Raw genomic sequence first — 55,574 nt, 5'->3', positions numbered from 1 at the left:
GGGTCGCGGCGCGTAGTCGGCGTGGTCGGTGGTCGTCATGAACGCAGGTCCCGTCCGGTCAGGTCGAGGAAGACGTCTTCGAGGCTGCGGCGCTGTACCGCGAGCCGTTCGGGCATGACCCCGCCGGCCGCGCACCAGGCGGTGACGGTGGCCAGCAGCTGCGGGTCGACCGGCGCCTCGACGCGGTAACCGCCGGGGGAGGTCTCGGCGGCGGTGGCGCCCTCGGGCAGCTCCTTGAGCAGGGTGGCGAGGTCCAGTCCGGGCGGGCCGTCGAAGCGGACCGTCGACTCGGCGCCGTCGCGGCAGAGCTCGTCCGGGGTGCCCTCGGCGATCACCCGGCCGCGGTCCACGACGGCGACCCGGTCGGCGAGCTGCTCGGCCTCCTCCATGTGGTGGGTGGTGACCACCACGGTGACGCCGTCCCGGCGCAGGTCGCGGACCAGCTCCCAGGTGGCGCGCCGGGCCTGCGGGTCGAGGCCGGCGGTGGGCTCGTCCAGGAAGACCAGCTCGGGGCGGCCGACCACGGCCATCGCGAGGGCGAGCCGCTGCTGCTGGCCGCCGGAGAGCCGGCGGTAGGCGGTGCGGCCGCAGGAGCCGAGGCCGAGCCGCTCGACCAGCGCGTCGACGTCCAGCGGGTGGGCGTGCAGCCTTGCGGTGTGCCGGAGCATCTCCACGGCGCGGGCGCCCGCGTAGACGCCGCCGGACTGCAGCATCACGCCGATCCGGGGGCGCAGCCCGGCACCCTGGGCGACCGGGTCGAGGCCGAGCACCCGGACGGTGCCGGCGTCGGGGCGGCGGTAGCCCTCGCAGGTCTCGATGGTGGTGGTCTTGCCGGCGCCGTTGGGGCCGAGAACGGCGGTGACGGCGCCGCGCGCGATGCTGAGGTCGAGACCGTCCACCGCGGTCTTCTCGCCGTAGCGCTTGACCAGCCCGGTGATCTGGACCGCGGGTTCGGGTTGCATACGGGTGAGTCTAAGAGGCCCCAACAGGCCGTTTGCACACTGGGCTTGATCATTTAATCCGCAGGTCAGGTAAGGCTTACCTGCGTGACAGATGCCACGAGTGAGTCCTGCATCACGGCTTGTCCTGTCGGAAGGAATTACGCAACACTGGTGTTGTGAAAAACATGCGCGAGCACCCAGCGGAGCAGGAGGCCGAGTCGGCCCCCGGCTGCGCCGTGCCCGCGACGGCGGCCGAGGTGCTGCTGGACGGCCACCGCGCCACCCGCGACCGGGTCGCCCGCTCCATCCTGGACCACGGCCCGTCCTCCGCCGCCGACCTGGCGAGCCGCCTCGGCCTCACCGCCGCGGCCGTCCGCCGTCACCTGGACGGACTGGCCGCCGCCGGCCTGGTCGAGTCCCGCGAGCAGCGGGTGTACGGCAGCCGCGGCCGGGGCCGCCCGGCCAAGGTCTTCGCCCTCACCGACGGCGGCCGTGACGCCTTCTACCAGGAGTACGACCAGCTCGCGGCCGACGCCCTGCGCTGGATCTCCGAGTCGGTCGGCGGCGGCAAGGCCGGCGAGGAGGCGGTCGCCGCCTTCGCCCGGGCGCGCTTCGGCCGCCAGGCGGAGAGGTACCTGGAGGCGCTGCGCTCCGCCGGGGCGGGGGAGCGCACCGAGGCACTCGCACAGGCACTGAGTGCCGACGGGTACGCTGCCACGGTGCGGCGGGTCCCGTCGGCCGCGGCGAAGGCCCCGGCGGGCGCCCAGCTCTGCCAGCACCACTGCCCGGTCGCGCACATCGCCGAGCAGTTCCCGCAGCTGTGCGAGGCGGAGACCGAGGTCTTCTCCCAGCTGCTGGGCACCCACGTGCAACGGCTGGCCACGATCGCCCACGGCGACGGGGTCTGCACCACCTATGTGCCGGCACCCGGTGCCGCATCGTCGCCCGCCCGGCACACCGCCGCGGGCCGGGACACCGATGCCGCGCCGACTGCCGGTACGTCCACCGAAGATTCAGCGTCCGCGCGTTAGGAAGCCGCATGACTGACACCGTTTCGCACCCCGAGCTCGAAGGCCTCGGCACGTACGAGTACGGCTGGGCCGACCCGGACGTGGCCGGCGCCGCCGCCAAGCGCGGACTGAACGAGGACGTCGTCCGCGACATCTCCGCCAAGAAGAACGAGTCCGAGTGGATGCTGAACCTGCGTCTCAAGGGCCTCAAGCTGTTCGGTAAGAAGCCCATGCCGACCTGGGGCTCCGACCTGTCCGGCATCGACTTCGACAACATCAAGTACTTCGTCCGCTCCACCGAGAAGCAGGCCGAGTCCTGGGAGGACCTGCCGGCGGACATCAAGGCGACGTACGACAAGCTCGGCATCCCGGAGGCGGAGAAGCAGCGCCTGGTCGCCGGCGTCGCCGCCCAGTACGAGTCAGAGGTCGTCTACCACCAGATCCGCGAGGACCTGGAGGAGCAGGGCGTCATCTTCCTGGACACCGACACCGCGCTGCGCGAGCACCCGGAGCTGTTCAAGGAGTACTTCGGCACCGTCATCCCGGCCGGCGACAACAAGTTCGCCGCGCTGAACACGGCGGTCTGGTCCGGCGGCTCCTTCATCTACGTGCCGAAGGGCGTGCGCGTCGACATCCCGCTGCAGGCCTACTTCCGGATCAACACCGAGAACATGGGCCAGTTCGAGCGGACGCTGATCATCGTCGACGAGGACGCCTACGTCCACTACGTCGAGGGCTGCACCGCGCCGATCTACTCCTCCGACTCGCTGCACTCGGCGGTCGTGGAGATCATCGTCAAGAAGGGCGGCCGCTGCCGCTACACGACCATCCAGAACTGGTCGAACAACGTCTACAACCTGGTCACCAAGCGCGCCGTGGCGTACGAGGGCGCGACCATGGAGTGGATCGACGGCAACATCGGCTCCAAGGTCACCATGAAGTACCCGGCCGTCTACCTGATGGGCGAGCACGCCAAGGGCGAGACCCTGTCCATCGCCTTCGCCGGCGAGGGCCAGCACCAGGACGCCGGCGCCAAGATGGTCCACATGGCGCCGAACACCTCCTCCAACATCGTCTCCAAGTCGGTGGCCCGGGGCGGTGGCCGCACCTCCTACCGCGGTCTGATCGAGATCGGCGAGGGCTCCAAGGGCGCCAAGTCCAACGTGCTCTGCGACGCGCTGCTGGTCGACACGATCTCGCGCTCGGACACCTACCCGTACGTGGACGTCCGCGAGGACGACGTGTCCATGGGCCACGAGGCCACCGTCTCCAAGGTCAGCGAGGACCAGCTCTTCTACCTGATGAGCCGCGGCATGACCGAGTTCGAGGCCATGGCGATGATCGTCCGCGGCTTCGTCGAGCCGATCGCGCGCGAACTGCCGATGGAGTACGCGCTGGAGCTGAACCGGCTGATCGAGCTGCAGATGGAGGGCTCCGTCGGCTGAGCCGCCGACCCGCCCGTCACCCATCGACACGCATTTTCAGGAAGAGAGCACAACGAACAGCCATGGCTGACACGCCTTTGAACGTCGCTGCGAACAACACCGGCTCCACCACCGCCGGTTCGATCGAGGTCGGCACCGCCGGCGCCGGCGCCCAGCTGGCCGGCCCCGGCACCGGCCGGGAGAGCGTCCGGCAGCCGATCGACGCCCGCGTCGCGGTCGAGCCGTCCTACGACGTCGCGGACTTCCCGGTGCCCACCGGCCGCGAGGAGGATTGGCGCTTCACCCCGCTGCACCGCCTCGGCGGCCTGCACGACGGCACCGCGGCCGCGGCGGCGAAGGGCGAGGACAAGGTCGAGCTGAGCCTGCCCGACGGCGTCACCGCCGAGACCGTCGGCCGGGACGACGCCCGCCTCGGCAAGGCCGGCAAGCCGGTCGACCGGGTCGCCGCGCAGGCGTTCAGCGCCTTCGAGCAGGCGCTCGTGGTCACCGTCCCCAAGGAGACGGTGCTCACCGAGCCGGTGCGGATCGACGTGCACGGCGAGGGCGGCACCCGCTTCGCCCACGTGGTCATCGACGTCAAGCCGTTCGCCGAGGCCGTCGTGGTGCTGGGCCACACCGGCACCGGCACCCGGGCCGCCAACGTCGAGCTGCTGCTCGGCGACGGTGCCAAGCTCACCTTCGTCTCGGTCCAGGACTGGGACCGCGACGCGGTGCACGCCGCCCAGCAGACCGCGCTGATCGGCCGCGACGCCTCGCTGAAGTCCGTCGTCGTCACCTTCGGCGGCGACGTGGTCCGCCTGCACCCGCGGGTCACCTACGCGGCCCCCGGTGGCGAGGCCGAGCTGTTCGGCCTCTACTTCGCCGACGCCGGCCAGCACCTGGAGCACCGGCTGGTCATCGACCACGACACCCCCCACTGCCGCTCCAACGTCGTCTACAAGGGCGCGCTGCAGGGCCAGGACGCGCACGCGGTGTGGATCGGCGACGTGCTGATCCGGGCCGCCGCCGAGGGCACCGACACCTACGAGCACAACCGCAACCTGGTGCTCACCGACGGCGCCCGGGTCGACTCCGTGCCGAACCTGGAGATCGAGACCGGCGAGATCGTCGGCGCCGGCCACGCCTCCGCCACCGGCCGCTTCGACGACGAGCAGCTGTTCTACCTGCAGGCCCGCGGCATCCCGGCCGACGAGGCCCGCCGCCTGGTGGTGCGCGGCTTCTTCGCCGAGCTGGTCCAGCAGATCGGCGTCGCCGAGATCCAGGACCACCTCATGGCGAAGATCGAGGCCGAGCTGGAATCGGCGGTCTGACCCCGATGAGCTTCCTGCGCGCCTGTGCGCTGAGCGAACTGGCTGAGGACGTGCCCAAGCGCGTGGACCTCAACGGCGTCCCGGTCGCCGTCGTCCGCACCGACGAGGGGGTGTTCGCGATCAACGACATCTGCTCGCACGCGAACGTCTCACTCTCCGAGGGCGAGGTCGAGGACTGCATGATCGAGTGCTGGCTGCACGGCTCCAGCTTCGACCTGCGTTCCGGAAAGCCCTCCGGCCTGCCCGCCACCAAGCCGGTCGCTGTCTACCCCGTAAAGATCGAAGGGGACGATGTGCTCGTCTCCGTCAACCAGGAGTCCTGAGTACACATGGCTACCCTTGAAATCCGCGACCTGCACGTCTCCGTCGAGGCCGAGAACGGCCCCCGGGAGATCCTGAAGGGCGTCGACCTGACCGTGAAGCAGGGCGAGACCCACGCCATCATGGGTCCGAACGGCTCCGGCAAGTCCACCCTTGCCTACTCGCTGGCCGGCCACCCCAAGTACACCGTCACCGGCGGCTCCGTCCTGCTGGACGGCGAGGACGTCCTGGAGATGTCCGTCGACGAGCGCGCCCGGGCCGGCGTCTTCCTGGCCATGCAGTACCCGGTCGAGGTCCCCGGCGTCTCGGTCTCCAACTTCCTGCGCACCGCCGCCACCGCGGTGCGCGGCGAGGCCCCCAAGCTGCGCACCTGGGTGAAGGAGGTCAAGGAGGCGATGGCCGCCCTCCAGATGGACCCGGCCTTCGCCGAGCGCAACGTCAACGAGGGCTTCTCCGGCGGCGAGAAGAAGCGCCACGAGATCCTCCAGCTGGAGCTGCTCAAGCCGAGGATCGCGATCCTCGACGAGACCGACTCCGGCCTGGACGTCGACGCGCTGCGGATCGTCTCCGAGGGCATCAACCGGGTGCGCTCGACCGGTGAGGTGGGCACCCTGCTGGTCACCCACTACACCCGCATCCTGCGGTACATCAAGCCCGACCAGGTCCACGTCTTCGCGGGCGGCCGCATCGTCGAGTCCGGCGGCGCCGAGCTGGCCGACAAGCTGGAGGAAGAGGGCTACGAGGCCTACGTGAAGGGTGGCGCGTCCGAGTGACCCATACCCACGAGTCGCACGGGTCGGCGGTCCTGCCGGGCCTGCTGGACACCGACGCGATCCGCAAGGACTTCCCGGTCCTGCAGCGTCTGCTGCACGACGACAAGCAGCTCGTCTACCTGGACAACGCGGCCACCTCGCAGAAGCCCCGCCAGGTGCTCGACGCGCTGAACGCCTACTACGAGCGGCACAACGCCAACGTCCACCGCGGCGTGCACGTGCTCGCCGAGGAGGCCACCGCGCTGTACGAGGGCGCCCGTGACAAGGTCGCGGCGTTCGTCAACGCGCCGAGCCGCGACGAGGTGATCTTCACCAAGAACGCCTCCGAGTCGCTCAACCTGGTCGCCAACATGCTCGGCTGGGCCGACGAGCCCTACCGGGTGGACGCCGACTCCGAGATCGTCATCACGGAGATGGAGCACCACTCCAACATCGTCCCGTGGCAGCTGCTCTCGCAGCGCACCGGCGCGAAGCTGAAGTGGTTCGGGCTGACCGACGAGGGCCGGCTCGACCTGTCCAACATCGACGAGCTGATCACCGAGAAGACCAAGGTGGTCTCCTTCACCCTGGTCTCCAACCTGCTCGGCACGGTCAACCCGGTCGAGGCCATCGTGCGCAAGGCGCAGGACGTCGGCGCGCTGGTCGTGATCGACGCCTCGCAGGCCGCGCCGCACATGGTGCTGGACGTGCAGGCGCTGGAGGCCGACTTCGTCGCCTTCACCGGTCACAAGATGCTGGCCCCGACCGGCATCGGCGTGCTCTGGGGCCGCCAGGAGCTGCTGGAGGACCTCCCGCCGTTCCTCGGCGGCGGCGAGATGATCGAGACCGTCACCATGGGCTCGTCCACCTACGCCCCGGCGCCGCACAAGTTCGAGGCCGGAACCCCGCCGATCGCCCAGGCGGTCGGGCTGGGCGCGGCCATCGACTACCTGTCCGGCATCGGCATGGAGCGGATCGCCGCCCATGAGCACGCCATCACCGCGTACGCGGTCGAGCGGCTGCTGGAGGTCCCGGACCTGCGGATCATCGGCCCGCGCACGGCCGTCGACCGCGGCGCGGCGATCTCGTTCACGCTCGGCGACATCCACCCGCACGACGTGGGCCAGGTGCTCGACGAGCAGGGCATCGCGGTGCGCGTCGGCCACCACTGCGCGCGGCCGGTCTGCCTGCGGTACGGAATTCCGGCGACCACGCGGGCGTCGTTCTACCTGTACTCGACGCCGGGCGAGGTCGACGCGCTGATCGACGGTCTGCACCACGTCCGGAACTTCTTCGGCTGAGGACGGGGCACGCGACCATGAAGCTCGACTCGATGTACCAGGACATCATCCTGGACCACTACCGCAACCCGCACGGCAAGGGGCTGCGCGACGGTGACGCCGAGGTGCACCACGTCAACCCGACGTGCGGCGACGAGATCACCCTGCGGGTGAGGCTCGACGGCGGCACCGTCGCCGACGTCTCGTACGAGTCCCAGGGCTGTTCGATCAGCCAGGCCAGCGCCTCGGTGCTGAACGACCTGGTGGTCGGCAAGACCGTGGGCGAGGCGCAGGCGGTCCAGGAGGCCTTCCTGGAGCTGATGCAGAGCAAGGGCCAGGCCGAGGGCGACGAGGAGGTGCTGGAGGACGCCGTCGCGTTCGCCGGCGTCTCCAAGTACCCGGCCCGGGTCAAGTGCGCCCTGCTCAGCTGGATGGCCTGGAAGGACGCCACCGCCAAGGCCCTCGCCGAGCACCCCACCGTCACCGACTGACCCCGCAGAGGAGGACAACCACCATGAGCGACGAAACCACCTCCCCTGCGGAGGAGACCGCGTCCGGCCCGGTCGGCACCAGCGCCGGCACCGTCTCCGTCGAGGACCTGACCGAGGCCCTGATGGACGTCGTCGACCCCGAACTGGGCATCGACGTCGTCAACCTCGGCCTGATCTACGGCGTCCACATCGACGAGTCCGACGTGGCCACCATCGACATGACCCTCACCTCGGCGGCCTGCCCGCTGACCGACGTCATCGAGGACCAGGCCAAGACCGCCACCGACGGCCTCGTCCAGGACCTGCGCATCAACTGGGTCTGGATGCCGCCGTGGGGCCCCGACAAGATCACCGACGACGGCCGCGAGCAGCTCCGCGCCCTCGGCTTCAACGTCTGAGGCCTGCCGTTCCCGGGTGGCCCCTTCCCCTCTTCCGGGGGAAGGGGCCACGCGTGTTTCAGCTACCCGTGGCCTTCGCGACCAGCCCGCCGATCCGGTCGACGGCGGTGGAGGGGCCGGGGAAGAACCGGTTCCTGGTCAGCGCGAAGGCGATCCCGGTCGCGGTGTCGGCGTACGCCGCGCTGCCGCCCATGCCGGGCATGCCGAAGGTGCTGAGCGTCTGCTGCGGGTCGGCCCCGGGCCGGCCGAGGTTGTAGCCCAGCGCGCGCGGCACCGGGAACCCGATCAGCTGGTCGACCTCGGCCGTGGCCAGGGCCGTGATCTCGCGCAGCCGCTCCTCCGGCACCAGCCGGACGCCGTCCACCTCGCCGAGCAGCGCGGCGTACATCCTGGCCACCGCGCGGGCGGACATCGTGCCGCCCGAGGGGATCTCCGAGGTGAGCACCACGGGGTCGTTGCCGTACGCGGCGCTCGGGGTCACGGCGGGCGGCGTGGCCCTGAACAGCGGCAGGTCGGCGGGCATCGCCGCCATCATCTCGGCGGAACCGGGCGCGTCCTCAAGCCGTGCGAGCCGCCCGAGCCCGGACTCCGGGACGGCGAGGAACAGTTCGTCGGCGATGCCCAGCGGCTCCGCCACCTCCTCCCCGAGCACCTCAGAGATGGGCTTCCCGGTGGCCCGGCGGACGATCTCGCCCATCACGAAGCCCCAGGTCATCGCGTGGTAACCGGTCCTGGTCCCGGGCTCCCACCAGGGCTCGGCGTCGGCGATGAGCGCACACATCCCGTCCCAGTCCGCCAAGTCCCGCACCGTGAGCCCGGCCGGCACCGCCGGGACGCCGAGCGAGTGCGTCAGCGCGTGGCGCACGGTCGCCTTGTTCTTGCCGTGCGCCCCGAACTCGGGCCACAGCTCCACGATCGCCTGGTCGTAGTCGATCACCCCGCGCTCCGCCAGCACGTGCACCACCGTCGCGGTCACCCCCTTCCCGGTGGAGGCGCTGTAGAACGGAGTGTCCGGGCCGACCGCCCGCCCACTCCCCGGATCGGCGACCCCCGCCGCCACGTCCACCACCAGCTCCCCGTGGCGGTACACCGCGACCTGGACGCCCAGCTCCTCGCCCGACTCCACCATCTCGTCCACGACCCGCTGCACGAGCTCCTGCATCCCGCTCTCCTCCTCGGCTGCGGTGCCCTGTGCACCGCTCACCCTTGGGTCGCCACCGGGGGAGCGATCTCGACAAGCGCCGCGAGCTGCGGGGTGTCGTAGACGTGCGCCTCGCTGCGGAGCGTCCCGTCGGGCAGCCGGACCTTCTCGACGCGGTAGTACCCGGCGTCGGTCGGCTCCTTCAGGGCTTTGCGGACGACCCCACGCCCCCGCGGACCGGTGTCGGCCATGTGCCGCCCGTCCTCCCGCCAGCCGTCAGGCCGGGAGAGCGGATCCGCGAGCAGACCGCGGGCGGTGTAGCTCAACTTCCGGTACTGCAACAGGGAGTTGGGAAGAACGGTGAAGTTGCGCATGTGGGCGCTACGCGATGGATGTGCATGGGAGAGCTGCGCTCCTGTTGCCGGACCCCGGGGTGTTCTTGAGCGCGGAACGTACCACGCCATTTGACGCAGCGTGAGTTGTTCGTGACTACCTGGCGGCGGTGAGGTCCCCGCTCGCGACGGCCGCGCGGAGGACCGTGGCGATCTCCTGCGGCAGGAGGTTGACCGCGTCGAGGGCTCCGGTGGTCAGCGGGATCTCCTCCAGGAGGTACTCGCCCCGCCCTTCCTGGCTGAACTCGGGACCGCTGCGGTCCTCGAAGCTCCACTTCTCGATGGTGGCGAGGTAGAAGTCCTGGCGCTCGCCGCCGCCCTCCATGGTGTGGAGCGGGCCGACGATCTCCGCTTCACCGGCGATCTCTTCACGCACCTCGCGCAACAGGGCGTCCTCGGGGCTTGCGTCGGTCGGCTCGACCTTGCCACCGACGATCACCCAGTACGGGTCGACGCCGGGGCGGATGCGCTTGATCAGCAGCATGGTGTCGTTCGGGGTGAGGAGGACGGCGCGGACTCGGTGCTGCATGGTGCCTTCTTTCTGGGCGGGGCGGGCCATTTCTTGCTCAACGGCCCGGAGACTTTGGGGTACCGGGTGTCGGCCGCGTGCCGATGCACGCGGCCGACACCTGAAGCGCTTGGCCTGCTCGGGTGGAGACGGTGAGAGTGGCGTGCACGATCTTGCCGCGCGGCCAGAGGATCACGCCCCATCGCTGCCGGGTGAGCTTATCGGCCAGGAAGAGTCCTCGGCCGGACTCGGCATCCGGGCCGGTATCGATCAGCACCGGCAGCATCGCCGACCCGTCCGCGACCAGCAGCTGACGCCACCTGCGAGGTGCTGGGCGAGTGGAAGTTCGGTGAGGCGGTTCGGTTGCCGGAGCCGTTTGATGTCGAGATCAGGACGGATGCCTGGAGGCCCTGGGGATGGGACAGCGCCGCCCCGGAACGGACGGCGTTCCGGGGCGGCGGTGGTTGTGTGGTGGTCAGGTGGTGCGGGGGCGCTTGGCTACGGCTAGGGCCAGGGTGGCGCAGAGGAGGGCGGCCAGGAGGGTGAAGCCGCTGGTGGCGGGGAGGAGGCCGTAGATCTGGACGAGGGCGCCCACGGCGACGATGGGGAGGGAGGAGCCGAGGTAGATGATGATCCAGAGGGAGCTCAGCTCGGAGCCCCTCCGTTCGGGGTTCATCGCGGCGACGGCGGTGGTGAAGAGGGAGCGGAAGGCGATGCCCTGGCAGGCGCCGCCGAGGACGCTGCCGATGAAGAGGAGGGCGGGGGTGCCGGTGTACTGGGCGGTGACGACCAGGCCCAGGCCGGTGGCCAGGCCGGCCATGCCGAGGGCGATGACCAGGCGGTCGGCGGTGGGTGGGACGAGGAGCTGGGCGATCGCGGAGGAGCCGAGCAGGAGGGCCGCGACCACGGCGCCGGTCAGCTTGGAGTCGGTGTGCAGCAGCTTGGCGGCGAAGGCCGGGGCCAGGCTGAGGTAGACGCCGAAGACCGCGTAGGAGATGAATCCGGCCGTGGCGGCGAGCAGGAACTCGCGGCGGCCGGTGCGCGGCAGCCGGGGGCGCTGGGGGCGCAGGTGGGCCGGGGTGGTGATGCGGGGCGGCGCGGCCGGTGGGCGGTTGCGGCCGGGCATGCGGGGGTGGACGAGGGCGAGCGGCACGCAGAGTGCGAGCAGGGCGATCGAGTGCAGCAGGAACGGGCTGAGCAGCGGGTCGGAACCGTTGGCCAGCAGGGCGCCGATCACCGGGCCGAGGGCGACGCCGCCCGCCGAGCAGGCCAAGGTGATCTTGGCAGCCCGGGCCGGGTGGTCCGGCATCAGGTCGCCCAAGGCGGCTCCGGCGGCGCCCGTCGACAGTCCGACGGCGATGCCCTGGACGGCGCGGCCGGCGGCGAGCTGCCAGAAGCTGTCGGAGGTCGCGAAGACGACGTCGCCGACGGCGGACAGCGCGACGGCGGGCAGGATCAGGGCGCGTCGGCCCAGGTGGTCGGACCAGTGGCCGACCACGGCCAGCACCGGGACCAGCGCGAACACGTAGATCGCGAAGAGGATCGTGGTGTCCAGCGCGGTCAGGTGCAGTTGCCGCTGGAGCAGCGAGTAGATCGGCGTGGCCAGGTTGGCGCCGATCAGCATGAGGAGCAGGGCGGCGGCGACGAGGCCGACGCGCACTCCGCGCAGCGCGTTCCAGCGGCTGATCGCGGAGAGCTGGAGCTGGGCGCGGGGCGCGAGCTCCAGGGGAAGCAGGGCCTCCGACAGTCGGCGTCCGTCGAACTGCGCGGTGCGCAGGCCGGAGCCGGCGGGGGAGAGGTCCGCCATGGCAGGGGTCTCCTGTGGCCGGGCACCACCCGGGTCGGCGGGGTGTGCCGGCGCGCCCGTCCTGGCGGCGCTGTGGTGGTGGCCTCGGTGCGGGCTCCCTGGTGGGGCAGGTGAGCTGAGAAGGGGGCTACGTTGCCCGTCGGCGCGCGCGGGGTTGTGCGCGGTACCGACTTCGAAGGATAAGGGGTGGGCGCACGGTCGCGGCGCGCGCCCCTGGCGGCCGGGCATCGGGCGTGCCCGGCCTATACGCTGAGGTGGTGGACCGGTGACGCGGAGGTGATCTCCACCGCGGGGCCCGGCTGACCGCTCGGCGTAGGGAGAACGCGCAACGATGGCCGCACGACGTCGTAGGAACGCCGACACCCCGGCGGCGGGTGCGCCGGGCGAGGGCGCGGTGCTGCCCGCCGACCTGGAGCTGCAGGATCTGTACGGGGCGTTCGCCGCGCACGGGCTGGACGACGACGACCTGGACGACGCGGCGGTGCTGGTGCCGCCGATCGCGCTGCCGTCCGAACCGGAGCTGGCCGGGCTGGCGAAGGCCGTCCCGATGTTCGGCTGGGCGCTGGCGCTGGCCCGCTGGGCGGCGCCGCACCGCGCGGTGGACGAGTTCGGCGACCTCACCGGCCCCGACCGCGCCCCGGCCGCCCGGCTGCTGGGCCTGGCCCCCGCGGAGGGGGACGCGCCGGAGGAGGCGGTGGTCGAGGCGATGCGCGCCTGGTCGCTGGCCTGTGACCTGGACCTGGTCGAGATCGGCACCACGGCGGCCGGCGAGCACGTCGCGGTCCCCGGCCCGGACCTGGAGCCGGCCGAGGCGGGTGACGCCGACACCGTCCTGGAGCTGTGGCTGACGGCCGCCGGGATCGTCCGCGAGCTGGCGGTGGAGGCGGACTCCCAGGAGCTGGAGGCGGAGGACGGGGAGCAGGCGGAGGAGGACGAGGACGGCCTGAACGAGGTCGAGGAGGCCCGGGACGAGGCCGCCGAGCTGCTCGACGAGGCCCTCCAGGTGCTGTACGAGACCACCGCCTTCGCCGAGCCGGGCCATGAGACGGTTCCGCTGGGCGTGCTGGCGGCGCTGCTGGTGGTCCCGGAGGGCGAGGAGCCGAGCGACGAGCTGCTCGGCGACATCACCGATGTGATGGTCGCCCTGGACCCGATGCTCGCCGACCTCGCCGAGCTGGGCGTGCTGGAGTACCGGCCGATCGACCCGGAGCTCTTCGACGAGGAGGACGAGGGGGAGGGCCGGCCCGCCGCCCAGGCGGAGCCGGCCGAGCTGGACGAGGCGGAGTCCGCCCGGTTCGGGCTGGTCCGGCTGACCCCGCTGGGCCAGTACGGGATCCGGCAGTGGCTGCTGGAGGACGGCTACGACGCGCCGCTGGTCGGCGACCTGGCCCGGGGCGACGCCGCCGAGCTGCTCCGCGGGGTCAGCGAGGCCGCCAATGTGCTGCCCGAGGAGGAGCTGAAGGTCTGGGTGGCCGGCCGGGAGCCGGTGGCGGCGGCGCGCGAGCTGCTCGCGGCGGCGCGCGGCATCGACGCGTACGCCCCGATGCGGCGGCTGCTCTGCCACTCGGCGCTGACCCTGCTCGGCGCGCCCGCCGAGCCGGCCGTCCGGGAGGTGCTGGACGACCCGGAGCTGGGCGGCGGCGCGCGGGCCTGGCTGGTCTCGCTCGGCGTGGCGGACGTGCCCGCGCCGGACCGGGCGATGGCGCTGTGGACGGTCGTGGACGCCTTCGCGGCCCAGCTGCTGGACACCGGGGGCGATCCGGACCAGCTGCGCGACCTGGTCGCCGAGCTGCCGGTGACCGACGAGCCGGGCGGCTACTTCGGCGAGCTGTGGCGGGTCGAGCACCCGTACACGGCGGACGTGCTGGAGGCGGTCGGCGAGCTGCACCCGGACCGGGCGGTGGCGAAGGAGGCCCGCAAGGCCGCGTTCAAGGCGCGCTCCAAGGGCTGAGTGACCGGGCCGGGCCCGTGGGGCGGGCCGGTGGGCCGGGTCAGCGGGGCAGGTCGAGCGAGCCGTCCTCGGCGAAGGCGAAGAAGGGGTTGTGGGCCAGCTCCCAGAGGTGGCCGTCCGGGTCCTCGAAGTACCCGGAGTAACCGCCCCAGCCGGTTGCCCCGGGCGGCCTGACCACGACGGCGCCGGCCGCCACCGCCGTCTCCAGGGCGCTGTCCACCAGGGCCGGCGACTCCAGGTTCACGGCGAGGGTGACGCCCCGGAACGCCGGTTCGCCGACGGACGGCACGCCCGCCTCGGCGGCCAGCTCCTCGTGCGGGTACAGACCGAGCACCGAATCGGCGGTGCGGAACCAGACGACGTCCGGGCTGGAGGCGGCGGAGCGGTGCCAGCCGAGCGCCTCGTAGAAGCGGGCGCTGCGGTCGAGGTCGCTCACACCGAGGGTGACGACGCTGAGCCGGGCCGGGACGGGCGTGGTTGCTGTCATGCCCGCCAGCGTAGGGACGGGGACCGACAGCGGCTCCCCGGACGCGGCCGTCCGGCGGCACGGCCGATCCGCCCGGCGGGCAAAGGGCCTGATGACCCGGCAGGTCGGGCCACGTATCGTTGCCCGGGTGTCGACGGCACGGTGCCGACAGCACGGTGAGGACGGCGAGGACAGGGGGTGCGGCGCGGGATGACGCGGGCGAGCGGAGGGGGCCGGGACGGCCGGTACGGGGACGGTGCGGGGACGGTGGACCCGTGCGACCGTCCGGGCGGACGCCCGGAGGAGTGCCCGAACCACCGCCCGGGCGAACCCCTGGACGGACACCGGGACGGTCACCCGTCCGGGTCCCCGGGCCGGCACCCGGACGGGTGTCCGATCGGCGACCTGGAGGAGTTCCTGGGCGTCCAGGAGGAGTTCGCCCGCCGCACCCTCGTCGCGGCCGACTTCCCGGTGTACGGCATCGCGCCGGGCCCGGCCGGCGGCGCGCTGGTCGCCTACGGGACGGACCCCGGCCCCGCGGTGGGCGCCGGGGGACCGGGAGGCGCCGGACCGGAGGCGGAGCGGGCCGGGCGCACCGGGGCGTGGGCCGCGCCCGGCTGGATCGAGGTCGGCTTCGGCGACTGGACCTCGCCGGACGGCCCCTATGTCACGGTGCGCACCCACCGGCCGGGCGCCGACCGCTTCGAGCCGCTGCCCGAGCTGGAGGACGTGGTCGAGGACGAGCGCGACCGGGTCTACGAGCAGCTCGGCGTCGACGAGGGGGACACGCCCGGCCGGGTGCGGGCGCTGCGCGAGTGGATCACCGTCGACGGCGAACCGTGCGCCGTCGAGGTGCACGAGGACCGGCGCGGCCTGTGGTCCGGTGCGGCGCTGCCCGGCTGCCGCCCGGTCGGCGGGGCCGAGCCGGTCTGGGCGGGCCGGTTCCTGGTGGACGGGCTGACCGTCACGGTCTGCGGGCGCGGCGTGCCGCCGGGCGGCGTCGAGCTGGCGCGGATCGGGGACCACGAGCGCTACCTGAGCGGCCGCACCGCGCTGCTGCGCGAGCTGGCCGTCCGCCGCGCCCGGAACCTGCCGGTGGAGCAGCGCGAACTCTCCCCGGTCACCGGGCTGGAGGCGCACCGGGCGGTGATCGCGCACGGCATCAGCGAGGCCGCCGCGCTGGAGGCGCGGCTGCGCTCCGGGCGCCCGCCCCGCCCGCTCCGGGGGGCGCGGGCGGAGGCCGGGGCGCTGCGCTGGGAGGCGGCGGTGCGCCAGCAGATGCGGCTGGCCTCGGAGAGCCGGGTGGAGGCGGCCGAGGCGGTGGCCGCGATGGTCGAACAGCTCGGCCGGCTCTCCCAGGTGACGCACTGGGTGGTGGGCACGCCCGAGGGCGACGCCGCGGTGGAGGAGTCGATCCGGTACGCGGTGTTCGCCAGCGAGGTGGCGAGCGTGCCGGCGCAGCGCGCCTGGCGGCAGGTCCGGCGGGGCGAGCGCGCCGAGCGCGGGGAGCAGCGGATGGGCGAGCAGCTGTGGCTGGCGGCCTGGGAGCAGTGGCGGGCGGCCCGGGCCGGGCGGTGATCCCCGGGCCCGCGGAGGAGCTGACGGTCCGTTGGAGGCCGAACGGCGGGTGACGTCGGCCCGACCTGTGGTGTGACCTGTGGTGACGGGGTAAAAGGTGAGTCACGGGTTCGCATAAGGTCGGCAAATGACCACCTCGGCGAGGTGTCCGCGACACCGGGCGTTCACCGGGCGGGCCGAGTCTGCTGGGCGTCGACGACCATCCTCGACACCTCGCACGCCACGCACCGGGGGCTCCCCGGTCGGCGCCCCACCCCTCAGGAGTGACTGCCATGTCGCTGTCCCGCCGGGACTTCGTCAACCGTTCCACCATCGTCGGGGCCGGCGTTCTGATCGCCGGCAGCGCCGAGGCCCTGGCCAGCGCGCCGGGCGCGATCGCCGCCCCGGCCGGTGGCGAGGTCCCGGTCGCCGCGGCCGCCGAGGCCGAGCGCCTCGCCGTCGGCTACGGCCCGCTGGTCGCCGACCCGGAGGGCCTGCTGGCCCTGCCGAAGGGCTTCAAGTACAAGGTCCTGAACCGCGCCGGCGTCAGCAAGCTGCGCACCGGCGAGTTCACCCCGAGCAACCACGACGGCACCTCGGCGTTCGAGGACGAGCGCGGCGGCAACCTGCTGGTCGTCAACCACGAGCTGTCCGGCGCCCGCGCCAACTGGCCGAACCCGGTCCCGCTGACCGAGGGCCACGTCTACGACCCGGGCGCGGCCGGCGGCTGCACCATCGTGCACGCCAAGGCCAACGGCAAGGTCGAGCAGTGGGTCGGCATCGCCGGCACCGCCACCAACTGCGCGGGCGGCGTCACCCCGTGGGGCACCTGGCTGTCCGGCGAGGAGACCGAGGACAAGGCCGGCAAGAACGGCTTCACCAAGGACCACGGCTACATCTTCGAGGTCGACCCGTTCGACGACGACTACAACCGCGACCCGCAGCCGGTGAAGGCGTTCGGCCGCTTCGCCCACGAGGCCGTCGTCGTCGACCCGAAGCGCGGCCAGGTCTACCTGACCGAGGACGCCTCCAACCCGAACGGCCTGCTGTTCCGCTGGACCCCGGAGGCCGGCTTCAAGCACGGCCGCTACAAGCTGCGCAAGCTGGCCGCCGACGCCGGTGTGCTGGAGGCCTTCAAGGTCTTCGACGCCCAGGGCAAGTTCATCGACGACCTGTCCCGCGCCACCACGGTCGGCACCACCTACGGCGTGGACTGGGTCAAGGTCCAGGACCGCGACGCGCGCACCGTCTCCATCCGCAAGCAGTTCAAGGACGGCGAGGTCACCCGCGCCCGCAAGCTGGAGGGCATGTGGTGGGGTGACGGCGGCTTCTACTTCGTCTCCAGCTACGCCCGCTCGGAGAGCCCGCAGCAGCACGACGGCCAGGTCTGGTTCTACAACCCGACCCGCCGCACCATCACCCTGAAGGTCCTGCTGGGCGTCAACACCGACGTCTGGGGCGACCACGACAACTTCGACGGCCCGGACAACATCACCGTCTCGCCCTACGGCGGCATCGTGATCGCCGAGGACGGCGAGGGCGTCTCGCACCTGTTCGGCGCCACCGAGGACGGCCTGACCTACGGGATCGCCCGCAACGACCTGAACATCGGCACCGCCGAGAAGCCCGAGTTCAGCGAGTTCACCGGCGTCACCTTCTCGGACGACGGCAAGACCCTGTTCGCCAACATCCAGACCCCGGGCATCCAGCTGGCCATCACCGGCCCGTGGCACCGCCTGAACGAGCACAAGCGCGGCCAGGGCTACGGCCAGTGAGCTGAGCGCGGCTGAGTGACAGGGGCCCGTTCCCCGGAACGGGCCCCTGTCGCGTGCCCGGAGCCCGTCCCGCGGCTCAGGAGTCGGCGGGCAGCCGCAGCTGGAGCATCGCGAGCAGCCGCTGCTGCGGCTGGGCCAGGTCGATGCCGGTCAGCTGCTCGGCCCGGCGCACCCGGTAGCGCAGGGTGTTCGGGTGGATGTGCAGGGCGTCCGCCGCGACCCGGACCTCGCCGAGCGCGTCCAGCCAGGCCAGCACCGACTCGGCGAGCCGGGTGCCGTGCCGCCGGTCGTACGCGGCGAGCGCGGTGAGCCGAGGGTCGCGCAGGCCGCCGCGCTCCTGGAGCAGTGCCAGGATCTCGCTGACCAGCACCTCCGCCTGGACGTCGATCAGCGCCGCGACCTCCAGGTCCACCCCGCCGCGGCCCATCGCGTCCAGGATCCGGTCCGCCTGGGCGCGCGACTCGGGCACCAGCGCGAGGCCGTCCACCGTCGAGCCGATCGCCGCGCGCAGCGGGACGCCCAGGTGGTCGTGGGCCGCCTCGACCACCTCCTGCGCCCAGCCGCGCACGGTGGCCATCGGCAGGTTGGCGGGCAGCTCCGGCAGCAGCACGTAGACCCGGGACTCGATCGGCGCGAGCAGCGCGGCGCGGTGCCGGGCCGCCGTGTGCACCGAGATGAGGCCGGTCACCTCGGCCCGGGTCAGCTGCTCGGTGGTGCCCGCGCTGTACGCCAGCACGGTGGCCGGGCGGCGCAGGTCGAGACCGAGGTGGGTGGCGAGCGACTGCGGGCCGGTGGAGCCCTCCAGCAGGCCGGTGAGCAGGGTCTGGGTGAGCCGCACGTCCGCGGACAGCTCCCGGCGCCGGCGCACCAGCTGGGCCGCGGCGACCCGGGCCGCGCCGACCAGGGCCTGCTCGGCGAGCGGCGCGAGCGGCTGGGCGCCCTCCTGGACCCAGATGGTGCCGAGCGGCTGCGCCCCGGCCCGGATGCCGATCGCCAGCCGGCGGCGCAGGCCCAGCTCCGGGTGCGGATCGACCGCGATGGCGGTGTCCGAGCTGCGCAGGTGCTGGAAGACGCCCCACTCGCGGAGCTTGGAGAGGTACGGCTCGGGGCCCTGCCAGCCGAGGATGGAGAGCCGGCGCAGGTCGTCGACCTCGTCGGAGTCGGAGGAGCGGGAGTAGGCGAGCACCCGGCTGGAGGTGTCCTCGATCGAGACGATGCCGTTGGTGAGGACGGCGACGGTCTGGGCGAGCGAGAACAGGTCGCCCGCGTTGTGCTCGGCGGTGCCGGGGGTGTCCGGGGCGTCCGGTCCGGCGATGATCGCGCGGGCCAGCGAGTCGAGGTGCTCCCAGCGGGTCTCCCGGCGCACCGAGAGCAGCGCCACGCCCGCCTCGGTGGCGGCCTCGCGCAGCGCGTCGGCCTGTCCGGGGGCGTCCAGCTTGACGGCCACCGCGGCGGCCCCGGCCCGTCCGGCGGCGCGCAGCGCCGGGAGCGCGGCCCGGCCGCGGGCGCCGATGGCGAGCACGAGCTCGCCGGGGGCGGCGGTCGGCGGGTCCTCGGGGTCGAGGATGGCGACGTCGCGGACCGGGACGTCCAGCCCCTGCGGCGCGGCCTGGAGTTCGACGAGCGGCTCGCCCAGGGACATCAGCAGCTGCCGGAGCGGGAGGCCGGGGGTGGTCATACGGGCCTCCTCGGGGCTCCTCGTGGCGTCCGGTGGGGAGTGCGGTGGGGCGTCCGGCGGGGCGTTGCGCCGATTCTTCATCCGGGCGGACAACGCCGTCCGGATGATTTTAGCCGTCCGGCCAATCAAGCGGGCCCCGGTGCAGGAATAGCGTTCGTCATGTGGCCGACGTGCGACCCGCGCCGGCATCCCCCCGCAAGTAGAAGGAGAGCGTGCGCTCTATGGACGCTGTGACCCAGGTCCCCGCGCCGGTGAACGAGCCGGTCCACAGCTACGCCCCGGGCAGCCCGGAACGGGCCCGTCTGGAGGCCAAGCTGAAGGAGCTGGGCGGCCAGGAGCCGGTCCAGCTGACCATGACGATCAACGGTGAGCGCCGGATGGGCGGCGGCACCGAGTTCCACGTCGTCCAGCCGCACAACCACGCGGCGAGGCTCGGCACCCTGCGCAACGCCACCCAGGCGGACGCGCAGGACGCGATCGACGCTGCCCTGGCCGCGGCCCCGGCCTGGCAGGCGCTCTCCTTCGACTCCCGCGCCGCGATCTTCCTGCGCGCCGCCGACCTGCTGGCCGGCCCCTGGCGCGAGACCCTGGCCGCCGCCACCATGCTCGGCCAGTCCAAGACCGCGCAGCAGGCGGAGATCGACACCCCCTGCGAGCTGGTCGACTTCCTGCGCTTCAACGTGCACTTCGCCCGCCAGATCATGGCCGAGCAGCCGATCTCCTCGGACGGCGTGTGGAACCGCAGCGACCACCGCCCGCTGGAGGGCTTCGTCTACGCGATCACCCCGTTCAACTTCACCGCCATCGCCGGCAACCTGCCGACCGCGCCGGCGCTGATGGGCAACGTGGTGCTGTGGAAGCCCTCGCCGACCCAGCAGTTCGCCGCGCACCTGCTGATGCAGCTGCTGGAGGCGGCCGGCCTGCCCAAGGGCGTCATCAACATGGTGACCGGTGACGGCCTGGACGTCTCCGCCGTCGCGCTGAAGCACCCGGCCCTGGCCGGCATCCACTTCACCGGCTCCACCGCCACCTTCCAGCACCTGTGGCGCGAGGTCGGCAACAACATCTCCGGCTACCGCACCTACCCGCGGATCGTCGGCGAGACCGGCGGCAAGGACTTCCTGGTCGCCCACCCGTCCGCCGACAAGGCCGTGCTGAAGACCGCCATGACCCGCGGCGCCTTCGAGTTCCAGGGCCAGAAGTGCTCCGCCCTGTCCCGCGCCTACGTCCCGGCCTCGATCTGGGCCGAGCTGAAGGACGAGTTCCGCGACGAGGTCGACGGCCTCACCATGGGCGACGTCAGCGACCTGTCGAACTTCATGTCGGCCGTCATCGACGACCGCGCGTTCGCCAAGAACAAGGCCGCGATCGACCGCGCCCAGGCCGACCCGCAGGTCGAGGTCCTGGCCGGCGGCACCTACGACGACTCGGTCGGCTACTTCGTCCGCCCGACCGTCCTGGTCTGCGAGGACCCGGCGAGCGAGTACTTCCGCGACGAGTACTTCGGCCCGATCCTGGCCGTGTACGTCTACGAGGACGAGAAGTACGAGGAGATGCTGACGCAGATGGAGGCGGTCTCGGCCTACGGCCTGACCGGCGCGATCATCTCCCAGGACCGCGAGGCCGTGCAGCACGCGATGCTCAAGCTGCGCAACGCCGCCGGCAACTTCTACATCAACGACAAGCCGACCGGCGCGGTCGTCGGCCAGCAGCCGTTCGGCGGCGCCCGGGCCTCGGGCACCAACGACAAGGCCGGCGCCAAGCAGAACCTGTCGCGGTGGACCTCGACCCGCTCGGTCAAGGAGACCTTCGTCCCGCCGACGGACTACCGCTACCCGCACATGGGCTGAGTGCCCCGGACTCCCAGTCCCTGACGCCCCGGTCCCGCAGCCGGACGCGTCCCACGGGCGGCGGGCCGGCCACCCCCCTCGGCCCGCCGCCCGTCCTTTCTGCCACCCTTAGAAGCACCAGCTCCAGGAGTCACGATGCTCCGTTCCGCCCTCCTCGCGGCCTCCCGGTCCTCGCAGGTCCGCACCGTCGTCGAGAAGTTCCCGCCGACCCACGCGATAGTCGAGCGGTTCGTCGCCGGCGAGGCCCTCGACGACGCCGTCACCGCCTGCGACGACCTGGTCGCCACCGGCCGCAAGGTCACCCTGGACCACCTCGGCGAGGACACCCGCGACGCCGCCCAGGCCGCGGGCACCGCCGAGGCCTACGAGTACCTGCTCAAGGCGCTCAAGGAGACCGGCCTGGCCGCCGGCGCCGAGGTCTCGGTCAAGCTCTCGGCCGTCGGCCAGTTCCTCCCGGTGGACGGCGAGAAGATCGCGCTGGAGAACGCCCGCCGCATCTGCGAGGCCGCGGCCGACGCCGGCACCACGGTGACCCTCGACATGGAGGACCACACCACCACCGACTCCACCCTGGGCATCGCGCGCGAGCTGCGCGAGGACTTCCCCTGGCTGGGCGTCGTCCTCCAGGCCTACCTGCGCCGCACCGAGGCCGACTGCCGCGAGTTCTCCGGCGCCGGTTCGCGCGTGCGCCTGTGCAAGGGCGCCTACAAGGAGCCCGAGTCGGTCGCCTTCCAGGGCAAGCACGAGGTCGACCTCGCGTACGTCCGCGCGCTCAAGGTCCTGATGGCCGGCGAGGGCTACCCGATGATCGCCTCGCACGACCCCAACATGATCAAGATCGCCGGTCAGCTGGCCCAGTGGAACAACCGCGACCGCGACTCCTTCGAGTACCAGATGCTCTACGGCATCCGCCCCGAGGAGCAGCTGCGCCTCGCCGGCGAGGGCAACACCATGCGGGTGTACCTCCCGTACGGCCAGGAGTGGTACGGCTACTTCATGCGCCGCCTCGCCGAGCGCCCGGCCAACCTCACCTTCTTCCTGCGCGCCATGGCCACCCGCGGCTGACGCACCAGGCACCGACCGGCCCGCGCCCTCCCTCCGGAGGCCGCGGGCCGTCGTCGTGCACTCCTAGAGGAAGTCCTTGGTGTCGAGTTCGAAGTCGAAGGGGGCCGGGAGGGCGAGCGGCTCGCCGAAGGCGGCCAGGTGCACTTCGGTGTACTCGTCGCGCTTCGGTCGGGAGAAGAGGCTGACCTGGGACTTCTCGCGGTCGATGAGCAGGTACAGCGGGATGGCGGCGCGCGCGTAGCAGTGGCGCTTGGCGATCCGGTCCTGGTCGGGTTTGCTGGAGGTCACCTCGGCCACCATGGTCACGCCGTCCGGCTCCATCCAGGACGGGGCACCGCGGAACAGCCGGAGCTCCATCGGCGCGAACGTCGCGTCGGGGATGACGTGGTTCTTCGGGCAGAGACCGCCACTGACCAGACGGAGTCCCTTGGTGCCCGCCACCTGCATGCGGACCTTGGAAAGACGGCTCATCTGGTCGATGAGCAGGCCGATGTAGTCCTCGTGATCGCCGTCCGGCGGTGGTGCCACGCTGATCTCTCCCTCGATGAGCTCGGCCCGGAAGCCTTCGGGGGAGTGCAGGCTCAGGAAGCTCTCCAGCAGGATGTCCGCCTGCGACGGGGAGTCCGTGATCGGTTTCTCATGCGCCACAGCACTCATGATGCCCCTCCTTCAGGTGGGCGTCACGCTAGTGCCGGGTCGAGCGGAGTTATGCCGTGCACGGTGATCTTTCACCCGATGGTGTGAGGCGTCGGGGCCCGTAGGATCGTCTTGCTGGTGAACTGGGCTTTTGGCGAGGGGAGTTGGCATGGTGGTGAAGCGGTTCGCGGAGTTGTCGACGCCGTTGGTGGCGGACGCCTGCGTGCGGGTGGGGGTGGAGGTGCGGGCGGCGCCGGCCGGGGTGATGGGGGTGGTCCCGGGGAGCCGGGTCGCCGGGCGGGTGCTGCCGGTGCGGCACTACGGGAGCGTGGACGTGTTCCTGGAGGCGTACGGGGCGGCCGAGCCCGGGGACGTCGTGGTGATCGACAACGGCGGGCGGCTCGACGAGGCGTGCATCGGGGACCTCGCGGTGCTGGAGGCGCGGGCCGCCGGGGCCGCCGGGGTGGTGGTGTGGGGGCTGCACCGGGACACCCCGGAGCTGGTGGAGATCGGGCTGCCGGTGTTCAGCTACGGCAGCCTGCCGCTCGGGCCGCTGCGGCTGGACGGGCGGGAGGCGGAGGCGCTGGCCAGCGCCCGCTTCGGGCCGCACCTGGTGGGCGTCGAGGACGTGGTGTTCGCGGACGCCGACGGGGTGCTGTTCGTGCCCGGCGCCCGGCTGGACGAGGTGCTGGAGGCCGCGGCCGGCATCGCCCGCACCGAGCGCGCGCAGGCGGAGCGGATCCGCTCGGGCGACACGCTGCGCCGGCAGACCGCGTTCGACGCCTACCTGGAGCGCCGCGCCGCCGACCCGGCGTACAGCTTCCGGCAGCACCTGCGGCAGGTCGGCGGGGCGATCGAGGAGTGACCGGACGCCGGCGCCCCCGACAACGCCGTGGTTGTCGGGGGCGCCGGCGGACGGGTCAGAGCATCGAGGCGGCCGGCTTGACCATGGCGCGGGCGGTCTTGGCGTCGACGTACTCGCCGATCGCGGTCATCACCCACTCGCCGGAGTACTGGCGGACCAGCTTGCACATCACCACGCCGGTGCGCGACTCGGAGTGGGTGAGGTCGAAGCGGACCAGCTCCTGGTTGGTGGCGGCGTCCACCAGGCGGCAGTAGGCGTTCTTGACCTCGGTGAACTTCTGGCCGGAGAAGGAGTTCACCACGAAGACCAGGCCGCAGACCTCTGCCGGCAGGCCGTCGAGGTGGACGGTGATCGACTCGTCGTCGCCGCCGCCCTCGCCGGTCAGGTTGTCGCCGGAGTGGGCGATCGCGCCGTTGAAGATGCCCAGCTTCATGAACCAGGCGGTGTCCAGCTTCTCGCGCTGGGCGTCGAAGGCGAGGCAGGAGGCGTCGAGGTCGATGTTGCGGCCGCGGCCTGCGGGCTCCCAGCCGAGGCCCATCCGGACGGCGGACAGGAACGGCTTGCCGTTCTTCTCCAGGGAGACCGAGCCGCCCTTGGTGAGGCTGACCCGGCCCTTGTCCAGGGTGACCTTGGTGAAGGACGGGGCGGCGGCCGGCGCGGCCGGGGGAGCGGGGGGCATCGGGGGCGCGCTCTGCGGCATCGGCGGGGCGGAGGCCATGGCGAGCCGGGGGTCGACCGGGGCCGGGGGCACCGGTGCGGCGGCGGGCGGGGCGACCGGCGCGGCGGCGGCCGGGGCGGCGGACGGCTGGTCGTCGACGCTGACGCCGAAGTCGGTGGCGATGCCGGCCAGGCCGTTGGCGTAGCCCTGGCCGACCGCGCGGACCTTCCAGGCGCCGTTGCGCTGGTAGACCTCGACCACGATCAGCGCGGTCTCCCGGCCGAGCGGCGGCGGGGTGAAGGTGACCAGCACCTGCCCGGTGGCGGCGTCCCGGACGGTCGCGGTCGGCTCGATGCCCGCGAAGGTGGCGCCGGTCTCGTCGGGGCTCGCGGTCACCACGATCTTCGTGATCCCGGCCGGGACGGCGGCGGTGTCGACGATGATGGCGTCCGGCGTCCCGGCGGCGGCCGGGCGGTGGGTCACGCCGGGGCCGTTCGGGGCGTTGTAGAAGACGAAGTCGTCGTCCGAGCGGACCTTTCCGGCGTCCGTCAGCAGCAGGCCCGAAACGTCCAGCGCCTTGGGCGCGGTGACCTCGACGGTCACCCGCGCGGCGGTCAGCGGGGCGTTGCCGCCTTGGGTCAGGACCGTGGACACGAACTCCTCCTGGGAATGCGGTGGTGCGGCGCCGGCCCCGGCGGTGGGGCGGCTGTGCCGGTTGGCGACCACAGTAACGAACGAGCCCGGCCGGATGAGCCCGAACGGCGCGCTGACCTGTCGGGTTGTCGGACCGGTGGTCAGCCGGTCGGGGCGATCGGCGCGACGGGGACGGCGCCGCGCGGGGCCGGCGTGGTGAAGCCGCCGAGGGCCGCGACGGCACGCGGCCGGGTGATGCCGAAGGCGCCGGCGTTCCAGGACTCGGGCGTCCCGCGCCGGCCCGCGGCCCGCGGCGGGGCGCCGGCCGCCGGGCGGGCGGCGTGCCCGGCGGCACGGCTGCCGCGCACCGTGAAGGTGTAGCGGCCGGGGCGGACGTCCGTGCCGGGCGGGGTGCTGAAGCGGTAGACCGCCGCACCGCGTTCCTGGTGGGTGGTGACCACGGCGCCGGCGAGGTCCGTCCAGGCGGTTCCGGCGCCGGGGACGGCGGTGCCGGGGGCGAGGCGGAACTCGGTCTGCAGCGCGGTGAGCGGTTCGGTGACGGTCAGCGCGAGGATGTGCCGGGTGCCGTCGCGGCCGAGGGACTGGACCACGGCCGCGCCGCCGAGCGCCTGGTCCTCGGCCTCGTCCGGGGCCGGCTGGGTCGGGGCGGTCTCCTTCGCGCCGTCGTCCGCGGTGCCGAGGGTCCCGCCGGTCCACTCGCGCGGGGACGGGGCGGGGACGCCCGGGGCGTTGGGGGCGGGGACGTACGGTCGCGGCGTGGTCGGCGAGGGAGCGGGCGCGGAGGGGGACGGCGAGGCGGAGGCTCCGGGCGCCGACGGGTCCTCGGCGGGCCGGCGGGCGGTCTGTGCGCCGGTGTCGGCGGCGGCCGCCTGCTCGTCGGCGGACTGCGGGTGCTCCGGCCGGCCGCCGGACAGGGTCTCCGGGTCTCCGGCGGCGCCCGTGGTACCGGGCCGGTCCGGGGCGGGGTCGCCGGTGACGCCGTGTCGGGGCGCCGGGCCCTCGGCGAGCGGCGCGGTGGAGGGGGAGCCGCCGCTGCGCGGCGCGGACGGGCCGGCGGTGCGCTGCCCCGGCACGGCGTCGGGCGCGCGGGTCCCGGACGCGGCCGGGCCGGCCGGGTGACGGCCCGTCGCGGTGTCCGGGCCGACGGTGTCCGGGCCGGCCGCGGTCCCGGTGCCGGAGGTCGTGCCGCTCCCGGTGGCGGCGGCGCCGGGAGAGGTGGACGGGGTGGGCGGCCCGCTGGAGCCGACCCGGGCGACCCCGGCCCGGCGGCCCACGCCCTGCTGCTCGTTGAGCAGGAAGGTGGTGGCGATGCTGATGCCCACGACGGTGGACATCGCCATCGCGGCGCCGGAGAACCGCAGGGTGGGCAGCCGCAGGCGGCCGCCGAACGGCCCGGGACGGCCGTGCCGGCCGTGGCGCGTGCGGTACCGGTCGTGCGTGTGCGGCGCGTCCTGGCCGGTGTCCTCGGACAGCGTCACCTGACCCTCCCTCCCCTGAAGTCGCCGTTGCGGTCGTCGCATTCTCCCACGTGCCGACGGCGGTGCCGGTGCCGTAGGACCGGGCGGACGGCCGTCGGCGGCCCGGTGCGGTCGGCGTGTCCGGCCCGATCCCGTCGGATCCGGTCCGATCCGGTCCGATGCGGTACCGGCTGGTCCGGTCCGGTCGGAAACGTCGTCCGGGGGTCCTTCGGGCGCGGTCCGGCCCGGTTGGTGCGGGGGCGCGCGTACGGAGTCCGACCGGACGCGCGCGCGGGCGTGCGCCGGCAGGGGGACGAGCGTAGCAGCGGGTACCCGGGCGATGGCCAGTGCTCGGACGGAATTGATCCAATCCGTGGACAACCCTTTGACCAGCGGAAGTTGACGGTCCGTCTGACAAGGCCGGTAAGGGACCCTGGGCGGCTGCGGGGATTATTGCAACCCTCTTGCAACCCTTGCCCGACCCTCGCGCGGTGAAGCACGCTGGTGGACATCCCACGCCGTCCCGGAGAGACCGTCATGCCGCCCGACCCGCTGCCAGCACCCTCCAGTGCCCCCCTCGCCGCTACCCCCACGGGCGGCGATGAGGCAGGCTCCACCGCCGCTCCGGCGGCGGTGGAGGAGGTGCTGACCCTGCGGATCTCGCTGGGCGAGGAGGTGGTCGGAGAGGTCCGTACGCGGTTCCGGTTCGACGCCGCGCGCCCGTACGAGGTGCTGCTGACGTTCCACCTGGGGCGGCCGGACGAGGCCGACTGGGTGTTCTCGCGTGAACTGCTGCGCGACGGCCTCCGCTCGTTGAGCGGCCAGGGCGACGTCAAGCTGTGGCCGGCGTACTGCCCGTGCCACGGCTCGACGTTGCACCTGGCGCTCGAGTCGCCGCACGGCAGCGCCCTGCTGGAGGCCTCCAAGCCCAAGGTCCAGGAGTGGCTGGACCGGACGTACGCGCTGGTCTCGGAGACGGCCGAGGGGTCCCACGGGCCGACCGACGCCCAACTGTCCGAACTGCTGGCCGGCGGGCGCTGAGCCGGGGGACGGCGGGCCCGCGCTACGGGGGCGGCAGGGGGAGGCGGCCGGGCCGGGAGCGCGGCGGCGCCGACCCGTCGGCCGGGCTGCGCGGACCCGGTAACGGCGGGGTGCCGGGCAGCCGGACCGCACCGCCGACCAGCCCCGCGCGGAGCCTGCGCACCGCCGGCGCCGAGGAGGCCGGCAGCAGGTCGTACGGGTCCTCCGGGCCGGCCACGGTGACCAGCACCGATTCGGCGAAGCGGTACGGCCGGTGGGCCAGCAGCCCGCCCAGGTAGCGGCGCAGCCGGGACAGTTCGGCCCGCACCGTCACCGTCCGGGCCGGGTCCCCGAACAGGGCGTCGGCCAGTTGCGCGGCGCTGAGGCCGTCGCGCTCGGTGGCGAGCAGGAGCAGCAGTTCGGCGTGGCGCGGGCTGAGCGAATGCGACCAGCTGCCGGCCGCGCCGCGCACCGACAGCTCGGGGCCGCCCGCGCGGCGCAGGTCGAGCACGAGTCTGGCGCCCTCGGCCTGTTCGGCGAGCGGGCCGCCGGCGCCGGCGGTGTCGGCGCCCGGGCCGTCGGGCGTGCCGGGGACGGCCGGGACGGCGTCCTGCGGCCGGACCGGCCGGACCAGCCAGCCGTCGGCGAGCGGTTCGATCACGCACTCGCCCAGGCTGGGCAGCCAGTGCACGGCGGTCGAGCCCCAGCCCTCGGCGGGCAGCCGCAGCCGGGCCGGCGGCGGCAGTCCGGCCGCGGCCGCCGTCCAGCCGGCCGCGTCCACGACCAGGGCGGGCCCGTTCACCCGGGCCAGCATCGGGGCGGCCAGGGTGCGCAGGTGGTGCAGGGACTCCAGGCGGCGGGCGCGCAGTTCGGTCTCGGCCAGCTTGGCGGCGGTGGCGGTCAGCTGGAGCAGGTACGGGCGCACGGAGTGGGCCGGGCCGCTGAGGTTGATCGCGCCGATCAGCCGGCCGGTGCCGGGGTCGTGCACGGGAGCGGCGACGCAGGTCCAGGAGTGGTGGCTGCGCAGGTAGTGCTCGGAGGAGTGGACCTGCATCGGGCGCTGGGCGCGCAGCGCGGCGGCTATGCCGTTGGTGCCGACGCGCTCCTCCACCCAGCGGGCGCCGGTGAGGAAGCCGATCCGGTCGGCGCTGCGGCGCAGGCCGCGTTCGCCCTCCTGCCAGAGGATGTGGCCGTCGGCGTCGGCGATCGCGAGGATCAGCGGGGGCTGGGCGGCCTGCTCGACCAGGGTGCCGCGGAGGATGGGGAGCAGCGGGTCGAGGCCGCTGGCCCGGCGGCGGTGCTCGATCTCGGCGGGGCCGAGGTGGACGGCGGCGGCACCGGCGTCCGGGTCGAGGCCGAGGCGGCGCAGGCGCTCCCAGGAGTCGCCGATCTCGGGGCGGGGCTGGAGGAAGGGCGGCGGGTCGTCGGGGGCGGAGGGGTCCCGGCCGGCGCTGCGGGCGGCGGCCTCGGCGAGGGCGCGTTCGTGGACCTTGGCCAGTTCGGCCGCGCTCTGCGGAGTTCGACGTTCCGGCCGTCGGGTCTGCCGTCCTGGCTGCCGCACTCGTGTCGCTCCTCGCCGCCGTTCGAGGGCGCGCCGGGGCCGACGCGCTGACGAAAGAGTACGGGCGCCACCGGTTCCTGGGGATGGGGTCTGCCAACTCGGAATACCAGACGGTACGAGAGTGATCATGCCAACGATTGCGGGCGGGGTGGTGCGCCGCTCCGCCCTAGTGGCTGGGGAGTTGCCGCTGGGCGGCCTCGACGCTGTGGTGGAGGTCGGCGGTGGCGTCCAGGCTGGTCGCGGCGGTGAGGGCGAGGCAGGCGGCCAGGGCCAGGGCGGCGGTCCGGCGGGCGGCGGCCGTCCCGGTGGGGCGCGGGTGGAGCAGGGCGGCGACCCGGCGGGGGACCGGTCCGCCGTGGGCCGCCGGGGCGTGCCGGGGGCGGTCCGGCCAGGGGGAGCGGCGGGCGGCGAGGGCGGCCCGGCCCACCGCGCGGGCGGTCACCGCGCGGTCGCCGACCCGGGCGGCCGCGGACTCGTCGGCCCAGCGTTCGAGGTGGTAGCCGAGCGGTGCGCGCAGGGCCCGCAGTGCCGGATGGGCGACGGCCGCGTGGGCGGCGAGGGCCAGGAAGAGGTGGTGGCGGGCGGTCAGGTGGGCGCGCTCGTGGGCGAGCAGCGCCGCGCGCTCGGGGGCGTCCAGGGCGCGGAGCATGCCGGCGGTGACCACGATCCGGCCCGGTTCGACGGGTCGGCCGGGGCGGCGGAGGCGGCCCGGCAGGGCGAAGGCGTCGGCGTGCTCGTCCGGCAGCACGGCGAGTTCGGTGGCGGGCCGAGTGGTGAACAGTCGTCTGGCGCGCTGGGCCCACGGGGTGCGCGCCCGGCGCACGGGTGCGCGCGGGGGGCGCGTGTCCGGATGCTGGTCGTACGGGCGGACGGACGGCCGCGGCGCGCGGACGGCGCGGGCGTCGGCGGTCGCCGCCTCGACGGCGGTGCGGGCGGCGCCCAGGTCACGGCGGTGGCGGCGCGCGGTGCGTACGGCGCAGGCCGTGAGCACGGCGAGCGCCAGCGCGGCCGGCCCGGCCGCCGCCACCGGGGTGCCCGGCGTCCCGGCGGCGAGCCAGCGCGGCGAGAGGTGGCCGAGGGCGGCGACCGGGGGGAGCCGGAGCAGCCCGGCCGCGGTGAGCAGGCCCAGCGAGCAGAGCGTGCCGCCGGCCAGCACGGCGGCCGTGGCGGCCAGCGTCCAGGCGGCGGCGCGCGGCGGCAGCGCCTCGGCGAGCCGGCGGGCGGGCAGCACGGCGAGGAAGGGCAGCAGCAGCGGGGCCCAGACCGCGACGATCACCGGGCGGCGTCCTCGTCGCCCAGCAGTTCGCGCAGCAGCCGCTCGTCCTCCGCGGAGAGGTCGGAGACGAAGCGGGCGAGCACCGTCGAGCGGTCGGCCTCCCGGCCCAGCTCGGCGTGCATCCGGCGGGCGGCCAGCCCGGCGGGGTCGGCGACGGCCGGGGTGTAGGCGTAGCCGCGCCCGGAGCGGGTGCGGTGCACCGTCCCCTTGTCGTGCAGCCGGGCGAGGATCGTCGCGACGGTGGTCCGGGCCAGGCCGTCGCCGAGGGCGCCCTGGATGTCCTGCGGCGTGAGCGGCCCCTCCGCGGCCCAGAGGGCGGCGAGCACCTCGGCCTCCAGCTCCCCGGCGGGCCGGCGGGCGGACGGTACGTCGGACATGGCGGGGGTTCCTCCAGTTATCGTCTACAGTCATGTAGACCGTCTACGCGATTGTAGACAGTCGGGTGCGCTCTGCGGTGCCGCCCACCAACGTACGGGAGGTCCGCCGGCCATGGTCCAGTCGCTCGCCGCCTCGGCACCCGCCGTCACGGATGTGTTCGGTGTGCTCGGTGCGCTTGTCGGGTCCGTATTCGGTCCGTTTGTGACGGATATTGACCGTTATCTGTCATTCGCCCTTGTTCTGGTAGTAGTTGTCTCCATGCTCCCGATTGTTCTCGAAGTGTTCCGCGTCCAGCGGGTCCGGCGGCACGGCGGTGACGTCCGGTGACGGCGCTCACCGGGCTCACCCGGCTCGCCGTGACCGACGGCAGCGGCATCGACGGCGGCCTGTACCGCCGGGTGGTCGGCTGGGCGGACGCCGCGCCGCACTGGTTCAACCGGCTCGTCGAGGCGTGGACGCTGCTCGGCCTCGGCCTGTTCGCGCTGCTGATGCTGGCCGCCTGGTGGCGGGCGCGCGGCGACGGGCCGGCGGTGATGGCCCGGGTGCTGGCCTCACCGCTGATCGTGCTCGTCGCCTACGCGGTGAACTCCGGCATCAAGGGGCTGGTGGAGGAGGTCCGGCCGTGCGCCCAGCTGCGGGTGCGCGACACCCTGGAGACCTGTCCGGGCGCCGGTGACTGGTCCTTCCCGAGCAACCACACCGTGATCGCCTTCGCGGCCGCCGCCGCGCTCTGGTTCGCCGACCGCCGGATCGGCGCCGTCGCCGCGGTGGCCGCCGTGCTGATGGGGGCCTCCCGGGTCTGGGTCGGGGTGCACTACCCGCACGACGTCCTGGTCGGCGCGCTGGTCGGCGTCCTGGTGGCCGTCCCGCTCGCGCTGGCGGCCGGCGCGGCGGGGCCGCTGGTGGAGCGGGCGCGGACCGGTCCGCTGCGGCCGCTGCTCGGCGAGGGTCCGCGGGCGGTGTCGGCGCGGGCCGGCCGACCGGTGGGCGCCCGGCAGGACTGACCCGGCCCGGGACGGCCGGGCCGGACGCCGTCCCGACCCTTGTGTGGCCGGGGTGGCGGGGAGAGCATGTGAGCCGGGCGCGGCCGCCCCCGAGGGGAGCACCCGCCCGGCTCAGTCGTGCCAGGGCGCCGTGCGCGCCGGGCGTGCCAGTGGAGGGAAGTGCTGCCCATGCCGTACCGACTCGACATCACCCAGGGGGACTGGCCGGCCGAGGAGCTCGGCAAGGGCGTCGAGGGGCTGCTGGCCGAGGCGATGGTGCTCACCCTCGCGACCGCCGGCCACGAGCACGGTCCGCACGCCAACCTCGCCTTCTTCGCCTACGACGACGACCTCGTCCTCTACTTCGTCAGCGAGCGCGCCACCCGGCACAGCCACCACCTGGCCGAGGAGGCCCGGGCGGCGGCCACGGTGTTCCTGCCGCCGCCGGTCTTCGGCGAGCAGCTGCGCGGCCTGCAGCTGACCGGCGGCGCCGGCGAGGCGTGGGGGCACCAGGCGGAGGCGGCGCTGGCCGCCTACCAGGGGCGCTACCCCGCCTTCGCGCAGGACGACGAGGTCCGGCGGCAGTTCCTGACCGGGGGCGGGGCGGCGGCGCTGTACCGGTTCCAGGTGGAGGAGCTGACGGCCGTGGACGAGCCGAAGTTCGGCCGGCGGCACTACCTGCGGGCGGCCGTGCGGCGCTGAGCCGCGGCCCGGGCGGTGGACCGGCCGCCAGGTTGTCTGTACAACTTATCGGCCGGTTCATCTGAGGGCCGCCGGTCGGACGCCCCTCGGACATCTGGCGGCACCAGTCTGGCCGCATGAGAGTCATCGTCGTAGGAGCAGGCGTGCTCGGCACCATGCACGCCTGGCAGGCCGTCGAGCGCGGTCACGAGGTCGTCCACCTGGAGCGCGAGGCGGAGGCGCGCGGCGCCTCGGTGCGCAACTTCGGCCTGGTCTGGGTCAGCGGCCGGGCCCAGGGCGAGGAGCTGGACACCGCGGTGCGGGCCCGCGAGCTGTGGGAGCGGATCGGCGGGCAGGTGCCCGGCATCGGCTTCCGTGCCAACGGGTCGCTGACCGCGATCCGCACCGAGGCCGAGCTCGCGGTCGCCGAACAGGCGCTCACCCTGCCCGACGCCGAGCTCCGCGGCTACCGGCTGCTCGACCCGGAGCAGACCCGGGCCCTCAACCCGGCCCTGCGCGGCACGCTGCTCGGTGCCCTGCACTGCGAGCGGGACGCCGCCGTCGAGTCGCGCGTCGCCCAGCCCGCGCTGCGCGCCGCGCTGGCCGCCAGCGGCCGCTACACCTTCCTGCCCGGCCGCGAGGTCCGCGACGTCATCGGCGAGAACGCCGTCCGCGACGACCACGGCGACGTCCACACCGGCGACCTGGTCGTCCTGTGCACCGGTGCCTGGCTGGGCGGCCTGGTCCGCGAGCTGGCGCCCGAGCTGCCGGTCCGCAAGGTGCGGCTGCAGATGATGCAGACCGACCCGCTGGGCGAGCCGCTGACCACCTCGGTCGCCGACGGCGACTCCTTCCGCTACTACCCGGCCTTCGCCGGCACCGCCCTGGACCGCCTGCGCGAGGTCCAGCCGCAGCCGCCGGTCGCCGCCGAGCACAGGATGCAGCTGCTGATGGTCCAGCGCCTGGACGGCGGCCTCACCATCGGCGACACCCACGAGTACGACCAGCCCTTCGGCTTCGACGTCGTGGAGGACCCGTACGACCACCTGGTGGGCGTGGTGGAGGACCTGCTCGGCCGCCCGCTGCCGCGGGTCCGCCGCCGCTGGGCCGGCGTGTACGCGCAGTGCGTCGACACCACCCGGGTCGTCCACCGCGAGCGCGTGCGCGACGGCGTCTGGCTGGTCACCGGCCCCGGCGGCCGCGGCATGACCTGCTCGCCCGCCATCGCCGAGACCACGGCGAACCTCGCCAACCTGTAAATCCGTCAGCCCGTCAGCCCGTAAGACCGTCGAAGGAACTGAACATCATGCCGTACGACATCCGCCTGGTCGTCCTGGACATGGCCGGCACCACCGTGGCCGACGACGGCCTGGTCGAGCGCGCCTTCCAGGCCGCCGCCGGCTCGCTCGGCGTCGAGGCCGGCAGCCCCGAGCACGCCCGGATGCTGGAGCACGTCCGCGCCACCATGGGCGAGTCCAAGATCTCCGTCTTCCGCCACCTGTTCGGCGAGGAGGAGAAGGCCCAGCGCGCCAACACCGCCTTCGAGGCCGCCTACCACGACCTCGTCGACGCCGGCCACTGCGAGGCGCTGCCCGGCGCGGCCGAGGCCGTCGCCGAACTCCGCGGCCAGGGCCGCAAGGTGGTCCTCACCACCGGCTTCTCGCGGGCCACCCAGGACCGCATCCTCACCGCCCTCGGCTGGGAGTCGATCGCCGACCTCACCCTCTGCCCCGCCGAGGCCGGCCGCGGCCGCCCGTACCCGGACCTCGCGCTCACCGCGCTGCTGCGCACCGGGACCGACGCGGTCCGCCAGATCGCGGTGGCCGGGGACACCGGCTACGACATGCTGACCGGCTCGCGCGCCGGGGCCTCGGTCGTCGCCGGCGTCCTCACCGGCGCCCACGGCGAGGAGCGCCTGCGGGCCGACGGCGCGACCCACGTGCTGGCGTCCGTCGCCGAGCTGCCCGCGCTGCTGGCGGGCTGAGCCGGCGGCCGGGTGCACCGGGCGGGCGCGACGCGAGGCGCGCCCGCCCGGTCGGCGTGCGATCCCCCGCCGGCCTCCCGCCGGCCCCGCGCCGCCCCGGCCCGCCTCCGGGCGCGGGCGCCCGGCCGTGGGCTCGTGTTCCCGCCCGCCCCGGAGGGGAGGGCGGGCGGGAACCGGCTGCGCCTCGACGTCTTCCGGAGCGGGTTCCGCGCCCCGGGAACCCACGCGCTCGCCGGTCACCCGAGCCCCTGCCGGCCACCCGGCTACCCGGCTACCCGGCGGCCAACAGGGCCGGGAGGTCGCGCATGTCGTCGAAGACCACGGTGCCCGGGCCGGCCAGGCGGGCGGCGGGGGTCAGGCCGTCGGCGTAGCCGAAGGCGCGCATACCGGCAGCGCGCGCGGCCTGTACGCCGGGCGCACTGTCCTCGACGACGGCGCACGCGGAGGGCGGCACGCCCATCCGCCGGGCCGCGTACAGGAAGAGGTCGGGCTCGGGCTTGCCGCGGGCGACCTCGGTGGCGCTGAAGATGCGCCCGGCGAAGCGGTCGAACAGGCCGGTGCGGCCCAGGGTGTGCGCCATCTTCTCGTGCGAGCCGCTGGACGCGACGCAGGTCGGCAGGGTGATCGCGGCGAGCGCCTCGGGCAGACCGTCGACGGGTGCCAGCCCGGCGTCCACCTCAACCTCGTGGCGCCGGACGAACTCCGCCCACCACCGGTCGGCGGTCGCCCGGCCGAGCCGGGCGGCGATCTGCTCGTCGATCGAGGCCATCGAGCGGCCGATGAAGCGCTCGACCACCTCCTCCTCGGTCAGCGGCCAGCCGAGCTCGGCGCCGAGCGCGATCTGGACGCGGGCCGCGATCCGCTCGCTGTCCACCAGGACCCCGTCGCAGTCGAAGACGACGAGCCGTATCGGTTCGGTTGAAGTGATCACGCCCGAAGGATAGGCGCGGGCCCGGTTGTTGACGAGGGGAAACCTGCGGCCGGAAATCCGACATGGCGCGGAAACAAAAGCGCCCGGGTATTGCCAGTGTTCGCCGGGAACTCCTACAGTCGCTCGCATGGCAGCTGGAGAGTTCCTGGCTGCTCGCCGGCACGTCGATTTCGGACGGCTCGCGAGCGCCCTCTGTACGCCCGATCCGGCGTGAACCGGCGGCGGTCCCCGGACGGGTGGACGGGGACCGGCCGCAGCGCGTCGGACCTCCTCGGGGTGACTCGCACCCGCACTGTTCGTGCAGGTCGTTGAGGCGCCCCGGCTCCTTCACCGCGGATCCCCGGTGAGTCGCCGTGCCCGTGAATGCTTCCGGGGTACGGGCGCGGACGCCGTGCGGACCGGGAACCCGCTTTCCCCGTGAATGATTCCGGTGCCGCTCGCGGATTCCTCCGCGCGGCCGCCGACGGAATCACCGAAAAAGCATGGAGGGAATTCATGAGCGAGATCGGCGATTCGGAAACGAACGGTTCGCCCCGGGTCGGGAGGCGGGGCTTCCTGGCCGGCGCCGCGGCCGTGGCCGCCACCGCCGCGGCCCCGGCGGCGCTCCAGCTGGCGGCCGGGACCCCGGCCGCCGCGGCCGGTGCCGCCCGGCCCAACATCCTGCTGATCGTCACCGACGACCAGCCCAAGCACACCGAGTGGGCCACCCCGCAGATCGTGAACTGGCTCACCGGCAACGGCGTCCGCTTCACCAACGGCCACGTCACCACGCCGCTCTGCGCGCCCTCGCGGTCCTCGGTCTTCTCCGGCCGCTACGCCCACAACCACGGCGTGCGCAACAACGGCGCCTCGTACAGCCTCGACCAGCACACCACCGTCCAGCGCTACCTCAGGCAGGCCGGCTACCGCACCGGGCTGTTCGGCAAGTACCTCAACTCCTGGACGCTGGCGGACAACCCGCCGCACTTCGAGGAGTGGGCGCTGCTCCAGCCCGCCTTCAACAACGCCAACTGGAACATCGACGGCACCGTCCAGACCCTCACCGGCTACACCACCAACATCATCAAGAACCGCACCCTGGCCTTCCTCGACAAGGCCGCCACCGACTCCCGGCCCTGGTTCGCCTACGTCACCCCGTACGCGTCGCACGAGCCCAACGTGCCCGCCCCCAAGTACGCGGACACCGTCGTCCCGCCGTGGAACGGGCGCCCCTCGGTGCCTGAGGACGACCGCAGCGACAAGCCCGGCTACATCCAGAACGCCACCTCGACCCTGGCCGACGCCCAGGCGCTGCGCACCCGCCAGCTGCGCACCCTGCTCTCCGTCGACGACGCCGTGCAGGCGATCCACGACAAGCTGGTGGCACTCGGCCAGCTCGACAACACCCTGGTGATCTACCTCGGCGACAACGGCTACACCTGGGCCGACCACGGCTGGCTGAAGAAGTCCGTGCCCTACTCCCCGGCCCACGAGGTGCCCTTCTACCTCTCCTGGCCGGCCGGCGGGCTCGGCGCGGGCACGGTCGACAACCGGATCGTCGCCAACATCGACGTCGCCCCGACCATCCTGGACGCCGCCGGCATCACGCCGGACACCCCGCAGGACGGCCACTCGCTGTTCACCCCGTACAGCAGGGACCACCTGCTGGTGGAGTGGTGGAAGCAGGGCACGGCGGCCGGCGGCCCGCCCACCTGGTCCTCGTACGTGGCCAAGGGCAAGCAGTACACCGAGTACTACGCGCTGCACACCGACTCCAACGGCACCGTGTCCGGGACCGGCGAGGTGAAGTTCCGCGAGTACTACGACCTGTCGGCCGACCCGTACCAGCTGACCAACCTGCTCTACCAGGCCACCCCGCAGGAGGAGCAGGCGCTCGGCGTCCCGGGCCTGGCGGCGCAGTTGGCCGCCGACCGGGCCGCCTGACCCCTCCCCGCCCTTCCCCGACACCCTTCCCCGACGGTCCGGGGGCGACGGCCGGCCGCCGCCCCCGGACCCCGACCGAACGAGGACCCACCGTGTCCACCACCAAGCCCTGCTGCACCCCCGGCCGCGACGGTGACGGGCCCGCCGCGCCCGTCACCGTGACGCTCGCCGCTCCCGGAGCCGCCGCCGGGGCCGCCGCCGGAACCGCTCCCGGAACCGCCACCGGAGCCGGCTCGCGGGTGGCGCGGCAGCTCACCGGCCTGCCCGGCGGGCGGTTCCTGATGGGCGCGGACGACCGGGAGGGCTACCCGGCCGACGGTGAAGGGCCGGTCCGCGTCGTCAAGTTGAGCCCGTTCCGGATCGCGCCGACCACGGTGACCAACGCCGCCTTCGCGACCTTCGTCAAGGCCACCGGCCACCGCACCGAGGCCGAGGCCTTCGGCTTCTCCTACGTCTTCGAGGGCTTCCTGCCGGACCGGCTGGCCGCCGCCTCCCCGCAGGTGGCCGCCGTGCCGTGGTGGCGGGCGGTCGCCGGGGCCAGCTGGCGGACGCCCGAGGGCCCGGGCTCCTCGGTCACCACCCGGCAGAACCACCCCGTGGTGCACGTCTCGTGGAACGACGCGCAGGCGTACTGCGCCTGGTCGGGCACCCGGCTGCCCACTGAGGCCGAGTGGGAGTACGCCGCCCGGGGCGGGCTGGAGCAGGCGCGCTACCCGTGGGGCGACGAGCTCACCCCGGGCGGGCGGTACGCGTGCAACATCTGGCAGGGCGTCTTCCCCACCCTGAACACGGCGGCGGACGGCCACCGGGGGACGGCCCCGGTCACCGCCTTCCGGCCGAACGGCTTCGGGCTGTACAACACCGTCGGCAACGTGTGGGAGTGGTGCGCGGACTGGTTCAGCGCGGGCTTCCACCGGACCGGCCCGCGCCGGGACCCGCTCGGCCCGCCGGACGGCACGGCGCGGGTGATGCGCGGCGGCTCCCACATGTGCCACGCCTCCTACTGCAACCGCTACCGGGTCGCGGCGCGCAGTTCCAACACCCCGGACAGCTCCGCCGGGAACATCGGTTTCCGGGTGGCCGCCGACGCCGCGGCTTGACCTTGACACGGTGACAAGGCCTTGACTGCGGTCGAGGAGGTGGTCCCGATGACCGTGCCACAGGAGGAAACGACCACGACGCGGGCGCTCCGGGCGCTGGCGCACACCGACGCGTCGGTCCGGCTGCGGGCCGCGCTGGCGGTCGGCACTTCGCCGGACCCGGGGTTCGTCGGCGGACTCGTCGAGCGGAGCGCGGTCGAGCCCGAGTTCTCCGTGCGGGAGATGCTGACCTGGGCGCTCACCCGCCACGCGCCGTCGGCGACGGTCCCGGCGCTGGTCGGCGAACTCCGCTCGGACCGGGCCCGGGCCCGGAGCCAGGCGCTGCACACGCTGTCCAAGATCGGGGACCGGCGGGCCTGGCCGGCGATCACCCCGGCGCTGCTGGCCGACGCCGACGACGAGGTGGCCCGGACCGCCTGGCGGACGGCGGTCGTCCTCGCGCCCGAGCGGGAGAAGCCCGCGTTGGCCGTAGAGTTGGCGAAACAACTCGGTCGCGGCGAACGCGAGACGCAGCTGAGCCTCAGCCGGGCGCTGATCGCGCTCGGCGAGGTGGTGCGGCCGGCCCTGGAGGCCGCCGCGGCGGCCCCCGACGCCGGGGTGCGCCTGCACGCGCTCGCCACCGAACGGCTGTGGCGCGACCCGGAGGCCGGCTTCGAGTTCGCGATCGAGGAGGCGAAGCGCGTGGTGGCCCTGGGCGGGGAGGGACGGTAGTCGGTGCTGATCGGTGAGGTCGCGCGACGGTCCGGGGTCAGTGCCCGGATGCTCCGGCACTACGAGTCGCTCGGCCTGGTGCGGCCGACGGGGCGCACCGAGGGCGGCTACCGGGAGTACGCCGAGGAGGACGTCCGGCGGATCTTCCACATCGAGAGCCTGCGGTCGCTGGGGCTGTCGCTGCGCGACGTCGGGCGGGCGCTCGACGACCCCGGCTTCGCGCCCGCCGAACTCGTCGGCGAGCTCATCCGCGGGACGCGGGAGCGCATCGCGGCGGAGACCGAACTGCTCACGCGGCTGCGCCGGATCGGCGCCGCCGAACCGGCGGGCTGGGAGGACGTCCTGCGGACCGTCGCGCTGCTCCAGGCCCTGGGGTCGGCGAGCGCCGGGACGCGCCACCGCGCCGCGCTGTCCGCGACCGAGGAGGCCCCGGTGCCGGTGGAGGCGCTGGCCGAGGCCGTGCTGGGGGAGCCGGACCCGGTCGTCGCCGGCGCCCTCCGCTGGGCGCTGGTGCGGTCCGGGGAGGAGGTGGCGGCGCTGGTGGCGAAGGGCCTCGACGCGCCCGCGGCCGAGGTGCGCGAGCGTGCCGTCCGCTCCCTCGCCGAACTGCCAGGCGCCGCCGCCACCGCCCTGCTGCGGGACGCCCTCGCCCACCCCGACCCGGTGGTCCGCCGCCATGCCGCGCTGACGCTCGGCGCGCGTGGAGCGGGCGACGCGGTCCCGTCGCTCGTCGACCTGATCGTCGAGGGGGTGAACGACGTCGACGCGGCCGACGCGCTGGGCGCCCTGGCGGTCGACCCCGCGTCGGCGGACCGGATCGCCGCCGCCCTCGTCGACCGCCTCGCCGCCGCCGCCCTGGACCCGCCCGCCCGCCGCCGGCTGACCCAGGCGCTGGTGGACATCCCGGGCCCCACCGCCGCCCGCGCCCTCACCGAGCTCTCCCGTGACCCCGACCGCGCCGTGGCCCTCACCGCCGTCTACGCCCTCCGCCGGCGCGGCTGACGACCGGCCCGGCTGACGACCGGCCCGGCTGACGGCCGGCGCCGCCGGGTCAGTGGGAGCCGAGGTAGACGTACCCGGCGGTGCCGATGATCAGGACGATGCCGAGGACCCAGGTGGGTCATTTCGTCCATGGCGCGGTCCCTCTTCACAGCGGTGCGACGAGCATGCTCACGGGTGGGACGACGATCGCCACCCGGGGATCGTTCGTCCACGGTGCGGACACTACGCCTGTCCTGTGACCGGCGGTAGGCCGGGGGTTCCCCAACGCCGGACGCCCGTCACCTATCTGGTGACACGTCAGGAAACGGGGGATCCGCCGTGCCGCCGCCGGGGGAGCGGAACGGACCCCGTGCGCCGTGCACACGGGGTCCGTACGGTGGGTCAGTGGCCGCCCTTGAGGTTGAGGACGACGACGCCGGCGATCACCAGGGCTATGCCGATCCACTGGAGGCGTCCCAGGGACTCGCCGAAGGCGACCACGCCTATGCCGGCCACGGCGGCCGTCCCGGCGCCGGACCAGACGGCGTAGGCGACGGACACCGGGATGTGCTTCAGGGCGCGGCCCAGCAGGGCGAAGGAGAGGACGTAGCCGATGGCCACGCCCACGCTCGGCCAGAACCTGCTGAAGCCCTCGGTCAGTTTGAGGCAGCTGGTGGCGCAGACCTCGCTGAGGATCGCGAGGGTGAGGAGTACGTAAGGCATGGGGGCTCAAACCCCGGGCGCGGCGGTGAGCTTCCCGAGCAGGGCCAGGTCCGCGTGCTCCAGGCTGTCCAGCAGGGTGACCCGGGAGCCGTTCGGGATCGGGACGTCGCTGGAGGGGACGGCCAGGACGGCGCAGCCGGCGGCGGTGGCGGAGGCGACCCCGGTCGGGGTGTCCTCGACGGCCACACAGGTGGCGGGGTCGAGGCCGAGCAGGGAGGCGGCGGCCAGGTAGGGGTCCGGGGCGGGCTTGGTGCGCGGGGTGTCCTCGGCGGCGAGGGTGACGGCGAACCAGTCGCGGCCGATGGAGCCCAGCACCATGTCGACGACCCGCCGGGGGGAGGCGGAGACCAGGGCGGTGGGCACCTTGGCGTCCCGGAGGGAGGCGAGCAGGGCGAGGGCGCCCGGGCGCGGGACGGTCTCGGCCGCCACCTTGCCGGCGAAGGAGTCGCCGAGGCGGGTGGCGAGTTCGGCCTCGGTGAGCGAGGTGCCGCTGACCCGGTGGAGGTGGGCGGCGGTGTGCTCGATGGCCTGGCCGAGCACCTCGGGCGCGTCGGCGTCGGTGAGGGAGTGGTGCAGCTCGTCGGCGAGCTCGGCGGCGGCCTGCCACCAGAGCTGCTCGGTGTCGACGAGGGTGCCGTCCATGTCGAAGAGGACGGCGGCGGGTGGGGGGGTGTGAGGCATGGCGGTACCTTCGGAGCGGTTCAACAGGGCGGATCAGACCGTACGACGGTCGACCAGCACCGGCCGCTCCGGCAGGGTCAGCGCGGCGCGCGAGCCGATCGGCAGTGCGGCGGCGGCCTCGGTGGGCAGGTCGGCCTTGACCTCGGTGCCGTCGTTCAGACGGACGGTGAGGCGGGTGACGGCGCCCAGGAAGGACGCGGAGACGACCAGGGCGACCCCGTGCTCGTCGGGGGCCAGCTGGACGTTCTCCGGGCGGACCAGCACGTGCAGCTCGCCGTCGGCGGGCAGGGTGCCGTCCACGGCGTGGCGGCGGCCGAGGACCTCGACGCCCTCGCCGGAGCGCTCGCAGGGGATGCGGCTCATGGTGCCGACGAACTCGGCGACGAACGCGGTGGCCGGGCGGGCGTACAGCTCGGACGGCGTGGCGCACTGCTCCAGGCGGCCGGCCCGCAGGACGGCGACCCGGTCGGCCATCGACAGCGCCTCCTCCTGGTCGTGGGTGACGAACAGGGTGGTGATCCCCAGCTCCTGCTGGAGGCGGCGGATCTCCTCGCGCAGCGACAGCCGCACCTTGGCGTCCAGCGCGGACAGCGGCTCGTCGAGCAGCAGCACCCGCGGCTGCAGGGCGAGCGCGCGGGCGAGCGCGATGCGCTGCTGCTGGCCGCCGGACATCTGGTGCGGGTAGCGGCCGGCGTGCTGCGGCAGGCCGACGAGCTCCAGCAGCTCCTGGGCCCGCTTGAGGCGCTCGGCCTTGCCGGTGCCGCGCATCCGCAGGCCGAAGGCGACGTTGTCGGCGGCGGTCAGGTGCGGGAAGAGGCTGTACGACTGGAACACCATGCCCGCGTCGCGCTTGTGGGCGGGGATCGCGGTGATGTTCTGGCCGTCGACCAGGACCTGGCCCGAGTCGTGCTGCTCGAAGCCGGCCAGGATGCGCAGCGCGGTGGTCTTGCCGCAGCCGGAGGGGCCGAGCAGGGCGAGCAGCTCACCGGGGTGGACGGTGAGGTCGAGGCCGTCCAGCGCGGTGGTGGCGCCGAACGCGCGGCGCAGCGAGCGGAATTCGACGGTCGCGCTGCCGGGGGCGAGGGGGACGCCGGTGACGGGGGCGGTGGCCGTGGTCATGATGGGTGACTCCGGGGGTTCAGGAGGTGGCGGGCTTGTGGCGGCGCTCGCGGCCGACGGTGGCCAGCAGGAGCAGCAGCAGCCAGGTGAGCAGCAGGCTCAGGATCGAGACCGCGACCGACATGTGGGCCTGGCTGTTGCCGACCGAGTAGATCCAGACCGGGAAGGGCTGGAAGCCGAGGATCGAGGCGGCGGTGAACTCGCCGAGCACCAGGGCCAGGGTGAGGAAGGAGGCGTTCAGCAGGGCCCCGCGCAGGTTGGGCAGGACGACGGTGAACACCGCGCGCGGCCAGCTCGCGCCGCAGTTGCGGGCGGCCTCGACCAGGGTGCGCACGTCCACCGAGCGCAGGCCGGCGTCCAGGGCGCGGTAGGCGAGCGGCAGCGCCATCAGCACGTAGGCGATGACCAGTACCAGCGGGAAGTCCGGGTCCTGGATGAACACGAAGGTCTGGAAGAACGGCGTGTCCATCAGGTAGTCCGGGCCCCAGCGGAGCACGCCGATCAGGCCGGCGGTCAGCGCGACCGGCGGGACGACCAGCGGCAGGGTGCAGAGCACGTCGATGACCGGGCGCAGCTTCGGCGAGCCGAGCCGGACGGCGATCAGCGCCGGGACGAGCAGGACCAGCAGCACCAGGACGGTGACGACGGCGAGCCCGAGGGTCAGCCAGAGGCTGTCCAGGAAGCCGGGGGCGGAGAGCAGCCCGGTGTAGGCCTCGAAGGAGATGCCCTGCGGGTCGTCGACGGAGAACCAGAAGGAGGCCGCGAGCGGGACGACGAAGTACACGCCGGCGAGCAGCAGTACGGCGCCGCGCCACCAGCGCACGGTCCGGCGCCTCGCGGGAGCGGGGGCGGGGGTGGTCAGCTGAGCCATCGGGCGCTCCGGCGCTGGAGGGGGAGGTACACGGCCATCACCAGGACGGCCACGATGATCATGTTGAGGCTGAGGGCGAGGGCGAGGTTGCCCTGGCCGACCAGCACGTTGCCGGACAGCGCGTCCGCGATCGAGCGGCTGACCAGCGGGACGGTCGCGCCGACCATGGCGGCGGCGGTCGCGTAGGCGGCGAAGGCGCTGCCGAAGAGCAGCACGAAGCCGCCGAGCAGCGAGGGCAGCAGGATCGGCAGGGCCACGTGGCGCCAGTACTGCACGGTGGTGGCGCGGTTGTTCTGCGCGGCCTCGCGCCACTGGGTACGCAGGCCGTCCAGGGCCGGGGTGATGGTGAGCACCATCAGCGGGATGAGGAAGTACAGGTAGACGACGGTCAGGCCGGTGAACGAGTACAGCGACCAGCCGTGGTCGGTGAGGTGCAGCAGCTTGGTGATCTCACCGGCGTTGCCGAGGGTGGCGACGAACGCGAAGGCGAGCGGCAGGCCGCCGAAGTTGGCGAGCACGCCGGAGGCGGTGAGCACCGCCTGGCGCAGCCAGCCGTGCCGGGAGGTGACGACCGCCTGGGCGAGCGGCAGGCCGATGAGGGTGGCGAGCAGCGCGGTCAGCGCGGAGAGCTTGAGGCTGCTCAGCATGGCGGTCAGGTAGCCGCCCTGGACCGAGTCCACCATGTTGTCGAAGGTGAACTGCCCGGCGCCGGTCTCCGCGTCGCTGGACGTGGTGAACGCGCCGATCACGATGGCGACGGTGGGCAGTCCGAAGCCGATCAGGAAGAACAGCAGCAGCGGGACGGCGGCGAGCCAGGAGGCGCCGCCGAGGCGGGCCAGCGGCCGTCGCCGGGGGGTGGTGGGGGTTGTGGTCGTGGCGGTGGCGGTGGCGGACGCCCCCGCGCCGCCACCGGATTCGGTGGCGGCGGGGGTGGTCGGCACCGGGGTGGGAGCCGTGGTCATGAGTGCCTTTTCTCAGCCCGATGGGTGGTACGCGGCCGGGTGGGCGTCAGCCCGCGATGGCCTTGGTCCAGTTCTCGGTGACGACCTTCTTGGCCGCGTTGATCTGGTCCACGGTCGGGAAGGTCGTGAACGGCTTCTCGACGGTCGGCAGCTTGGCCGCGGCGGCGGTGTCCAGGGTGCCGTCCTTCTTCAGGGCCTCGAAGGTGGACGGGGTGGCGTAGCCGCCGAGGAAGAGGTTCTGGCCCTCGGTACTGAACAGGTACTCCTGCCACAGGCGGGCGGCCGCCGGGTGCGGGGCCCACTTGTTGATGGCCTGGTTGTAGAACTGGGCGTAGGAGCCGTCGACCGGGATGGAGACCTGCCAGTCGATGCCCTTGCCCTTGAACTCGTCGGTGTAGCCGGCGTTCAGGTAGGACCAGTCGATCGAGATCGGGGTCTCGCCCTTCTCGATGGTGGCCGGGGTGGACTCGACCGGGTTGAAGTTGCCGGACTGCTTCAGCTTGCCGAAGAAGTCGATGCCGGGCTGGATGTTGTCCAGCGAACCGCCGTTGGCGAGCGCGGCCGCGTAGACGCCGCCGAAGGCGGAGCCGGACTTGGTCGGGTTGCCGTTGAGGGCGACCTGGCCCTTGTACTCGGGCTTGAGCAGGTCGGCGAAGGTCTTCGGGCAGTTGGCGATCTTCTTGGCGTCGCAGCCGATCGAGACGTAGCCGCCGTAGTCGTTGACGGCGGCGCCGTTCGCGTCCTTCATGGTGTCCGGCACCTTGTCGAAGGTGGCCACCTTGTAGGGGGCGAGGATGCCGTCCTTGACCGCCTGGAGGGCGAAGGCGCTGCCCAGGTCGACCACGTCGGGGGCGCGGTCCTGGCCCTTGCGGGAGTTGATCGCGTTGATCTCGTCCTGGCTGGAGCCGTCCGGGTTCTCCTCCTCGACCTCGATGCCGTACTTGGCCTTGAACGAGTCGATGATCTTGCCGTAGTTCGCCCAGTCCCGGGGCAGCGTGATGACGTGCAGCTTGCCCTCCTTCTTGGCGGCGGCGACCAGGCCGTCCATGCCGCCGAAGTCGGCGGCGGAGGTGGCCTCCTTGGCGTCCTTGGCGCCCGCCTTGGCGGCGTCGCCGGACTTGGCGCTCGACCCGGCGGAGCCGCAGGCGGTGAGGGAGAGCGCGGCGGCGGTCAGAACGGCCGCGAAGGCGGCGGCACGGGCGCGGTGCACGGTCACGGGGAAGTCTCCTGTTAAGGGGGCGTACTGCGAGGGGGCGTTCGCGGGGGGTTCCGCGGGCCTGCGTCTCGCGAAGGGCGGCGGGCCGACCGGGGTGAGCGGCCGATCGCGTCGTCCGAGTTGACTAGCCAACTTCGCTGACGTGGGTAAGTACGCCGGAACCCGGTGACGGGAAGGTGAACGGATGGCCCAGTCCCGGGGTCGGCTGCGGGAACGGTCGAATCAGGCCACCGGCGGAGTGTTCGACGGGTGCGATGCTTCGGGTTGCGCAGCGGGATATGGTCGGGCTGTCCGGCGCCGGAAGGGCTGCGCAGGACACCGCCCAGGAGGGACATTGACTGACGTGGCAGTGGAGTCGGGGCGCCCGGAGGCCCGTTCGGCCGATGCGTCGGCCGGCGCTTCGGGAACCGAGCGCGGAACGGGTTCGCTCTACCGCAAGGTCGCCGCCGACCTGCGGGAGGCGATCACCACCGGCGCGTTCGGCGAGGCCGGGCGGCTGCCCGCGGAGGGCGCGCTCGCCGAGCAGTACGGCGTCTCGCGCGGGACGGTCCGCCAGGCGCTCGCCGTGCTGCGCTCGGACGGCCTGGTCACCTCGCGCCGGGGCACCCGCCGGGTGGTGCTCGGCACGGCCCGGGTGCAGAGCTTCTCCGAACTGCTCAGCTTCACCCGCTGGGCGTACTCGATGGGCGAGGAGCCCGGCGGCATACTCGACTCGATGGTGCACCGCCCGGCCGACGCCGCCGAGCGCGAGCAGCTGCGCCTCGAACCGGGCGACGAGGTCTACGTGATGGTCCGGCTGCGCACCCTCTCCGGTACGCCGGTGATGGTCGAGCGGACCGTCTACCCGCCCCGGGTCGGCGAGATCGTCGCCGAGCTGCCGCCGGACGTCGTCTCGCACACCGAAGTCCTGCGCGAGCACGGCATCCTGTTCACCGACGCCGACCACACGATCGACATCGTCGCCGCCAACGGGGACGACGCCCGGCTGCTCGGCTGCCGGCGCGGCGGCCCGCTGCTGCGCGAGCGGCGCCGGACGACCGACCCGACCGGGACGCCGGTGGAGTGGTCCCAGGACCGCTACCTGCCCGGCACGGTGGCGTTCAGCGTGCACAACTCGCTGGCCACCTCGGCGCTTTCGCGGCACGCCCGGGACGTGGACTGACCCGCGGGGACGACTGACGGCATGCGGCGGGGCGGCCCGGAGTACGGGCCGCCCCGCCCGCCGTCCGGCCGTCAGCGCATCAACGAGGCCAGCAGCGGCCGGAAGTGGGCGAAGCCCGGGGTCGCCGCCCCCGCCTCCTTGGCCTGCTCGTCCCAGCGGCGCACCGCCACCGCGTCCTCGGCGCCCGGGTGGGCGGCGAAGTCGGCGGCCTCCCGCTCGGACATCGGGCCGCCCTGCACCCGGAGGGTGTACTCGGAGGCCTCGGACAGCCGCGCCCGGTAGTCCGGTTCGACCGCGCACAGGTAGCGCTTGGCCGCCACGTGCAGCCGGACCGGCCCGGTGACCTCCGGGCCGAACCAGCGGGCCAGCCGGTCGGCGCCGGTGTGGCTGTGCCGGTTGTCCTGACCCTGCATCAGATCATGTCCGTGCGCGGAGCCTTGGCCGTGCTCGTCGAAGAAGTGGCCGACGTCGTGCAGCAGGGCCGCCGCGACCAGCTGCGGAGCCGCCCCGGCCGCCTCGGCCAGCGCGCCGGCCTGCAGCATGTGCTCGGCCATGGTGACCGCCTCGCCCAGGTACTCGCCGGCGCCCTCGCCCGCGAACAGCGCGGCCAGCTCGTCCAGCGCGGCCGAACGGCGCTGCAGCACGGCCAGGGTGGAGGCGAGCGAGTCCAGGTCCGCGTAGCAGCCCTGGAGGTGTCGGCGGCCGTCCTGCGCGAAGGCCGTCCGGGCGTGCATCAGCCGGACGTTGTCGAAGATCAGGCAGTCGCCCGGGTCCAGCCGGAACTCCAGTTGGAGCCCCGGGCGCAGGGTGATCGCGGCGAACGCGCGGTAGGCGGCGTAGAACGCGTCCAGCTCCGCCGCCGAGCCGCGCAGGGCGGCGATCGAGCGGTTGTTGAACCGCACCTCGCGGATCCGGCCCAGCGGGTCCACCTCGATCAGCGGGCGGTCGGCGCGCAGTTCGGTGCCGCGGTCGCGGAAGACGAACGGCACGGGCGTGCGGGTCAGCACCGCGAAGTGCTCCGGTGCCTCCGCGCGCAGCAGCGCCGCGGCCCGGAAGCCGTCCACCAGGCCGGAGTCCCCGCCGGTCGCCGAGTTCTCCAGGCAGTGCAGCAGCTGGAGGGTGGGGACCGGGTCGCGGTACGGGTTGTCGGTGTGCGGGGTGATCGCGGCGCTGGTGAACGCCAGGTTGTTCGGGTCCGGCTCGACCCGGACGTCGAACAGCTCGCCGTAGTTGGTGACCCGCACGTACCCGAAGGTCTCCGCGACCGCCAGCACCTGCCGCTCGCGCACCGGCACCCCGCGCAGCACGGCGAAGCCGTCGCGGCGCACGGCGGCCAGTACGGCCGCCTGCTCGGCCGGGTCGGCCAGGTAGGCCGACCACTGGGCCTGCGGGACGCCGCCCGCGAAGTCGGCGGCCTCCCAGAGCCGCTTGTCCGCCTCCGTCCGCCCGTCGCCGTCCGCCTCCTGCGCCAGCCACCCCGCCGGGTAGCGGGAGCGGTGCCCGTCCGACCAGAGCACCTCCAGGTGCCCCTCCAGCTCGGCCTGCGCGGCGATCGCGAGGTCCTCCGGCAGGTCGGTGATCTGGAACAGCTTCTGCCCGTTGCGCGGGTCGCGGCACTCGGCGCAGGGGCAGTTGTCGCGCAGCCAGTACGGCGACAGCTCGGTGGTCATGGTCGTCTCCTCGGCGGCCCGGGTGAAAGTTGTATAGCCAACTTCAGTCGTTGCGCTGGAGCCTGCCGGGGGCCGGTGAGCCGCAGGTGCCGCGGGGGTGAACGATTCGGGAACAGTGCCGGGCCGAAGCCTCGGCGCCGTTGGCCGGTCGGCAGCGTGCGGGCGGTCTTCGGGGAGGCCGCCGACGGGGCGGCCGTCGATCCCGATGCGCCTACCGGGCGCGTCCGGGAGTTCCGCGGCCCCGCCGAGGTGCCGACGTGGCGCGCGCCGGACGGCGAACCGCCCCGTCCGCTGCGGCGGACGGGGCGGACGGGGCGGACCGGCGGGTCTGCTCCGCGGGCCTGCTCGGGAGGGCTCGGGGGGAGGTCAGACGGTGGCGTCCCAGGCCCGGGCGGCCGCGGTAAGGGCCGGGGCGGGGTCGGCGGCGGTCGCGGTGGCGAGGGCGGTGAGGGTGGCGCGGACGGTGGGGAGGGTGGCGGCGGGGCCGTAGTGGTTGACCCGAAGCATCTCGGTGGCCAGGGCGCCGCCGCCGGCCTGGACCGGGAGGGCGGGGTCGAGGCGGCGCAGCTCGGCGGCGAGGGCGGTGGCGTCCAGGCCGGCCGGGGTGCGCAGGGTGGTGGCGACCGGCGCGGCGTGCGCGTCCTGCGGAACGAACGGGGTGAGCGTGCCGAGCGCCCGGACGCCCGCGCGGAGGGCGGTCGCGGCGGCCCGGTGGCGGGTGATGACGGCGGGCAGGCCGTCCGCCGCGATCCGGTCCAGGCAGGCGCCGAGCGCCAGCATCTCCAGCTGCGCGGGCGCGTGCGGCAGGACGGTGCGTCCGGCGTCCGTCCAGCGCTCCTTCCAGTCCAGCAGCGAGAGGTAGGAGCGGCGCGGGGCGGCCGGGTTGGCGGTGATCCGCTCCCAGGCCCGCGCGGAGACCGAGACGGCCGAGACGCCGGCCGGCCCGCCCATCGCCTTCTGCCCGCCGATCACGCACAGGTCGACGCCCCAGTCGTCGGTCAGCAGCGGCTCGGCGGCCACCGAGGCGACCGCGTCCACCATCAGCAGCGCGCCGTGCTCGCGCACCACGGCGCCGATCCCGGCCACCGGGTTGGTGTTGCCGGTGGCGGCCTCGGCGTGCACCAGCGAGACGAAGTCGATGGCCGGCTCGGCCGCCAGGGCCGCGGCGACCTGCTCGGCGCTCACCGCGCTGTCGAAGGGCACGGCGAGGTCGATCACCGTCGCGCCGCAGTCGCGCAGCCAGTTGCCGAAGGTCTGGCCGTACGGGCCGGTGACGATGTTGAGCGCGGTCGAGCCCGGGTGCGCGGCGCCGCGGATGGCGGCCTCCAGCGGCAGCAGCGCCTCGCCCTGGGTGACGATGACGTCGGCGGTGGTGTGCAGCAGCGCGGCGACCTTGTCCTCGATCGCCGCGAAGTCGGCGGCGGTGAGCGGGGGCAGGTCGAGGAAGGGGCTCACGGTCTCTGGGCCTTTCGAGGGGGGAGGGTGCTGGCCGGGAACGAGTCTGCCCCATCTTCACCGCTCACAAGGAACGGCGCCGTCGGTAGAGTGCGGCCATGAGCGATGGCGCGGTGCTGCACGTCCGGGGTCGGGTGCTGGTCGGTCCGGAGGACGTCAGGGACGAACTCTGGGTGGTGGACGGCCGGGTGGCCTTCTCCCGGCCGACCGCCGTCGGCGCCTCCTCCGCCGACGTCCGGACGGTGGACGGCTGGGTGCTGCCCGGCCTGGTGGACGCGCACTGCCACGTCGGCCTGGACGCGCACGGCGCCGTCGACGCCGCCACCAGCGAGAAGCAGGCGCTCACCGACCGTGACGCCGGCACCCTGCTGATCCGCGACGCCGGGTCCGCCGCCGACACCCGCTGGATCGACGACCGCGAGGACCTGCCCCGGATCGTCCGGGCCGGCCGGCACATCGCCCGCACCCGCCGCTACATCCGCAACTACGCGCACGAGATCGAGCCCGGCGACCTCGCCGCCTACGTGCGCGCCGAGGCCCGGCGCGGCGACGGCTGGGTCAAGCTGGTCGGCGACTGGATCGACCGCGAGCGCGGCGACCTCGCCGCCTGCTGGCCGGGCGACGCGCTGGCGGAGGCGATCGCGGCGGCGCACGAGGAGGGCGCGCGGGTCACCGCGCACTGCTTCGCCGCCGAGTCGCTGCCGGACCTGCTGGCCGCCGGGATCGACTGCGTCGAGCACGCGACCGGCCTGACCGAGGAGTTGATCCCGGTCTTCGCCGAGCGCGGGGTCGCGATCGTGCCGACCCTCGTCAACATCGCGACCTTCCCGCAGCTGGCGGCCGGCGGCGAGGCCAAGTTCCCGGCCTGGTCCGCCCACATGCGGCGGCTGCACGAGCGCCGCTACGCCACGGTCGGCGCCGCGCACGACGCGGGCATCCCCGTCTACGTCGGGACGGACGCGGGCGGCTCGCTGGCCCACGGCCTGGTCGCGGAGGAGGTCGCCGAGCTGGTGAAGGCCGGGCTCACCCCCGCCGAGGCGCTGTCGGCGGCCAGCTGGGGGGCGCGCGCCTGGCTTGGGCGCCCCGGCCTGGAGGAGGGCGCACCGGCGGACTTCGTGGTGTACGCGCAGGACCCGCGCGCCGACGTCCGGGTGCTGGCCGATCCCCGGTTGGTGGTGCTGCGCGGGCGTCCGGTGGCGTGACCGCAGATCGCGCTCCTGTGGGGGCGGGGCAGTGCGGGGCGCTGTCGAGGCGGTGTGAGGCGGTGTGATCATCTCGGTGAACGGGCTGTCAGTGTAGGCCGATAGGGTTACGTCCATGGCACCGCGTCCACTGAACGAGATCGTCGAGCCCGGGTGGGCCACCGCGCTGGAGCCGGTGGCCGGGCGGGTCGCCGCGATGGGCGACTTCCTCCGCGCCGAACTGGCCGCCGGCCGGACCTATCTGCCCTCCGGCCCGAACGTGCTGCGCGCCTTCCAGCAGCCGTTCGCCGAGGTGCGGGTGCTGATCGTCGGCCAGGATCCGTACCCGACCCCCGGCCACGCCGTCGGCCTGAGCTTCTCGGTGGGGGCCGAGGTCTGTCCGATCCCGGCCAGCCTGATCAACATCTTCCAGGAGTACGGCAGCGACCTCGGCCTCCCGCAGCCGTCCAACGGCGACCTCACCCCGTGGACGCAGCAGGGCGTGCTGCTGCTCAACCGTGCGCTGACCACCGCTCCGCGCAAGCCCGCCGCGCACCGCGGCAAGGGCTGGGAGGAGGTCACCGAGCAGGCGATCCGCGCCCTGGCGGCGCGCGGCGGCCCGCTGGTGGCGATCCTCTGGGGCCGTGACGCGCGCAACCTGCGGCCGCTGCTGGGCGAGATCCCGGCGATCGAGTCGGCGCACCCGAGCCCGTACTCGGCGAGCGGGGGCTTCTTCGGCTCGCGCCCGTTCAGCCGGGCCAACGAGCTGCTGGTGCGGCAGGGGGCGCAGCCGGTGGACTGGCGGCTGCCGTAGGCGGCCCGCCGTAGCAGACGTGCGTCAGTGCGGAGCGTCAACGTCACCCCAACGAGTGAAATGACGCTCCGTATCACTCATATGACGGATCGTTTGAGAAGACTGGCGGCTCATCCATTCAGCCGTGGGGGTACCGCCATGTCTTCGCCTTCCTCTTCCTCTTCCCGACGAATCGTTTCCGCAGCCACTGTCGCCCTGACCTGCGCCGTTCTCACCGTGCCGCCCGCCGGGGCCGCCCCGGCGCCGGCGGCCACCCCCTCCCCGGGCAAGGCGCGCGCCGTCACCGCCGAACTCGACCTGGACGTCCGGCTGTTGAACAACGCCGTGGACGTCCCGGTCGACGTCTCGCTCAACAAGGTGGAGTCCCCGGCACAGCGCGAGGGCACCGTCCTCACCGCGAAGGTCGACGGCGTCGACCAGTCCGGCCCGGTCACCCTGGTCAAGGCGGAGGTCGGCACATCGGTCGCCCGGGTCGACGCCGAGGGCGCCACCGCCTCCGTCACCCTCGCCGACGCCGAGGTGCACGCCCCCGGCCTGCCCGCGACCACCCTGCTCGGCCTGGAGGCGCTCAGCGCCACCGCCACCTGCCCCGTCGACGGGCCGCCCACCGCCGAGGTGGTCGCGCCCGCCGGGCTCACCGTCCTCGGCAAGCCGGTCACGGTCGGCCTGTACGGGCCGACCGAGGTGGACGTGCCGCTGGTCGGCAGCGTGTCGGTCGAGTTCTCCAGGAAGACCACCACCTCGACGACGGCCGCCGCCTCCGCCCTGGAGGTCCGGGTGGCGGTGGACCCGCTGAACCTCAACGTCGCCAAGGTCACCGGAACCGTCACGATCGCCTCGGTGAGCTGTGAGAAGCCCGTACCGGCCGCGCCGACGGCCACGCCGACGGCCGCCGCGCCTCCGGCGGCCACCCCCGCGGCCGTCGGCACGCAGAGCCCGGCCGCCCAGCCCGTCGCGGACACCACCACCTCTGCCGCCGCCCGCCGGACCGCTTCCCCCGCGGCCTCTTCCGCCTCCGCCGCCGCTTCGGACGCCCTCGCCTCCACCGGCGGCAACGACGCCACCGCCCCGCTCGCCGCCGGAGCCGCCGCCCTGGTCGCCGCCGGCGCCTGTGCCCTCTGGGCCACCCGCCGCCGCCGGGCCGCCCCGGCCCACGCCCGCCGGCACTGACCGCGGGAGGCCTGGCCCGTCCCGCCTGCCTCCGGCCCCACGGATACGGGGGTGCCACCTGCGGCACTCCCGCACCGTAACCGTGCCAATGCGGACGGTTGGTTCACATGGGCGTTACATGAGAGGAACAACCGGGAAACGGCGGCTTGCAACGCTACGCGGGCACCCACCACCCAGTTTGCGAGGTACACCGCCGTGGCAATCAAGGCCGAGTACATCTGGATCGACGGCACCAAGCCGACCGCCAAGCTCCGCTCCAAGACTCGTGTCCTGCCGAACGCGGACAAGATCCCCACCTGGGGCTTCGACGGTTCCTCGACCAGCCAGGCCGAGGGCCACGCCTCGGACCGCGTGCTGGCCCCGGTGCGCGTCACCCCGGACCCGATCCGCGGCGGCGACCACATCCTCGTCCTGTGCGAGGTCAACGAGACCGACGGCACCCCGCACGAGTCCAACACCCGCGCCCTGCTGCGCACCGTCGCCGAGCAGTACGAGGCGCAGGAGTCGATCTTCGGCATCGAGCAGGAGTACACCTTCTTCAAGGGCTCCCGCCCGCTCGGCTTCCCGGAGGGCGGCTACCCGGCCCCGCAGGGCGGCTACTACTGCGGCGTCGGCGCCGAGGAGGTCTTCGGCCGCGAGATCGTCGAGCTGCACCTCGACCGCTGCATGGACGCCGGCCTGGCCATCTGCGGCATCAACGCCGAGGTCATGCCCGGCCAGTGGGAGTTCCAGATCGGCCCGGTCGACGCCCTGACCGTCTCCGACGACATGTGGATCGCCCGCTACCTGCTCTACCGCACCGCCGAGGAGTTCGGCATCGACGCCACCCTCGACCCGAAGCCCGTCCGCGGCGACTGGAACGGCGCCGGCGCGCACACCAACTTCTCCACCAAGGCGATGCGCGAGAACTACGACGCGATCATCACCGCCTGCGAGTCGCTCGGCACCTCGCAGGAGAAGGTCCTCGAGCACGTCACCCAGTACGGCGCCGACATCGAGTCCCGCCTGACCGGCAAGCACGAGACCGCCCCGTGGAACGTCTACTCCTACGGCGTCTCCAACCGCGGCGCCTCGGTCCGCATCCCGTGGCAGGTCGAGGTGGACCAGAAGGGCTACATCGAGGACCGCCGCCCGAACGCCAACGTCGACCCCTACGTCGTCACCCGGCTGCTGATCAACACCTGCTGCGCCGCCCTGGAGAAGGCCGGCCTGGTCTGATCCCGGCCCCGGTAGCCACCGGCACCGGCACCGGCACCACGCACGCCCGCAGGGCCTCCCACCTCACCGGGGAGGCCCTGCGGGCGTTCTGCGTTCACCCGGCGGGGTGCAGCACCTCGGCGAGTTCGCCGGCCGGTTCGGCGAGATCCGGCCGCCGCCGCGCGAGCTCGCGCAGGTGGATCGCGTACGCCTCGCGCTGCACGGGAGCGGAGTTCTCGACGATCCGCGCGGCGATGCGGCGGGCGCTGTCGGCGGAGTCGGCCGCGACGGCGAGGAGCATGGCGAACAACGGGCCCTGAGCGGACTCCAGCACCTGTTGACCGGCCGCGGCGACCGCGGCTAGGAGATCGAGGTCGGCTTCCTCCACGGCGGCCGTCGCCACGGCCGAGGCGACGGCCGGATCGACGACGACCGCGTAGGCCAGGTCGATGGAGCCGGCCTCCGCGATCCGGAGGATCCCGAGGTGCTGGCTGACGACCGGCTGCGAGTCCATTTGCGAGATCATGGCCATGACGTCGGGGGCGTGCAGTTCGTCTCGGTGCGCGAGATGGAAGTCACGGGATTCGGCCCAGGTGGGCGTCGCGATCCAGGCACTCAAGAGAGCGGACGCCTCGTAGGCGCGTCGGCCGTCGGCGAGGACCGTGGTGAGACCGCGGTCCTCGATGTCGTCGAGCAGGTGGGTGAGAAGGGCGGTTCTCGGATTCTCGGGGAAGAGCGCATCGGCGAGGCGCAGGTGGTGCCGGTACTCGGGTGATCGCAGGTGTTCCGCATGGGCCCGCAGGAACGTCTCGGTACCGAGCCAGTCCGACAGCGAGGCCCATGCGTTGAGGAGAATGAGGTCGGATTCCGGAATCGGGTCGGTGGCCCAGCCGGCCAGGCGCGGGTCATCGAGCTCGAAGCCGGTCGCCACGCGCCGGATCGTCTGGCGTGTCCTGGCCAACCGCTCGGGCTCACCGGCCGCAGCTTTCCCGACAGCGATCACCAGCATCTCGACCGCTCGATTCGGATCACCGAGTCTCGCGAGGCGGTAGGCCCGGTGGGCGAGGAGTTCGGCCTGCGCCAACGGATCGTGACCGAGGTCGCTCATGGCGGCGTCCCATGCCGCATCGGCCTGCTCGCCGTCGCCTCCTCGTTCGGAGAGGTTGTTGAGGGCCGCGCCGAGGCGAGGGACGAAGACGGGCGGGTTGGCGGTGGCCAGTCGGCGGTAGTGGTTGACGGCTTCGGCGATGGAGACCAGTGCCGCGGTGTGGTCTCCGGACGTGGCCTGGTGCCTGGAGACGTTGTAGAGGGAGTCGGCGAGGTCGGGGAGGAAGGCGCCGGGGTTGGTGGCGGCGAGTTGGCGGTAGTGGTTGACGGCTTCGGTGATGGGCGCCAATGCCGCGGTGTGGTCTCCGT

General features: G+C 73.7%; 53 protein-coding genes and 1 pseudogene (1 of these 54 running past the window's edge). 29 read left to right on the top strand and 25 right to left on the bottom strand.

The window, feature by feature from the left end:
- Together ACFVFS_RS09760 and ACFVFS_RS09755 are read right to left on the bottom strand one after the other, a co-directional pair.
- On the bottom strand, positions 1-39 hold the beginning of the coding sequence (locus ACFVFS_RS09760; protein ID WP_380622036.1) for an ABC transporter permease. Its footprint begins 741 nt before the window's first position; only the first 39 of its 780 coding nucleotides appear in the window; the start codon lies at positions 37-39; its stop codon lies off the left edge, out of view.
- A complete protein-coding gene (locus ACFVFS_RS09755; RefSeq protein WP_380622033.1) occupies positions 36-962 on the bottom strand; it encodes an ABC transporter ATP-binding protein in 927 nt (308 codons plus the stop codon). The genes ACFVFS_RS09760 and ACFVFS_RS09755 overlap by 4 nt, the downstream gene beginning before the upstream one ends.
- A 164-nt stretch (positions 963-1,126) precedes the next feature.
- Between ACFVFS_RS09755 and ACFVFS_RS09750 the strand changes: the two genes are divergently transcribed.
- The 8 genes from ACFVFS_RS09750 (at position 1,127) to ACFVFS_RS09715 (ending at position 7,948) form a co-directional block, all read left to right on the top strand.
- Positions 1,127-1,972, top strand: a complete 846-nt coding sequence (locus ACFVFS_RS09750; RefSeq protein ID WP_380622030.1) for a helix-turn-helix transcriptional regulator — start codon at positions 1,127-1,129, stop codon at positions 1,970-1,972.
- A gap of 8 nt (positions 1,973-1,980) precedes the next feature.
- On the top strand, positions 1,981-3,396 hold the full coding sequence (gene sufB / locus ACFVFS_RS09745; RefSeq protein WP_344324900.1) for a Fe-S cluster assembly protein SufB: 1,416 nt from the start codon (positions 1,981-1,983) through the stop codon (positions 3,394-3,396).
- 62 nt (positions 3,397-3,458) lie between these two features.
- Positions 3,459-4,706, top strand: coding sequence for a Fe-S cluster assembly protein SufD (gene sufD / locus ACFVFS_RS09740; RefSeq protein ID WP_380622026.1), 1,248 nt, complete (start codon positions 3,459-3,461; stop codon positions 4,704-4,706).
- A 5-nt stretch (positions 4,707-4,711) separates the two neighbouring features.
- Complete coding sequence (locus ACFVFS_RS09735; RefSeq protein ID WP_355369096.1) at positions 4,712-5,029, top strand: non-heme iron oxygenase ferredoxin subunit; 318 nt, start codon at positions 4,712-4,714, stop codon at positions 5,027-5,029.
- Positions 5,030-5,035: 6 nt separating this feature from the next.
- On the top strand, positions 5,036-5,800 hold the full coding sequence (sufC, locus tag ACFVFS_RS09730; protein ID WP_380622023.1) for a Fe-S cluster assembly ATPase SufC: 765 nt from the start codon (positions 5,036-5,038) through the stop codon (positions 5,798-5,800).
- Positions 5,801-5,832: 32 nt separating this feature from the next.
- The gene (locus ACFVFS_RS09725) at positions 5,833-7,080 is read left to right on the top strand and encodes a cysteine desulfurase (protein ID WP_380622109.1); all 1,248 of its coding nucleotides are present in this window, start codon (positions 5,833-5,835) and stop codon (positions 7,078-7,080) included.
- Positions 7,081-7,097: 17 nt separating this feature from the next.
- Positions 7,098-7,550 (top strand): Fe-S cluster assembly sulfur transfer protein SufU, encoded by a 453-nt coding sequence (gene sufU, locus ACFVFS_RS09720; RefSeq protein ID WP_380622020.1) that lies wholly within the window; start codon positions 7,098-7,100, stop codon positions 7,548-7,550.
- Between the two features lie 23 nt (positions 7,551-7,573).
- A complete protein-coding gene (locus tag ACFVFS_RS09715; RefSeq protein ID WP_376088450.1) occupies positions 7,574-7,948 on the top strand; it encodes a metal-sulfur cluster assembly factor in 375 nt (124 codons plus the stop codon).
- 58 nt (positions 7,949-8,006) lie between these two features.
- On the opposite strand, the gene ACFVFS_RS09710 is transcribed toward ACFVFS_RS09715, so the two are convergent.
- The 5 genes from ACFVFS_RS09710 to ACFVFS_RS09690 all read right to left on the bottom strand — a co-directional run bounded on the left by ACFVFS_RS09710 (position 8,007) and on the right by ACFVFS_RS09690 (position 11,796).
- Entirely contained in the window at positions 8,007-9,110 is a 1,104-nt protein-coding gene (locus tag ACFVFS_RS09710) for a serine hydrolase domain-containing protein (protein WP_380622018.1), read from the bottom strand.
- Positions 9,111-9,148: 38 nt separating this feature from the next.
- Entirely contained in the window at positions 9,149-9,463 is a 315-nt protein-coding gene (locus tag ACFVFS_RS09705; protein WP_380622015.1) for a hypothetical protein, read from the bottom strand.
- 115 nt (positions 9,464-9,578) lie between these two features.
- Positions 9,579-10,010: an NUDIX domain-containing protein gene (locus tag ACFVFS_RS09700; protein WP_380622012.1), complete on the bottom strand. Its 432-nt coding sequence runs from the start codon at positions 10,008-10,010 to the stop codon at positions 9,579-9,581.
- 37 nt (positions 10,011-10,047) lie between these two features.
- Positions 10,048-10,275, bottom strand: a complete 228-nt coding sequence (locus tag ACFVFS_RS09695; protein ID WP_380622009.1) for a hypothetical protein — start codon at positions 10,273-10,275, stop codon at positions 10,048-10,050.
- A 189-nt stretch (positions 10,276-10,464) separates the two neighbouring features.
- The gene (locus ACFVFS_RS09690) at positions 10,465-11,796 is read right to left on the bottom strand and encodes an MFS transporter (protein WP_380622006.1); all 1,332 of its coding nucleotides are present in this window, start codon (positions 11,794-11,796) and stop codon (positions 10,465-10,467) included.
- Positions 11,797-12,127: 331 nt separating this feature from the next.
- Here ACFVFS_RS09690 and ACFVFS_RS09685 point away from each other — a divergent pair, with 331 nt between their 5' ends.
- Positions 12,128-13,747 (top strand): hypothetical protein, encoded by a 1,620-nt coding sequence (locus ACFVFS_RS09685; protein ID WP_380622003.1) that lies wholly within the window; start codon positions 12,128-12,130, stop codon positions 13,745-13,747.
- A gap of 40 nt (positions 13,748-13,787) precedes the next feature.
- Here ACFVFS_RS09685 and ACFVFS_RS09680 read toward each other — a convergent pair whose 3' ends face one another.
- Positions 13,788-14,234: a VOC family protein gene (locus tag ACFVFS_RS09680; protein ID WP_380622000.1), complete on the bottom strand. Its 447-nt coding sequence runs from the start codon at positions 14,232-14,234 to the stop codon at positions 13,788-13,790.
- A gap of 246 nt (positions 14,235-14,480) precedes the next feature.
- Here ACFVFS_RS09680 and ACFVFS_RS09675 point away from each other — a divergent pair, with 246 nt between their 5' ends.
- Entirely contained in the window at positions 14,481-15,791 is a 1,311-nt protein-coding gene (locus ACFVFS_RS09675; RefSeq protein WP_380621997.1) for a hypothetical protein, read from the top strand.
- Positions 15,792-16,063: 272 nt separating this feature from the next.
- A complete protein-coding gene (locus tag ACFVFS_RS09670) occupies positions 16,064-17,545 on the top strand; it encodes an alkaline phosphatase PhoX (protein WP_380621994.1) in 1,482 nt (493 codons plus the stop codon).
- Positions 17,546-17,621: 76 nt separating this feature from the next.
- Here ACFVFS_RS09670 and ACFVFS_RS09665 read toward each other — a convergent pair whose 3' ends face one another.
- Complete coding sequence (locus ACFVFS_RS09665; RefSeq protein ID WP_380621991.1) at positions 17,622-19,223, bottom strand: PucR family transcriptional regulator; 1,602 nt, start codon at positions 19,221-19,223, stop codon at positions 17,622-17,624.
- A 221-nt stretch (positions 19,224-19,444) separates the two neighbouring features.
- On the opposite strand from ACFVFS_RS09665, the gene pruA reads away from it, so the two are divergent.
- On the top strand, positions 19,445-21,073 hold the full coding sequence (gene pruA / locus ACFVFS_RS09660) for an L-glutamate gamma-semialdehyde dehydrogenase (RefSeq protein ID WP_380621989.1): 1,629 nt from the start codon (positions 19,445-19,447) through the stop codon (positions 21,071-21,073).
- Positions 21,074-21,208: 135 nt separating this feature from the next.
- Complete coding sequence (locus ACFVFS_RS09655; RefSeq protein WP_380621986.1) at positions 21,209-22,138, top strand: proline dehydrogenase family protein; 930 nt, start codon at positions 21,209-21,211, stop codon at positions 22,136-22,138.
- Positions 22,139-22,201: 63 nt separating this feature from the next.
- On the opposite strand, the gene ACFVFS_RS09650 is transcribed toward ACFVFS_RS09655, so the two are convergent.
- Positions 22,202-22,795, bottom strand: coding sequence for a Uma2 family endonuclease (locus ACFVFS_RS09650; RefSeq protein ID WP_380621983.1), 594 nt, complete (start codon positions 22,793-22,795; stop codon positions 22,202-22,204).
- A 148-nt stretch (positions 22,796-22,943) separates the two neighbouring features.
- Here ACFVFS_RS09650 and ACFVFS_RS09645 point away from each other — a divergent pair, with 148 nt between their 5' ends.
- Positions 22,944-23,639, top strand: a complete 696-nt coding sequence (locus tag ACFVFS_RS09645; protein WP_380621980.1) for an RraA family protein — start codon at positions 22,944-22,946, stop codon at positions 23,637-23,639.
- A gap of 55 nt (positions 23,640-23,694) precedes the next feature.
- Here ACFVFS_RS09645 and ACFVFS_RS09640 read toward each other — a convergent pair whose 3' ends face one another.
- Positions 23,695-24,939, bottom strand: coding sequence for a TerD family protein (locus ACFVFS_RS09640; protein ID WP_380622107.1), 1,245 nt, complete (start codon positions 24,937-24,939; stop codon positions 23,695-23,697).
- Between the two features lie 152 nt (positions 24,940-25,091).
- Positions 25,092-26,429, bottom strand: a complete 1,338-nt coding sequence (locus ACFVFS_RS09635; protein ID WP_380621977.1) for a hypothetical protein — start codon at positions 26,427-26,429, stop codon at positions 25,092-25,094.
- Between the two features lie 516 nt (positions 26,430-26,945).
- On the opposite strand from ACFVFS_RS09635, the gene ACFVFS_RS09630 reads away from it, so the two are divergent.
- Complete coding sequence (locus ACFVFS_RS09630) at positions 26,946-27,449, top strand: SsgA family sporulation/cell division regulator (RefSeq protein ID WP_380621975.1); 504 nt, start codon at positions 26,946-26,948, stop codon at positions 27,447-27,449.
- 22 nt (positions 27,450-27,471) lie between these two features.
- On the opposite strand, the gene ACFVFS_RS09625 is transcribed toward ACFVFS_RS09630, so the two are convergent.
- From ACFVFS_RS09625 to ACFVFS_RS09615, 3 genes are all read right to left on the bottom strand, one after another.
- Positions 27,472-28,989 carry a GAF domain-containing protein gene (locus ACFVFS_RS09625; protein ID WP_380621972.1) on the bottom strand — a complete coding sequence of 506 codons (1,518 nt, stop codon included), beginning with the start codon at positions 28,987-28,989 and terminating at the stop codon, positions 27,472-27,474.
- Positions 28,990-29,155: 166 nt separating this feature from the next.
- Complete coding sequence (locus tag ACFVFS_RS09620) at positions 29,156-30,265, bottom strand: M48 family metalloprotease (RefSeq protein ID WP_380621970.1); 1,110 nt, start codon at positions 30,263-30,265, stop codon at positions 29,156-29,158.
- Complete coding sequence (locus ACFVFS_RS09615; RefSeq protein WP_380621968.1) at positions 30,262-30,642, bottom strand: BlaI/MecI/CopY family transcriptional regulator; 381 nt, start codon at positions 30,640-30,642, stop codon at positions 30,262-30,264. Before ACFVFS_RS09615 ends, ACFVFS_RS09620 begins: the two co-directional genes overlap by 4 nt.
- A 112-nt stretch (positions 30,643-30,754) precedes the next feature.
- Between ACFVFS_RS09615 and ACFVFS_RS09610 the strand changes: the two genes are divergently transcribed.
- The 5 genes from ACFVFS_RS09610 to ACFVFS_RS09590 all read left to right on the top strand — a co-directional run bounded on the left by ACFVFS_RS09610 (position 30,755) and on the right by ACFVFS_RS09590 (position 34,291).
- Positions 30,755-30,970, top strand: a complete 216-nt coding sequence (locus ACFVFS_RS09610; protein WP_380621967.1) for a hypothetical protein — start codon at positions 30,755-30,757, stop codon at positions 30,968-30,970.
- On the top strand, positions 30,967-31,647 hold the full coding sequence (locus ACFVFS_RS09605; RefSeq protein WP_380621966.1) for a phosphatase PAP2 family protein: 681 nt from the start codon (positions 30,967-30,969) through the stop codon (positions 31,645-31,647). The genes ACFVFS_RS09610 and ACFVFS_RS09605 overlap by 4 nt, the downstream gene beginning before the upstream one ends.
- Positions 31,648-31,815: 168 nt before the next feature.
- Positions 31,816-32,328, top strand: a complete 513-nt coding sequence (locus ACFVFS_RS09600; protein WP_380621964.1) for a pyridoxamine 5'-phosphate oxidase family protein — start codon at positions 31,816-31,818, stop codon at positions 32,326-32,328.
- Between the two features lie 116 nt (positions 32,329-32,444).
- Positions 32,445-33,566 carry a TIGR03364 family FAD-dependent oxidoreductase gene (locus ACFVFS_RS09595; protein WP_380621962.1) on the top strand — a complete coding sequence of 374 codons (1,122 nt, stop codon included), beginning with the start codon at positions 32,445-32,447 and terminating at the stop codon, positions 33,564-33,566.
- A gap of 47 nt (positions 33,567-33,613) precedes the next feature.
- Complete coding sequence (locus tag ACFVFS_RS09590) at positions 33,614-34,291, top strand: phosphonatase-like hydrolase (RefSeq protein ID WP_380621960.1); 678 nt, start codon at positions 33,614-33,616, stop codon at positions 34,289-34,291.
- A 271-nt stretch (positions 34,292-34,562) separates the two neighbouring features.
- Here the strand turns inward: ACFVFS_RS09590 and ACFVFS_RS09585 are convergent, their stop codons facing one another.
- Positions 34,563-35,222 carry an HAD family hydrolase gene (locus tag ACFVFS_RS09585; protein ID WP_380621958.1) on the bottom strand — a complete coding sequence of 220 codons (660 nt, stop codon included), beginning with the start codon at positions 35,220-35,222 and terminating at the stop codon, positions 34,563-34,565.
- A 495-nt stretch (positions 35,223-35,717) separates the two neighbouring features.
- Between ACFVFS_RS09585 and ACFVFS_RS09580 the strand changes: the two genes are divergently transcribed.
- From ACFVFS_RS09580 to ACFVFS_RS09565, 4 genes are all read left to right on the top strand, one after another.
- Positions 35,718-37,145 (top strand): sulfatase, encoded by a 1,428-nt coding sequence (locus ACFVFS_RS09580; protein ID WP_380621956.1) that lies wholly within the window; start codon positions 35,718-35,720, stop codon positions 37,143-37,145.
- 92 nt (positions 37,146-37,237) lie between these two features.
- Entirely contained in the window at positions 37,238-38,245 is a 1,008-nt protein-coding gene (locus ACFVFS_RS09575) for a formylglycine-generating enzyme family protein (protein WP_380621954.1), read from the top strand.
- A gap of 48 nt (positions 38,246-38,293) precedes the next feature.
- Complete coding sequence (locus ACFVFS_RS09570; RefSeq protein WP_380621952.1) at positions 38,294-38,956, top strand: HEAT repeat domain-containing protein; 663 nt, start codon at positions 38,294-38,296, stop codon at positions 38,954-38,956.
- Positions 38,957-38,959: 3 nt separating this feature from the next.
- Positions 38,960-39,958: a HEAT repeat domain-containing protein gene (locus ACFVFS_RS09565; protein WP_380621950.1), complete on the top strand. Its 999-nt coding sequence runs from the start codon at positions 38,960-38,962 to the stop codon at positions 39,956-39,958.
- 381 nt (positions 39,959-40,339) lie between these two features.
- On the opposite strand, the gene ACFVFS_RS09560 is transcribed toward ACFVFS_RS09565, so the two are convergent.
- Genes ACFVFS_RS09560 through ACFVFS_RS09535 form a run of 6 tightly spaced genes read right to left on the bottom strand, consistent with a single transcriptional unit; the run spans position 40,340 to position 45,509 of the window.
- Entirely contained in the window at positions 40,340-40,660 is a 321-nt protein-coding gene (locus tag ACFVFS_RS09560; RefSeq protein ID WP_380621948.1) for a DMT family transporter, read from the bottom strand.
- A gap of 6 nt (positions 40,661-40,666) precedes the next feature.
- Positions 40,667-41,341 carry an HAD family hydrolase gene (locus tag ACFVFS_RS09555; RefSeq protein ID WP_380621946.1) on the bottom strand — a complete coding sequence of 225 codons (675 nt, stop codon included), beginning with the start codon at positions 41,339-41,341 and terminating at the stop codon, positions 40,667-40,669.
- Between the two features lie 33 nt (positions 41,342-41,374).
- Positions 41,375-42,460: an ABC transporter ATP-binding protein gene (locus tag ACFVFS_RS09550; RefSeq protein ID WP_380621944.1), complete on the bottom strand. Its 1,086-nt coding sequence runs from the start codon at positions 42,458-42,460 to the stop codon at positions 41,375-41,377.
- 19 nt (positions 42,461-42,479) lie between these two features.
- Positions 42,480-43,331 (bottom strand): ABC transporter permease, encoded by an 852-nt coding sequence (locus tag ACFVFS_RS09545; RefSeq protein ID WP_380621942.1) that lies wholly within the window; start codon positions 43,329-43,331, stop codon positions 42,480-42,482.
- Positions 43,319-44,293 carry an ABC transporter permease gene (locus tag ACFVFS_RS09540; protein WP_380621940.1) on the bottom strand — a complete coding sequence of 325 codons (975 nt, stop codon included), beginning with the start codon at positions 44,291-44,293 and terminating at the stop codon, positions 43,319-43,321. The genes ACFVFS_RS09545 and ACFVFS_RS09540 overlap by 13 nt, the downstream gene beginning before the upstream one ends.
- A gap of 46 nt (positions 44,294-44,339) precedes the next feature.
- Positions 44,340-45,509 (bottom strand): ABC transporter substrate-binding protein, encoded by a 1,170-nt coding sequence (locus ACFVFS_RS09535; RefSeq protein WP_380621938.1) that lies wholly within the window; start codon positions 45,507-45,509, stop codon positions 44,340-44,342.
- Positions 45,510-45,852: 343 nt separating this feature from the next.
- Here ACFVFS_RS09535 and ACFVFS_RS09530 point away from each other — a divergent pair, with 343 nt between their 5' ends.
- On the top strand, positions 45,853-46,671 hold the full coding sequence (locus tag ACFVFS_RS09530; RefSeq protein ID WP_380621936.1) for a GntR family transcriptional regulator: 819 nt from the start codon (positions 45,853-45,855) through the stop codon (positions 46,669-46,671).
- Positions 46,672-46,742: 71 nt separating this feature from the next.
- Here the strand turns inward: ACFVFS_RS09530 and ACFVFS_RS09525 are convergent, their stop codons facing one another.
- Both ACFVFS_RS09525 and ACFVFS_RS09520 read right to left on the bottom strand, forming a co-directional pair.
- On the bottom strand, positions 46,743-48,341 hold the full coding sequence (locus ACFVFS_RS09525) for a TauD/TfdA family dioxygenase (RefSeq protein ID WP_380621934.1): 1,599 nt from the start codon (positions 48,339-48,341) through the stop codon (positions 46,743-46,745).
- 366 nt (positions 48,342-48,707) lie between these two features.
- Positions 48,708-49,796, bottom strand: a complete 1,089-nt coding sequence (locus tag ACFVFS_RS09520) for a pyridoxal-phosphate-dependent aminotransferase family protein (protein WP_380621932.1) — start codon at positions 49,794-49,796, stop codon at positions 48,708-48,710.
- 98 nt (positions 49,797-49,894) lie between these two features.
- Between ACFVFS_RS09520 and ACFVFS_RS09515 the strand changes: the two genes are divergently transcribed.
- From ACFVFS_RS09515 to glnII, 4 genes are all read left to right on the top strand, one after another.
- Positions 49,895-50,998 carry an amidohydrolase family protein gene (locus ACFVFS_RS09515; protein WP_380621930.1) on the top strand — a complete coding sequence of 368 codons (1,104 nt, stop codon included), beginning with the start codon at positions 49,895-49,897 and terminating at the stop codon, positions 50,996-50,998.
- Positions 50,999-51,113: 115 nt separating this feature from the next.
- Positions 51,114-51,791: a uracil-DNA glycosylase gene (locus ACFVFS_RS09510; protein ID WP_380621928.1), complete on the top strand. Its 678-nt coding sequence runs from the start codon at positions 51,114-51,116 to the stop codon at positions 51,789-51,791.
- Between the two features lie 60 nt (positions 51,792-51,851).
- On the top strand, positions 51,852-52,961 hold the full coding sequence (locus ACFVFS_RS09505) for an SCO1860 family LAETG-anchored protein (protein ID WP_380621926.1): 1,110 nt from the start codon (positions 51,852-51,854) through the stop codon (positions 52,959-52,961).
- A gap of 195 nt (positions 52,962-53,156) precedes the next feature.
- Positions 53,157-54,179: a glutamine synthetase gene (gene glnII, locus ACFVFS_RS09500; protein ID WP_380621924.1), complete on the top strand. Its 1,023-nt coding sequence runs from the start codon at positions 53,157-53,159 to the stop codon at positions 54,177-54,179.
- A 94-nt stretch (positions 54,180-54,273) separates the two neighbouring features.
- Here the strand turns inward: glnII and ACFVFS_RS09495 are convergent.
- Positions 54,274-55,574: pseudogene (locus ACFVFS_RS09495) on the bottom strand (hypothetical protein); the annotation flags it as partial.

This window comes from Kitasatospora sp. NPDC057692 (genome assembly GCF_042799475.1).
In the GTDB taxonomy this organism is placed as follows: Bacteria; Actinomycetota; Actinomycetes; order Streptomycetales; family Streptomycetaceae; genus Kitasatospora.
The sequence above is the reverse complement of the archived record's forward strand: the minus strand, read 5'-3'. Positions and strand labels throughout refer to the sequence as shown.

Coding starts and splice junctions, on each gene's coding strand:
- ACFVFS_RS09550 (WP_380621944.1), bottom strand. CDS start 42,460: ATGACCACGGCCACCGCCCCCGTCACCGGCGTCCCCCTCGCCCCCGGC.
- ACFVFS_RS09665 (WP_380621991.1), bottom strand. CDS start 19,223: ATGACCACCCCCGGCCTCCCGCTCCGGCAGCTGCTGATGTCCCTGGGC.
- ACFVFS_RS09555 (WP_380621946.1), bottom strand. CDS start 41,341: ATGCCTCACACCCCCCCACCCGCCGCCGTCCTCTTCGACATGGACGGC.
- ACFVFS_RS09690 (WP_380622006.1), bottom strand. CDS start 11,796: ATGGCGGACCTCTCCCCCGCCGGCTCCGGCCTGCGCACCGCGCAGTTC.
- ACFVFS_RS09505 (WP_380621926.1), top strand. CDS start 51,852: ATGACGCTCCGTATCACTCATATGACGGATCGTTTGAGAAGACTGGCG.
- ACFVFS_RS09600 (WP_380621964.1), top strand. CDS start 31,816: ATGCCGTACCGACTCGACATCACCCAGGGGGACTGGCCGGCCGAGGAG.
- ACFVFS_RS09750 (WP_380622030.1), top strand. CDS start 1,127: ATGCGCGAGCACCCAGCGGAGCAGGAGGCCGAGTCGGCCCCCGGCTGC.
- ACFVFS_RS09735 (WP_355369096.1), top strand. CDS start 4,712: ATGAGCTTCCTGCGCGCCTGTGCGCTGAGCGAACTGGCTGAGGACGTG.
- sufC (WP_380622023.1), top strand. CDS start 5,036: ATGGCTACCCTTGAAATCCGCGACCTGCACGTCTCCGTCGAGGCCGAG.
- ACFVFS_RS09510 (WP_380621928.1), top strand. CDS start 51,114: ATGGCACCGCGTCCACTGAACGAGATCGTCGAGCCCGGGTGGGCCACC.
- ACFVFS_RS09700 (WP_380622012.1), bottom strand. CDS start 10,010: ATGCAGCACCGAGTCCGCGCCGTCCTCCTCACCCCGAACGACACCATG.
- ACFVFS_RS09755 (WP_380622033.1), bottom strand. CDS start 962: ATGCAACCCGAACCCGCGGTCCAGATCACCGGGCTGGTCAAGCGCTAC.
- ACFVFS_RS09570 (WP_380621952.1), top strand. CDS start 38,294: ATGACCGTGCCACAGGAGGAAACGACCACGACGCGGGCGCTCCGGGCG.
- ACFVFS_RS09715 (WP_376088450.1), top strand. CDS start 7,574: ATGAGCGACGAAACCACCTCCCCTGCGGAGGAGACCGCGTCCGGCCCG.
- ACFVFS_RS09670 (WP_380621994.1), top strand. CDS start 16,064: ATGTCGCTGTCCCGCCGGGACTTCGTCAACCGTTCCACCATCGTCGGG.
- ACFVFS_RS09580 (WP_380621956.1), top strand. CDS start 35,718: ATGAGCGAGATCGGCGATTCGGAAACGAACGGTTCGCCCCGGGTCGGG.
- ACFVFS_RS09515 (WP_380621930.1), top strand. CDS start 49,895: ATGAGCGATGGCGCGGTGCTGCACGTCCGGGGTCGGGTGCTGGTCGGT.
- ACFVFS_RS09590 (WP_380621960.1), top strand. CDS start 33,614: ATGCCGTACGACATCCGCCTGGTCGTCCTGGACATGGCCGGCACCACC.
- sufB (WP_344324900.1), top strand. CDS start 1,981: ATGACTGACACCGTTTCGCACCCCGAGCTCGAAGGCCTCGGCACGTAC.
- ACFVFS_RS09695 (WP_380622009.1), bottom strand. CDS start 10,275: ATGCTGCCGGTGCTGATCGATACCGGCCCGGATGCCGAGTCCGGCCGA.
- ACFVFS_RS09545 (WP_380621942.1), bottom strand. CDS start 43,331: ATGGCTCAGCTGACCACCCCCGCCCCCGCTCCCGCGAGGCGCCGGACC.
- ACFVFS_RS09630 (WP_380621975.1), top strand. CDS start 26,946: ATGCCGCCCGACCCGCTGCCAGCACCCTCCAGTGCCCCCCTCGCCGCT.
- pruA (WP_380621989.1), top strand. CDS start 19,445: ATGGACGCTGTGACCCAGGTCCCCGCGCCGGTGAACGAGCCGGTCCAC.
- ACFVFS_RS09705 (WP_380622015.1), bottom strand. CDS start 9,463: ATGCGCAACTTCACCGTTCTTCCCAACTCCCTGTTGCAGTACCGGAAG.
- ACFVFS_RS09680 (WP_380622000.1), bottom strand. CDS start 14,234: ATGACAGCAACCACGCCCGTCCCGGCCCGGCTCAGCGTCGTCACCCTC.
- ACFVFS_RS09655 (WP_380621986.1), top strand. CDS start 21,209: ATGCTCCGTTCCGCCCTCCTCGCGGCCTCCCGGTCCTCGCAGGTCCGC.
- ACFVFS_RS09560 (WP_380621948.1), bottom strand. CDS start 40,660: ATGCCTTACGTACTCCTCACCCTCGCGATCCTCAGCGAGGTCTGCGCC.
- ACFVFS_RS09595 (WP_380621962.1), top strand. CDS start 32,445: ATGAGAGTCATCGTCGTAGGAGCAGGCGTGCTCGGCACCATGCACGCC.
- ACFVFS_RS09540 (WP_380621940.1), bottom strand. CDS start 44,293: ATGACCACGGCTCCCACCCCGGTGCCGACCACCCCCGCCGCCACCGAA.
- sufD (WP_380622026.1), top strand. CDS start 3,459: ATGGCTGACACGCCTTTGAACGTCGCTGCGAACAACACCGGCTCCACC.
- ACFVFS_RS09525 (WP_380621934.1), bottom strand. CDS start 48,341: ATGACCACCGAGCTGTCGCCGTACTGGCTGCGCGACAACTGCCCCTGC.
- ACFVFS_RS09645 (WP_380621980.1), top strand. CDS start 22,944: ATGGTGGTGAAGCGGTTCGCGGAGTTGTCGACGCCGTTGGTGGCGGAC.
- ACFVFS_RS09685 (WP_380622003.1), top strand. CDS start 12,128: ATGGCCGCACGACGTCGTAGGAACGCCGACACCCCGGCGGCGGGTGCG.
- ACFVFS_RS09650 (WP_380621983.1), bottom strand. CDS start 22,795: ATGAGTGCTGTGGCGCATGAGAAACCGATCACGGACTCCCCGTCGCAG.
- ACFVFS_RS09615 (WP_380621968.1), bottom strand. CDS start 30,642: ATGTCCGACGTACCGTCCGCCCGCCGGCCCGCCGGGGAGCTGGAGGCC.
- sufU (WP_380622020.1), top strand. CDS start 7,098: ATGAAGCTCGACTCGATGTACCAGGACATCATCCTGGACCACTACCGC.
- ACFVFS_RS09710 (WP_380622018.1), bottom strand. CDS start 9,110: ATGCAGGAGCTCGTGCAGCGGGTCGTGGACGAGATGGTGGAGTCGGGC.
- ACFVFS_RS09610 (WP_380621967.1), top strand. CDS start 30,755: ATGGTCCAGTCGCTCGCCGCCTCGGCACCCGCCGTCACGGATGTGTTC.